The sequence below is a fragment of the Pseudomonas fluorescens genome (assembly GCF_041354075.1).
GTDB lineage: Bacteria > Pseudomonadota > Gammaproteobacteria > Pseudomonadales > Pseudomonadaceae > Aquipseudomonas > Aquipseudomonas fluorescens_CE.
Genome location: NZ_JARZGC010000004.1, coordinates 1 through 57063 on the forward strand (window position 1 = coordinate 1; position 57063 = coordinate 57063).

General features: G+C 57.4%; 53 protein-coding genes, 1 tRNA gene and 1 pseudogene (1 of these 55 only partly in view). 13 read left to right on the forward strand and 42 right to left on the reverse strand.

Annotated elements, in window-relative coordinates:
• Positions 1–56: 56 nt before the first annotated feature.
• The gene (locus QIW53_RS06050; protein WP_371048738.1) at positions 57–752 is read right to left on the reverse strand and encodes an HAD-IA family hydrolase; all 696 of its coding nucleotides are present in this window, start codon (positions 750–752) and stop codon (positions 57–59) included.
• Positions 753–1012: 260 nt separating this feature from the next.
• Here QIW53_RS06050 and QIW53_RS06055 point away from each other — a divergent pair, with 260 nt between their 5' ends.
• A complete protein-coding gene (locus QIW53_RS06055) occupies positions 1013–5869 on the forward strand; it encodes an RHS repeat-associated core domain-containing protein (RefSeq protein WP_371048739.1) in 4857 nt (1618 codons plus the stop codon).
• Entirely contained in the window at positions 5866–6261 is a 396-nt protein-coding gene (locus QIW53_RS06060; RefSeq protein ID WP_371048740.1) for a hypothetical protein, read from the forward strand. Before QIW53_RS06055 ends, QIW53_RS06060 begins: the two co-directional genes overlap by 4 nt.
• A 118-nt stretch (positions 6262–6379) precedes the next feature.
• Here the strand turns inward: QIW53_RS06060 and QIW53_RS06065 are convergent, their stop codons facing one another.
• From QIW53_RS06065 to QIW53_RS06090, 6 genes are all read right to left on the reverse strand, one after another.
• Positions 6380–6553, reverse strand: coding sequence for a hypothetical protein (locus QIW53_RS06065; protein ID WP_371048741.1), 174 nt, complete (start codon positions 6551–6553; stop codon positions 6380–6382).
• Positions 6554–6611: 58 nt separating this feature from the next.
• Complete coding sequence (locus QIW53_RS06070; RefSeq protein ID WP_371048742.1) at positions 6612–6794, reverse strand: hypothetical protein; 183 nt, start codon at positions 6792–6794, stop codon at positions 6612–6614.
• A gap of 118 nt (positions 6795–6912) precedes the next feature.
• On the reverse strand, positions 6913–7284 hold the full coding sequence (locus QIW53_RS06075; RefSeq protein WP_192301938.1) for a bacteriocin: 372 nt from the start codon (positions 7282–7284) through the stop codon (positions 6913–6915).
• A 286-nt stretch (positions 7285–7570) separates the two neighbouring features.
• Positions 7571–7786, reverse strand: a complete 216-nt coding sequence (locus tag QIW53_RS06080) for a hypothetical protein (RefSeq protein ID WP_371048743.1) — start codon at positions 7784–7786, stop codon at positions 7571–7573.
• A 178-nt stretch (positions 7787–7964) separates the two neighbouring features.
• Positions 7965–8285: a YbjQ family protein gene (locus tag QIW53_RS06085; RefSeq protein WP_192301940.1), complete on the reverse strand. Its 321-nt coding sequence runs from the start codon at positions 8283–8285 to the stop codon at positions 7965–7967.
• Between the two features lie 205 nt (positions 8286–8490).
• Positions 8491–8580 (reverse strand) — tRNA-Ser (locus QIW53_RS06090).
• 308 nt (positions 8581–8888) lie between these two features.
• Between QIW53_RS06090 and QIW53_RS06095 the strand changes: the two genes are divergently transcribed.
• The 3 genes from QIW53_RS06095 to QIW53_RS06105 all read left to right on the forward strand — a co-directional run bounded on the left by QIW53_RS06095 (position 8889) and on the right by QIW53_RS06105 (position 11652).
• Positions 8889–9578 (forward strand): crotonase/enoyl-CoA hydratase family protein, encoded by a 690-nt coding sequence (locus QIW53_RS06095; RefSeq protein ID WP_371048744.1) that lies wholly within the window; start codon positions 8889–8891, stop codon positions 9576–9578.
• A 242-nt stretch (positions 9579–9820) separates the two neighbouring features.
• Positions 9821–10543 (forward strand): lysophospholipid acyltransferase family protein, encoded by a 723-nt coding sequence (locus tag QIW53_RS06100; RefSeq protein WP_371048745.1) that lies wholly within the window; start codon positions 9821–9823, stop codon positions 10541–10543.
• Between the two features lie 137 nt (positions 10544–10680).
• Positions 10681–11652 (forward strand): magnesium and cobalt transport protein CorA, encoded by a 972-nt coding sequence (locus QIW53_RS06105; RefSeq protein WP_371048746.1) that lies wholly within the window; start codon positions 10681–10683, stop codon positions 11650–11652.
• Between the two features lie 77 nt (positions 11653–11729).
• Here QIW53_RS06105 and QIW53_RS06110 read toward each other — a convergent pair whose 3' ends face one another.
• The 3 genes from QIW53_RS06110 to QIW53_RS06120 all read right to left on the reverse strand — a co-directional run bounded on the left by QIW53_RS06110 (position 11730) and on the right by QIW53_RS06120 (position 15918).
• On the reverse strand, positions 11730–12452 hold the full coding sequence (locus QIW53_RS06110; RefSeq protein WP_371048747.1) for an amidotransferase: 723 nt from the start codon (positions 12450–12452) through the stop codon (positions 11730–11732).
• A gap of 94 nt (positions 12453–12546) precedes the next feature.
• Positions 12547–14691, reverse strand: coding sequence for a 3-hydroxyacyl-CoA dehydrogenase NAD-binding domain-containing protein (locus tag QIW53_RS06115; protein ID WP_371048748.1), 2145 nt, complete (start codon positions 14689–14691; stop codon positions 12547–12549).
• A gap of 21 nt (positions 14692–14712) precedes the next feature.
• The gene (locus QIW53_RS06120; RefSeq protein ID WP_371048749.1) at positions 14713–15918 is read right to left on the reverse strand and encodes an acetyl-CoA C-acetyltransferase; all 1206 of its coding nucleotides are present in this window, start codon (positions 15916–15918) and stop codon (positions 14713–14715) included.
• A 270-nt stretch (positions 15919–16188) separates the two neighbouring features.
• Here QIW53_RS06120 and QIW53_RS06125 point away from each other — a divergent pair, with 270 nt between their 5' ends.
• Together QIW53_RS06125 and QIW53_RS06130 are read left to right on the forward strand one after the other, a co-directional pair.
• The gene (locus QIW53_RS06125; protein WP_192302887.1) at positions 16189–16401 is read left to right on the forward strand and encodes a hypothetical protein; all 213 of its coding nucleotides are present in this window, start codon (positions 16189–16191) and stop codon (positions 16399–16401) included.
• A 107-nt stretch (positions 16402–16508) separates the two neighbouring features.
• Positions 16509–17331: pseudogene (locus tag QIW53_RS06130) on the forward strand (c-type cytochrome).
• Between the two features lie 61 nt (positions 17332–17392).
• On the opposite strand, the gene QIW53_RS06135 reads toward QIW53_RS06130, so the two are convergent.
• The 8 genes from QIW53_RS06135 to QIW53_RS06170 all read right to left on the reverse strand — a co-directional run bounded on the left by QIW53_RS06135 (position 17393) and on the right by QIW53_RS06170 (position 23904).
• Entirely contained in the window at positions 17393–18202 is an 810-nt protein-coding gene (locus tag QIW53_RS06135) for a transglutaminase family protein (protein ID WP_371048750.1), read from the reverse strand.
• Positions 18199–19149, reverse strand: a complete 951-nt coding sequence (locus QIW53_RS06140; protein ID WP_371048751.1) for an alpha-E domain-containing protein — start codon at positions 19147–19149, stop codon at positions 18199–18201. The genes QIW53_RS06135 and QIW53_RS06140 overlap by 4 nt, the downstream gene beginning before the upstream one ends.
• Positions 19150–19161: 12 nt before the next feature.
• Complete coding sequence (locus tag QIW53_RS06145; protein ID WP_371048752.1) at positions 19162–20571, reverse strand: circularly permuted type 2 ATP-grasp protein; 1410 nt, start codon at positions 20569–20571, stop codon at positions 19162–19164.
• Between the two features lie 400 nt (positions 20572–20971).
• Complete coding sequence (locus QIW53_RS06150) at positions 20972–21316, reverse strand: ribonuclease E inhibitor RraB (protein WP_192301951.1); 345 nt, start codon at positions 21314–21316, stop codon at positions 20972–20974.
• Positions 21317–21520: 204 nt separating this feature from the next.
• Complete coding sequence (locus tag QIW53_RS06155) at positions 21521–21754, reverse strand: hypothetical protein (RefSeq protein WP_371048753.1); 234 nt, start codon at positions 21752–21754, stop codon at positions 21521–21523.
• A 208-nt stretch (positions 21755–21962) separates the two neighbouring features.
• Complete coding sequence (gene speE, locus QIW53_RS06160) at positions 21963–22838, reverse strand: polyamine aminopropyltransferase (RefSeq protein WP_371048754.1); 876 nt, start codon at positions 22836–22838, stop codon at positions 21963–21965.
• A gap of 273 nt (positions 22839–23111) precedes the next feature.
• Positions 23112–23303: a PLDc N-terminal domain-containing protein gene (locus tag QIW53_RS06165; protein ID WP_028622263.1), complete on the reverse strand. Its 192-nt coding sequence runs from the start codon at positions 23301–23303 to the stop codon at positions 23112–23114.
• A 70-nt stretch (positions 23304–23373) separates the two neighbouring features.
• Complete coding sequence (locus QIW53_RS06170) at positions 23374–23904, reverse strand: hypothetical protein (RefSeq protein ID WP_371048755.1); 531 nt, start codon at positions 23902–23904, stop codon at positions 23374–23376.
• Positions 23905–24080: 176 nt separating this feature from the next.
• On the opposite strand from QIW53_RS06170, the gene QIW53_RS06175 reads away from it, so the two are divergent.
• Both QIW53_RS06175 and QIW53_RS06180 read left to right on the forward strand, forming a co-directional pair.
• Positions 24081–25562, forward strand: coding sequence for a methyl-accepting chemotaxis protein (locus tag QIW53_RS06175; protein ID WP_371048756.1), 1482 nt, complete (start codon positions 24081–24083; stop codon positions 25560–25562).
• Positions 25563–25793: 231 nt separating this feature from the next.
• The gene (locus tag QIW53_RS06180; RefSeq protein WP_371048757.1) at positions 25794–26159 is read left to right on the forward strand and encodes a terminase; all 366 of its coding nucleotides are present in this window, start codon (positions 25794–25796) and stop codon (positions 26157–26159) included.
• Here the strand turns inward: QIW53_RS06180 and QIW53_RS06185 are convergent, their stop codons facing one another.
• The 3 genes from QIW53_RS06185 to QIW53_RS06195 all read right to left on the reverse strand — a co-directional run bounded on the left by QIW53_RS06185 (position 26160) and on the right by QIW53_RS06195 (position 28295).
• Positions 26160–26957, reverse strand: a complete 798-nt coding sequence (locus tag QIW53_RS06185; protein ID WP_371048759.1) for an acyl-CoA thioesterase — start codon at positions 26955–26957, stop codon at positions 26160–26162. It lies immediately after the preceding gene.
• Between the two features lie 248 nt (positions 26958–27205).
• Complete coding sequence (locus QIW53_RS06190) at positions 27206–27973, reverse strand: CHAD domain-containing protein (protein WP_371048760.1); 768 nt, start codon at positions 27971–27973, stop codon at positions 27206–27208.
• 43 nt (positions 27974–28016) lie between these two features.
• Positions 28017–28295, reverse strand: coding sequence for a hypothetical protein (locus QIW53_RS06195; protein ID WP_371048762.1), 279 nt, complete (start codon positions 28293–28295; stop codon positions 28017–28019).
• Positions 28296–28517: 222 nt separating this feature from the next.
• Here QIW53_RS06195 and QIW53_RS06200 point away from each other — a divergent pair, with 222 nt between their 5' ends.
• Positions 28518–29558: a patatin-like phospholipase family protein gene (locus QIW53_RS06200; protein ID WP_371048763.1), complete on the forward strand. Its 1041-nt coding sequence runs from the start codon at positions 28518–28520 to the stop codon at positions 29556–29558.
• A 165-nt stretch (positions 29559–29723) separates the two neighbouring features.
• On the opposite strand, the gene QIW53_RS06205 is transcribed toward QIW53_RS06200, so the two are convergent.
• From QIW53_RS06205 to kdpF, 6 genes are all read right to left on the reverse strand, one after another.
• Positions 29724–30416, reverse strand: a complete 693-nt coding sequence (locus QIW53_RS06205; RefSeq protein ID WP_371048765.1) for a response regulator — start codon at positions 30414–30416, stop codon at positions 29724–29726.
• Positions 30417–30472: 56 nt separating this feature from the next.
• Positions 30473–33124, reverse strand: a complete 2652-nt coding sequence (locus tag QIW53_RS06210) for a DUF4118 domain-containing protein (RefSeq protein ID WP_371048766.1) — start codon at positions 33122–33124, stop codon at positions 30473–30475.
• Positions 33125–33279: 155 nt separating this feature from the next.
• On the reverse strand, positions 33280–33825 hold the full coding sequence (gene kdpC / locus QIW53_RS06215) for a potassium-transporting ATPase subunit KdpC (RefSeq protein ID WP_371048767.1): 546 nt from the start codon (positions 33823–33825) through the stop codon (positions 33280–33282).
• Positions 33826–34016: 191 nt separating this feature from the next.
• Positions 34017–36074 carry a potassium-transporting ATPase subunit KdpB gene (kdpB, locus tag QIW53_RS06220; RefSeq protein WP_371048768.1) on the reverse strand — a complete coding sequence of 686 codons (2058 nt, stop codon included), beginning with the start codon at positions 36072–36074 and terminating at the stop codon, positions 34017–34019.
• Positions 36075–36084: 10 nt separating this feature from the next.
• The gene (gene kdpA / locus QIW53_RS06225; RefSeq protein WP_371048769.1) at positions 36085–37779 is read right to left on the reverse strand and encodes a potassium-transporting ATPase subunit KdpA; all 1695 of its coding nucleotides are present in this window, start codon (positions 37777–37779) and stop codon (positions 36085–36087) included.
• 8 nt (positions 37780–37787) lie between these two features.
• Positions 37788–37877 (reverse strand): K(+)-transporting ATPase subunit F, encoded by a 90-nt coding sequence (gene kdpF, locus QIW53_RS06230; protein WP_007899818.1) that lies wholly within the window; start codon positions 37875–37877, stop codon positions 37788–37790.
• Between the two features lie 393 nt (positions 37878–38270).
• Between kdpF and eat the strand changes: the two genes are divergently transcribed.
• Both eat and QIW53_RS06240 read left to right on the forward strand, forming a co-directional pair.
• Positions 38271–39635: an ethanolamine permease gene (gene eat, locus QIW53_RS06235; RefSeq protein ID WP_371048770.1), complete on the forward strand. Its 1365-nt coding sequence runs from the start codon at positions 38271–38273 to the stop codon at positions 39633–39635.
• A 125-nt stretch (positions 39636–39760) separates the two neighbouring features.
• Complete coding sequence (locus tag QIW53_RS06240; protein WP_371048771.1) at positions 39761–39928, forward strand: DUF2897 family protein; 168 nt, start codon at positions 39761–39763, stop codon at positions 39926–39928.
• Positions 39929–39983: 55 nt separating this feature from the next.
• On the opposite strand, the gene fabF is transcribed toward QIW53_RS06240, so the two are convergent.
• Positions 39984–41258, reverse strand: a complete 1275-nt coding sequence (fabF, locus tag QIW53_RS06245; RefSeq protein ID WP_371048772.1) for a beta-ketoacyl-ACP synthase II — start codon at positions 41256–41258, stop codon at positions 39984–39986.
• Positions 41259–41287: 29 nt separating this feature from the next.
• Positions 41288–42082: an SDR family NAD(P)-dependent oxidoreductase gene (locus QIW53_RS06250; protein ID WP_371048773.1), complete on the reverse strand. Its 795-nt coding sequence runs from the start codon at positions 42080–42082 to the stop codon at positions 41288–41290.
• Positions 42083–42541: 459 nt separating this feature from the next.
• Between QIW53_RS06250 and QIW53_RS06255 the strand changes: the two genes are divergently transcribed.
• A complete protein-coding gene (locus tag QIW53_RS06255) occupies positions 42542–43819 on the forward strand; it encodes a Wzz/FepE/Etk N-terminal domain-containing protein (protein WP_371048774.1) in 1278 nt (425 codons plus the stop codon).
• Positions 43820–43886: 67 nt separating this feature from the next.
• Here the strand turns inward: QIW53_RS06255 and QIW53_RS06260 are convergent, their stop codons facing one another.
• From QIW53_RS06260 to QIW53_RS06320, 13 genes are all read right to left on the reverse strand, one after another.
• Positions 43887–44228 carry a ComEA family DNA-binding protein gene (locus QIW53_RS06260; protein WP_371048775.1) on the reverse strand — a complete coding sequence of 114 codons (342 nt, stop codon included), beginning with the start codon at positions 44226–44228 and terminating at the stop codon, positions 43887–43889.
• A 112-nt stretch (positions 44229–44340) separates the two neighbouring features.
• Positions 44341–46314 carry a polysaccharide biosynthesis protein gene (locus QIW53_RS06265; protein ID WP_371049073.1) on the reverse strand — a complete coding sequence of 658 codons (1974 nt, stop codon included), beginning with the start codon at positions 46312–46314 and terminating at the stop codon, positions 44341–44343.
• Positions 46315–46614: 300 nt separating this feature from the next.
• Positions 46615–47625 carry an MraY family glycosyltransferase gene (locus tag QIW53_RS06270; RefSeq protein WP_371048776.1) on the reverse strand — a complete coding sequence of 337 codons (1011 nt, stop codon included), beginning with the start codon at positions 47623–47625 and terminating at the stop codon, positions 46615–46617.
• Between the two features lie 18 nt (positions 47626–47643).
• Positions 47644–48597: an NAD-dependent epimerase/dehydratase family protein gene (locus QIW53_RS06275; RefSeq protein WP_371048777.1), complete on the reverse strand. Its 954-nt coding sequence runs from the start codon at positions 48595–48597 to the stop codon at positions 47644–47646.
• Complete coding sequence (locus QIW53_RS06280) at positions 48594–49592, reverse strand: hypothetical protein (RefSeq protein ID WP_371048778.1); 999 nt, start codon at positions 49590–49592, stop codon at positions 48594–48596. The genes QIW53_RS06275 and QIW53_RS06280 overlap by 4 nt, the downstream gene beginning before the upstream one ends.
• Before the next feature lie 2 nt (positions 49593–49594).
• Positions 49595–50158, reverse strand: coding sequence for a serine O-acetyltransferase (locus QIW53_RS06285; protein ID WP_371048779.1), 564 nt, complete (start codon positions 50156–50158; stop codon positions 49595–49597).
• Between the two features lie 9 nt (positions 50159–50167).
• The gene (locus tag QIW53_RS06290) at positions 50168–51310 is read right to left on the reverse strand and encodes an NAD-dependent epimerase/dehydratase family protein (protein ID WP_371048780.1); all 1143 of its coding nucleotides are present in this window, start codon (positions 51308–51310) and stop codon (positions 50168–50170) included.
• Positions 51311–51349: 39 nt separating this feature from the next.
• On the reverse strand, positions 51350–52507 hold the full coding sequence (locus QIW53_RS06295) for an O-antigen polymerase (RefSeq protein WP_371048781.1): 1158 nt from the start codon (positions 52505–52507) through the stop codon (positions 51350–51352).
• On the reverse strand, positions 52507–53466 hold the full coding sequence (locus QIW53_RS06300) for a glycosyltransferase family 2 protein (RefSeq protein ID WP_371048783.1): 960 nt from the start codon (positions 53464–53466) through the stop codon (positions 52507–52509). The genes QIW53_RS06295 and QIW53_RS06300 overlap by 1 nt, the downstream gene beginning before the upstream one ends.
• Positions 53467–53486: 20 nt before the next feature.
• Positions 53487–54737 (reverse strand): O-antigen translocase, encoded by a 1251-nt coding sequence (locus QIW53_RS06305; protein WP_371048785.1) that lies wholly within the window; start codon positions 54735–54737, stop codon positions 53487–53489.
• Positions 54738–54739: 2 nt separating this feature from the next.
• Positions 54740–55864 carry a DegT/DnrJ/EryC1/StrS family aminotransferase gene (locus QIW53_RS06310; RefSeq protein WP_371048786.1) on the reverse strand — a complete coding sequence of 375 codons (1125 nt, stop codon included), beginning with the start codon at positions 55862–55864 and terminating at the stop codon, positions 54740–54742.
• Positions 55861–57039, reverse strand: a complete 1179-nt coding sequence (locus tag QIW53_RS06315; RefSeq protein WP_371048787.1) for an ankyrin repeat domain-containing protein — start codon at positions 57037–57039, stop codon at positions 55861–55863. The genes QIW53_RS06310 and QIW53_RS06315 overlap by 4 nt, the downstream gene beginning before the upstream one ends.
• Positions 57020–57063, reverse strand: the final stretch of a protein-coding gene (locus QIW53_RS06320) for a sugar 3,4-ketoisomerase (protein WP_371048788.1). It continues 373 nt past the right edge of the window; only the last 44 of its 417 coding nucleotides appear in the window; its start codon lies off the right edge, out of view; the stop codon is at positions 57020–57022. Before QIW53_RS06320 ends, QIW53_RS06315 begins: the two co-directional genes overlap by 20 nt.

Consider the following 57063-nt stretch of genomic DNA (forward strand, 5'->3'; position numbering starts at 1 on the left):
CAACAATTATTGTGTCTGGCACGACGCTTTCGCGAGCAAGCCCGCTCCCACAGGGTCTATGCCCAATCGAGTGCCGGCAATCCATAGGCACCGGGCGTGAAGGCTTTCAGCGTACGAAGAATGCCATCAGCGTGGGCGTATTTTTCGTCTGCCATCGCCGTATCGGGAATCGCAATCGCGGTCATCCCCGCCGCTTTCGCCGCCGTGACACCGAACGGCGAATCCTCGAACACCAGGCAATCCTCAGGCTCCACACCCAGGCGCCGCGCCGCCGTGAGGAAGATATCCGGCGCCGGTTTGGCCGCGCCGACCTCCGGATCATCGGCCGTCACAATGAAGTCGAACAGCGCAAACCAATCTCGGTGCAGCGTGGTTTTCTGCCCGAACGATTGACGCGAAGAGCTGGTACCCACCGCGATCGGAATCCGGTTGGCCTTCAGGTGCCGGACCAGTTCCTCGGCGCCGGGCATGGCCAGCGCGGTCGGGAAACGTTCGCGCATCAGCGGTTCGCGAATCTCCAGGAACTCCTCGGCGCTGATCGGCAATTGCAGCGCCTCGACCACATACCGCGCCAGATCGCCCGCCCCCCGACCGATGATGTTCTGTTTATGTCTCCAATCGAAGGTACGGCCGTAACGCCCGGCAATCATGGACGTGACCTCGGTGTAAATGCCCTCGGTGTCCAGCAGCAAGCCGTCCATGTCGAAAATCACGGCCTTGATCGGGCCGAGCTCTTTCAGTGGTGCATTCATCGCATCTGATCCGTTTTCAATCACGCCTGACCGGCCCGGGCACAACCGGTTCGCGATTGGATTAAAGGTTTCAGCAGCATAACGAGCGCACCCGGCCAGGGGCAACGGCCAATCCTTGCGCGGCGCAAAAATCCGCCTCCATGGGCTGGCTCGCGATTTAGCGATTCGGCCTACACCAAACACCGCTTTTCCCGACTTCTTTCCCTTTTGATCCCCCGCACAGTCTCGCGATCCAAATCGATCCGCGCGAGGGACTGCGAATGTTCAAACCCGACAAGGTCCTGGCCTTGAACAACGCCATCGGTCTGCTCGTGGTTGCCGCCATGGATCCCGAGCAACCCGACGTCGAAGCATTGATCGGAGATTTCCGTCTTTGTCTCAACGATTACGACGCCTGGGCAGAAAACTTCTGGACGGGTTGGGCGCTGGACGTCGAGCAGGTGTTCAAGGTCGGCAACGATGTGCGCCTGAGTGCACCAGCGGACTCCCTTGCCCCGGCCAGCTCGACATTGGCCACCTGCCCGGCCAGCGGTCCCCTGACCCTGGTACACATGTTCGAAGCCGCGCGTTTTGTGCCGATCGGCGACACGCCGGTCATGCTCGAACCCCTGCTGGCGCAAGGCAGCGGCGAACCGAGCTTTGGCAAGCCGATCCACAAGACCATCGGCCCCAGCGGCATTCTCGAAATCCCCGATTGCTGGCGTGGCCAGCGTTATCGCATCACCTTCTTTCCCAACGTATCCAGCGCTCACGTCAAAACCCTTTACACCTCTTATCAAGGCGTGGTCGACCACCTCGAGCATTGGTTACGCGACGAATGGACCACCGAGTTCCAAGGGTTGTGGGCCGGTTTTTCCGAAGCGGCCTTCACCGAGCGTTATGGCCTGCTGCAACAGGCGGACTGGCGTGGCCTCGAAAACGCGTTGCACGGTTTGTGGGATGACGTGAAGCAGGTGTTTGCCCTGATGGCCGACCTGCAGGCCAACAGCGAAAAACTCCTGCAATACCTGACCGAAGCCGAGCTCCACGCGCTGCTCGATGCTTCGAGCGAAGCCATCGCCAACCTGCTGCTGTTGCTCAGCGACGAGCCGCTGATGTTCATTCATCTCGCGGCCTTCACCACCTGGCTGCGCCTGCTGCCGCCGCAGTACGCCGCCGAAGTCGTGGCGGAAGTTCGCACCCAGGTACTGATCGGCTTCCTGCTGGCCTGCCTCACCGGGCCTGCGGGCCTGACGGTCGGGGTAAGTGCCAGGGTACTGGGCCAGATCAAGTCCGAACGCGCCCGCCGATGGCTGGCGGCGGCAAGCCTGCGCCTGAGCGGCCTGACGGATCGCGCCGGGCTGGCTGCGCACGCCAGCGCACTCAAACCGCTGATGGTCAATGCCCGCAACGCGCCGCTCAAACCGGCACCGGCAGTGGCGCTGCACATCACCACGCCCGCATCCGCGCCACTGCAGGTCAACAACCCGCTGGCGATCGCGCGGAACAAGTCCGAAGCCCGCACGCGCCTGAGTCGCCAGGAACACCGCGACGACGCCCCCGCCCCGGCGACCAACCCGAAGGGCGACGCTGTCGAGTCTGCAGACAACACCCTGACCAACGGCTGCCCGGTGTCGATGGTGACCGGCGAAGAACTGTTGACCCTGACCGATGGCGCGCTGGATGGATTGCTGTCGTTCGAATTCACCCGGGTGTACCGCACCAGCGCCGTGGAGCTCGACAGCGGTCTCGGATTTGGCTGGAGCCATTCCCTGGCGCATCGCCTGGAAATCGAGGCCGGCAAGGTCATCTGGATCGATCACGAAAACCGCCGCATTCCTTTCCCGCTGCCGGATCGAACGCGACCGGTCATTCACAACAGTCTGTCGCGGGCGGCGATTTATCTGGGGGATGCGCCGGAGGAACTGGTGCTTTCCCTGGCGGGCGATACCCCACGTTTCTACCACTTCAAGACAGGTCACCTGACAGCCATCAGCGATGCCTACGGCAATCGGCTGACGGTGCAACGCGACAGATCCGACAGGATCATGCGCCTGGACAATGGCGCCGGGCGTTCACTGCGCTTGCGCTATGAACGCCGCCACCTCGCGGCCGTCGAGTACCAGAGCTTTCACCCCGCCGACACCCAGGAGCACGCCTGGCGCACCGAGCAGACCCTGGTCGTCTACCGCTACGACGCTTGTCATCGCCTGATCGAAGCGACCAATGCCCTCGGCGAAAGCGAGCGCTACGACTACGACGACCAGCACGTCATCCTGCAACGGCAACTGGCGGGCGGTGCCAGTTTTTTCTGGGAGTGGGAAAAGTCCGGCAAGGCGGTGCGCTGCATTCGGCACTGGGCGTCGTTCGCGCAAATGGACACGCGCTATGCCTGGGATGACAAAGGTGGCGTGCAGGTCAGGAGCATCGACGGCAGCGAAGCGTTTTACCGGCACGATCATCAGGCACGGCTGGTACGGCGCATCGAGCCGGACGGCGCGGAACACCTCAAGAGCTATGACGACCAGGGCCGGTTGGTCGCCGAGCGGAACCCGCTGGGGGCGATCACCCGATACAGCCATGACGAGATGGGGCGGCTGGTCGCCCTGATTCCACCCGAAGGTGAGCCGACTTCCTACGAGTACCGTAACGGCTTCCTGCACGCACGAACCCACGGCAAAGCGCGGTGGACGTACCAACGCAATGCCCAGGGCGATGTCACCCAGGCAACCGATCCCAACGGGCATGTCACCTGCCATTACTACGACGCAAAGGGTCGTCTGCTGTCGACGCGATTTCCGGATGACAGCCGGCACACCTACGTGCGCAATGCCCTGGGGCAGTTGATCGAGGAGACGCTGCCAAACGGTGGCCAGCGCAGTTATTCCTACGACCCGTTGGGCCGACGAACGACCCGGAAGAATGAACATGGGGCTATCACCCATTACACATGGGATGCCAGTGGACAACTGCTGCAGACGACCTTGCCCACAGGTGCCAGTCGCGCTTTCAGCTACAACGCCTACGGCAAGGTCACCGCCGAACGCGATGAGCTGGGGCGCGTCACGCGCTACGAATACCTCGACGACCTGCACCTGATCAGCCGGCGGATCAACCCCGACGGCAGCCAGCTGCGTTATCGCTACGACAACGCGCGGCTGTTGCTCACGGAAATCGAAAATGAATCCGGGGAACAGTATCGACTGGACTACACACCGGGCGGATTGATCCGTCAGGAAACCGGATTCGATGGCCGCCGCACGGCGTATGCCTATGACCTCAACGGTCACCTGCTGGAGAAAACCGAGTTCGGTGACAACGACACCACACTCGTCACCACATATCAGCGCGACTCCACCGGGCGACTGCTGGTCAAGACGCTGCCGGATGGCGTCAAGGTCGAGTACCGCTATGACAGCCTGGGCCGGCTGGTCAGCGTCGATGACGGACACGATCATCCGCTGGAATTCGAGTATGACCAGCAGGACCGGCTCGTCACCGAGCACCAGGGTTGGGGCACCTTGCGGTATGGCTACGATGCCTGTGGACAACTCAATCGCCTGCGCCTGCCCGACGGCAGTCAGCTGGACTACCACCATGCCCGTGGCGGCACACTGACGGCCATTGACCTAAATGGCTCGCGCCTGACCACCCACACCTTCCTCGCCGACCGCGAACAGTCCCGCCGACAGGGCCTGTTGCTCAGCGAGTACCAGTTCGACGACCAGGGCCGCCTGATAGCCCACGCCGTGAAACAGCAGCAATCGCTGTATCGCCGCGATTACAACTACACCGCCAATGGCAATCTCGACGGCATTCACGATAGCCGTCACGGTCTGCGCAGCTATCGCTACGACGCGCTCGATCGTCTGATCGGGGTCCGCCACTCCCGCGACCAGCAACCGGAAAGCTTCGTCCACGACCCGGCTGGCAGCCTGATCATGCAGGACCGCCCGGGCGTGGCAAAAATCGCGGGCAATCGCCTGTTGATGCAGGGTGACCGCCACTACGACTACGACGCCTTCGGCAATCTTGTCCGCGAACGCCGTGGCACCGGGCAAAAGCTCGTCACCGAGTACCAGTACGACTGCCAGCATCGGCTCATTGGCGCCACACTGCCCAACGGTAGCCAGGCCACCTATCGCTACGATGCATTTGGCCGCCGGATCAGCAAGACCGTCGACAGCAAGACCACCGAGTTTTTCTGGAAAGGTGACCACCTCGTCGCCGAAAGCAGCCGCGACCACTACCGCAGCTACGTATACGAACCGGGCACATTCCGCCCCCTGGCCCTGCTCGACGGCAAAGGCCCACGCGACGCGTGCCCGTTTTACTACCAACTCGACCACCTCGGCACCCCCCAGGAACTCACCGACTACAGCGGCGACATCGTCTGGGCCGCCCGCTACACCGCATACGGCCGCCTCACCCGCCTCAACCGGGACACCCACCAGGTCCTCGACCAGCCGCTGAGGTTTCAGGGCCAATACTTCGACCCGGAAACCGGGCTGCACTACAACCGGCATCGCTACTACCAGCCCGACATCGGACGCTACCTGACGCCGGACCCGAGCAAGCTGGCCGGCGGGTTGAATGCCTATCGGTATACGAGGAACCCGACGGGGTGGGTTGATCCGTTGGGGTTGAATGAGTGTCCGGGGAAGGGGAAATGCGGGGTCAAGGCTGGTACGGAGCTTCCAATTGCCAAACAAGAGCCCGCACTGCCCAAACCGAAAGGAGAAGACGATTATCTCTACCGCGGAGATGAAAAAGACCCCAGCGAAATCTTCGAGAAAGGCTTCAAGGGCAAAGGTAAAAGCAACGATTTGCTGCTTCACTCTATCGATAGCAGCCATCCGCCAAGCAACTTCGTCAGTACCTCGACATCGAGAGAATCAGGAAAAAACTTTGCGACCAGCTATGGCACAAAAATCGGTTACCTCTACACACTTCGAAAAATCCCAGGCCACGACCTGAAAAAAGAACTGGGACCTCTCTATGAATTCGACAATGAAAAGGAAATAGCCATACCCAAACGAATAAAGAAGGAAGATATCCTCGGAGCAACATTGATCCTTGAAAACGGAAGAGAGTTCGGATACTCGATCCCTAACCCAAACAGGAAAATCGAAAAATGAGAAACGAAATTGAATTAACTGTCAGCATTGACGGTGTAAAACAACCGGCACGACTTTTTTGCGAGAGCAATCCTGCTTCTATCGATCTAGTCATGGGTGAAAATTTCAATAAAACGTATAAAGATATCGATTTCTACAAATGCTTCGGAAAAATCCGAAAGGACAATCCTGACGTCAAATTCCTTTGCAAAGGATCAAAGCTCAACGTGCACCCTTCCAGCATGTCATCGCAGATGACTAACGGCTTGAAAGCCTATGAACTGACAATGGGCAAAAAGCCGTCATTTGATGATGTTGTTTACATTTTTGAATATGACGATGAGAACCTGACAAATGATCCGGAGGCGCAACGTGCGTACTTTATGCAATGGATAAAATCAGAAAAAGAATGAAGCTACTAAAATGTTGTTTCTTCAGAATACGACGTGCCCGATCAAGCGGGCACTGAAAATCTTGCAGAGTAAATCCTTACCGAAAATCAACTGTCCCCCATCCGTAAACCTTATGCTCTCAGTTTTCCCGGCCACTCTCCTCATAGATTTTGTGTGTCTTACGCTTGTCCTTTTCTCGCACATTATCCTCATCATCCGGAGGCCGTTGATCACGACGCAGAGAGTCCGTCGGCGAAGGCAACGGGTATTCGGGTGTTTCGTCGATGTCCTTGTCATTCGGATCAGCGTTCATAAGCACCTCTCAGGGCCTGGAATACCTGACTTCGATCAGGGCTCAAATCGGCCCATCGTCACTCGTACTCATCATCCTCATCTTCCAACTCTGTCAGCCCTACATCCCCCGCATCATCAGCATCATTGAGCGGCACGGTCGCATCATCCATCAGCGACCCCGGATCTTCATTGTCCGGATCATTGATAAACGGCAGGCCGCTTGGGCCTTTCTCTTCCTTGCCCTCGGTTTCCGGTGTCATGGCAGATCTCCCATAAATCAGGTGTATATGAAATGAGAGGTAGCCAGGCGCCAAACGTTCCGATTCGTGGAAATGAAAAAGCCCGGCATCGTGCCGGGCTTTTTCAAAGGGTTCTGAATCAGTGACGCTTGTGGCCCTTGCCCAGGTTGCTGCCTACGCCGCCGCCAATGGCGCCGCCCAGGCCTGCGCCGATGGTGGAGCCGGTCTTGCCGCCCAGGCTGTTGCCGATCACGGAGCCGCCTGCGGCACCCACACCGCCGCCGATGGCCGCTTTGGTGCGGCTGCCTTTGCGTGCTGCCACGGCACTGCCTGCCGCGCCCGCGACGCCGGCGCCAATCGCTGCGCCGGTGCTGCCGCCCATGCTCTGGCCGACGACATTACCCAGCGCGCCGCCCAGGCCACCACCCAGCGCGGCGGTGCCGTCGCCAGCAGCCATTGCACCTTGAGCAACCAGAAGCCCCAGAACCAGAGCCGGCAGAGTTAAACGCATGACAAGAACCTCAAAAATAGGGGAAATCAAAAAGGGTCGAGATTGAATGCTTTAGCGGCGAGAAAGTCCAGACGCACGGACGCAACCTCAGCATCGGCGACGGTTGGACAGCGTTTTCGGAAAAGGTTTTATGACAGGCAAAAAAAAGCCCGCTGGGGAGACGGGCCAGGTGCTGCTTTCTAACGGATGAGTTCAGCCTACGTAAGACCTTGTGAAAAGTTTGTGAAAAGAAACGGTACAGATAAACGTCGACAAACAAGCCAGCACGTCATCCCTCGATCCCGGATCAATGACGGGGTCCATGGATGATCTGCTCCCGCTTGGCGGGAGCCGCCACCTTGGGCAGGAATTTCGCCTTCGGCCCCTGGGGCCCACTGGCCTTCATCTTGCCGAGCGTGGCCTCATCGTCACCAAAAGCCACCCCATATTCGGTTTGGCCGCATTGCACACAGTTATTGATGGGAAACTCTGCCCCGTCGTCCTCGATATACGGCTCAGCCATTTTTTCACCCCTCTCAAAAATGGGGTCGACACCGGCAAGCCCTGTTTGCCTGAAACATATCGACCACCAAACCGTTGAGACTAGCTGGTCATTTATGGACTTTCCGTTCAGACATGCTGACGCCCGACGAATGGATTATTCCGCGTCCTGCAAACCTGAACGCTGACCCCGGAGACCATCACCTCAGCTTGACGGCCGTCCCGGTGACAAACACCACCACCATTCCACCCTTCCCGGCCGGCATGCTGATCTCGTAATCGAGCCCTACCACGGCGTCAGCCTGCAGCGCCCGCGCCCGATCCTTGATCTCGTCAGTCGCCTGCATACGCGCTTCTTTCAATGCGCGTTCCAATGTCTGTGAGCGACCACCAAAAAAGTCGCGCATCCCGGCGAACATATCGCGAATAACGTTGACTCCCTGCACCGACTCGGCGCTCACAACATCCAGGTAGGCGGTGATTTGTCGACCTTCGATGGCATGGGTGGTGGTGACGATCATGGGATTTCCTTTTCATGGCCCTGGCATTCAAGGCGAGCGGGACAATGTTATACACAGCTGCTCGAATATTTCGATTCCGTTCGCTTCCTGCATCCTATTCAGAAGGGCCCTTTCGGCTGGGCACGCCGCCTCAACAAAAGCAGACGCCAGAAACCACAAAACCCCTGACTTCTTTCGAAATCAGGGGTTCTGGTTACATCGAATTTGGCGGTGAAGGAGAGATTCGAACTCTCGATACAATTTCTTGTATACACACTTTCCAGGCGTGCTCCTTAAGCCACTCGGACACTTCACCGTATCTCTTCAAACATGTTCTGTCTGTCGAGGCGCGCTAATGTAGTCGAAAGCTTTTCCGATGGCAATTTTTTTTTGCAGAATTTTCATGTGGTTAGCGATTCAGACGTTCCGCAGCTTCCCGGACATGGCAAACCCGCCAATCTCTGGCTCCGCGTCCCTCTTCGCCCGGGAATAGAGCGCACGGTGGGCGGGACGGCGCTGGCTTGGCGCAGGGGGAAACGGTGACCGGTGAGTCAGTCACGGCGCTTTACCTCGCCTACGGCGGTGGGTAACGTCTGCCTCAACTTTCATACAAGGAATAGCGTCATGAGTGAGTTGATTTCCTACCACCTCGAAGACGGTATCGCGACCCTGACCTTGAACAACGGCAAGGTCAATGCCATTTCGCCGGACGTGATTGCCGCGTTCAATACGGCGCTGGATCAGGCGGTGATCGATCGCGCCGTGGTGATCATTACCGGTACGCCGGGGATTTTGTCGGGTGGGTATGACTTGAAGGTAATGACCTCCGGGCCGAAGGAAGCCATCTCGCTGGTAACGGCCGGTTCCACCCTGGCCCGGCGCCTGTTGTCGCACCCGTTCCCGGTGATCGTCGCCTGCCCTGGGCACGCGGTCGCCAAGGGTGCATTCCTGTTGCTGTCGGCCGATTACCGCATTGGCGTCGATGGCCCGTTCAGCATCGGGCTGAACGAAGTGCAGATCGGCATGACCATGCACCATGCCGGTATCGAGCTGGCCCGTGATCGTCTGCGCAAGTCGGCGTTCCATCGTTCGGTGATCAATGGTGAGATGTTCACTCCGCAAAGCGCCGTGGATGCCGGTTTCCTCGATGTGGTGGTGGCCGCCGAAGAGCTGCAAGGCGCGGCGTTGGCGGCGGCTCGCCAGTTGAAGAAGATCAACATGAGTGCGCACAAGAACACCAAGCTGAAAGTGCGCAAGGCGCTGCTGGACACGCTGGATAACGCGATCATCCAGGATCAGGAGCATCTGGTTTAATCCAGTCGGTTCATCCGGGAGCCTGTGTCCAGGTCCATCGCGAGCAGGCTCGCTCCCACGCTAGCGTGGGGCTTTTCATGTGTGTTTTGTAGAAAAGCCCTACGACCGCTCTAGAACAAGTCTGACCAACCAGTCGGAAACTTTTACTTAAACATCGCCTATCTCCGGCCTGTTACCGGCAATTGCCGAAAACAGTGCACATCCGTACACTGCGCCACCTTTTGTCCCGGTGGGGCCTGAAAATGCTGTTTGTGTTTCGTATGTTGTTGATGGGACTGCACTTTATTCTGGCGGGCATCCTGGGGGTGATCCTTGGACTGTGCCGGCCATTCAATCCGGACAACAGCCGCCTCTGCGCCCGCCTGTATGCCTGGCCGGCGATGTGCATCTTGCGTCTGCGGGTCAAGGCAGACGTCGGCCCGCTGATGGACAAGCCGCGAAGTTGTGTGATCGTCGCCAACCATCAATCCAACTACGATCTTTTCGTGTTCGGCAACGTGGTGCCGCGCCGCACGGTGTGCATCGGCAAGAAAAGCCTGAAGTGGGTGCCGCTGTTCGGCCAGCTGTTCTGGCTGGCGGGCAACGTTCTGATTGACCGGGGCAATGCGCACAAGGCGCGCCGGTCAATGCTGACCACGACCCACACCCTGCAGCATGAGGACACTTCGATCTGGGTATTTCCGGAAGGTACGCGCAATCTCGGCGAAGAGCTGTTGCCGTTCAAGAAAGGCGCGTTCCAGATGGCCATCGCCGCCGGTGTACCGATTGTCCCGGTGTGTGTCAGCACTTACGTCAAGCACATGCGACTGAACCGCTGGCGCAGTGGGAAAATTCTGATCCGCTCGCTGCCGGCGATTCCAACTGCCGGCCTGAGCCTGGATGACATGCCAATGCTGATCGACCAGTGCCGTGAACAGATGCGTGAGTGCATCGCCTCGATGGATCGGCAACTGCAAGCCGCGTGACAGGAAACCCGCCCAGTGCGGGTTTTCTTTTGCCCAGGATTTGCCGCGAACTCTGCAGATTTCACTGACTCTCAAGCAACAGACAAGGCTAAGCTGAAGATTGCCTGCCATCTGCCAACCAGAAGTGAACGTGAATCATGGGTCGAGTTGTTGCTGCTGCGGTTTACAGCGCCGGTAAGAAAGTCACCAATATTGCCCTCGACGAAGGCGCTGCCTGGGCGGCCAAGCCCGGTCACTTCGTCTGGATCGGCCTCGAAGAGCCCGACGCGCAGGAGCTGGCCAACCTGCAACGCCAGTTCAACCTGCACGAACTGGCCATCGAAGATGCCCTGGAAAAACACAGCCGACCGAAACTGGAAACCTTCGGCGATGCGCTGTTTATCGTCACGTACTCGCCGATCCGCCATGACGGCAATCTGCAGTTCATCGAGACGCATATTTTCGCCGGCAACGGCTACATCATCACCGCACGCAATGGTCACTCCGCGTCCTACGCCCATGTCCGACAACGTTGTGAGGCGCGTCCGCTGCTGCTCGAGCATGGGGAAGATTTCGTTCTCTATGCCCTCCTCGACTTCGTGATCGAGAACTACCAGCCAGTGGGCGAAGCCATTCATGCCGAAATCGACGAGCTGGAACGCAACGTGTTGTGCAGCGCCCTGAATGAGCACGACATCCAGAGATTGCATGGCCTGCGCCGCGACGTCGTGCGCTTGCGCCGTTACGCGGCGCCGATGGTGGAGATCAGCGAGGAGTTGCAGAAACTCAGCTTTCCGTTCATCGACAAGAACATGCGTCCGTATTTTCGCGACGTGCAGATCCATGTGACGCGGCAAATGGAAGACCTGACGACCCTCGCGGAGATCGCCAGCCAGACCATTGAAGTCGGGGTGCTGCTGGAGGCCTCACGGCAAAGCGTGGTACAGCGCAAGTTTGCCGCATGGGCGGCGATCCTGGCGTTCCCGACGGCGGTCGCCGGTATCTACGGGATGAACTTCCAGAACATGCCGGAACTGACCTGGCACTACGGGTATTTCGCGGTGCTGGGGTTTATCGGCGTCGGATGTACGGCGCTGTGGGGCAGTTTCAAGAAATCGGGGTGGTTGTAGCGTCTGTCACAACGATCGTGCGCGGGCTCGCTGCCTTATCCCAAATCGGATAAGGCAGCGAACCTGCTGGCAATGGTTCAGACCGTTTCGGGTTTGTGCGCGACGAACCGCATCATCCATTCCGCAACGGTCGTGCCATGATGCTCCTGCTCCAGGCTGTTGATGCCCTTCGAGTAGATCTGTTCACCCAGCGCTTCCTGACGAATATCCAGCAAGGCCCGCGAATAATCGTGAATGAATTCCGGGTGGCCCTGGAAGCACAGCACCTGGTCATTGATGTGGTAGGCGGCGAACGGACAGAAATCGCTGGAGGCGATCACCGTGGCGTTTTCCGGCAGCGTGGTCACCTGGTCCTGGTGGCTGATCAGCAAGGTCAGCTCTTCACGCACCGGGCTCATCCACGGCGCCTTGGCCGCCAGTTTGTAGTTGTGCGTGCCAACGCCCCAGCCTTGGGTGGCGCGCTCGCTCTTGCCGCCCAGCAGCAACGCCAGCAACTGATGACCGAAGCACACGCCGAGCAGCTTGTCGCCGCGCTCGTAGCGGGTCAGCAGATAGGCCTTGAGGGTTTGAATCCAAGGATCGGTGCCGAAGGAATCGGCCTTGCTGCCGGTGACGAGGTAGGCATCGAAGGTCTCGTCATCACGCGGATAATCGCCCTGCATCACGTTGAAGACGGTGAACTCGGCGGCGATGGGCTGTTGCGAAAACAGGCGCTGGAACATCTGCCCGTAACCCTGATATTGATCGACCAGTTCCGGACGCAGGATGTCGGTTTCCAGAATGCAGATGCGTAACGACATGAAAAATACCTGACACGTGATGGGAATAATGCACACCCCAGAGCCTGCCTCGAAACCCGGTATCAAGGCAAGCCCGGCGTGCGTCATCGGTCCCTTAGAACGCCTCCTCCCTGGCGGCTTTTTCCAGCAGCAGGGCCGGCGGTGCGAACCGTTCGCCGTACTGCTCGGCCAGGTACTGCGCGCGGGCGACGAAGTCCTTCACGCCGTACTGGTTGATGAACTGCAGCGCCCCACCGGTCCAGGCCGCAAACCCGATACCGAAGATCGAGCCAACGTTGGCGTCTGCCGTCGAGGTCAGGACGCCCTCTTCCACGCAACGCACGGTCTCGATGGCTTGCACGAACAGCAGGCGATCTCTGACATCCTGCGGCGATATCTGCCCGTCGGCCTTCTCGAACCGGGTTTTCAACGCCGGCCATAAATGCTTCTGGCCAGCGGCCGGGTACTCGTAGAAACCACCGCCAACGGCCCGGCCTGCGCGTTTGTATTCGTTGAGCATCAGGTCGATCACGGCGAACGCCGGGTGCTCGACCAACGGTTTACCCTCCGCGTGCAGGTCGCTGGCCGTTTGCTGGCGAATATGGCTCATCAGGCTCAGCGATACCTCATCGGAAATGGCCAGCGGCCCGACCGGCATACCGGCCTTGCGCGCCTCGGTCTCGATCATGGGCGCACTCACGCCCTCCCCGAGCATGGCAATGCCTTCGTTGGTGAAGGTGCCAAACACCCGGGAAGTGAAGAAACCGCGACTGTCGTTGACCACGATCGGCGTTTTTTTGATTTGCAGCACGAAATCGAAACCGCGAGCCAGGGTTTCATCACGGGTGTGCTCGCCCTTGATGATTTCCACCAAGGGCATCTTGTCCACGGGGCTGAAGAAGTGCAGGCCGATGAATTTACCGGGGTCCGGCACTGCCCTGGCCAGGCCGGTGATCGGCAAGGTCGAGGTGTTGGACGCGATCACCGCGTCCACACCGACGACCCGCTGCGCGGCAGATGACACCCTGGCCTTGAGCTCGCGGTCTTCGAACACGGCTTCGATGATCAGGTCGCAACCGGCCAGATCGGCATCGCTGTCGGTAGGATGGATGCGCGCCAGAATCGACTCGCGCTGCCCGGGCGTCATGTGGCCACGGGCAACCTTCTTGTCCAGCAACGCCGCCGAATGTGCCTTGCCCTTCTCGGCCGCCGCCGTGTCGACGTCCTTGAGTACCACCTCGATACCGGCACAGGCGCTGACGTAGGCAATGCCGGCCCCCATCATCCCCGCGCCCAGTACACCGACGCGACGCGTCACGTAAGGTGCGAACCCTTGGGGACGCGAGCCGCCAGCGTTGATTTCATTGAGTTGGAACCAGAAGGTGCCGATCAGGTTCTTCGAGACCTGGCCGGTGGTCAGTTCCGTGAAGTAGCGGGTTTCGATCAGATGCGCCGTGTCGAAATCCACCTGCGCGCCCTCCACTGCCGCACACAGAATCTTCTCCGGCGCAGGCAGGCAGCCCTGGGTTTTGGCGCGCAGGATCGACGGCGCAATGGCCAGCATCTGCGCGACCTTGGGGTTCGAAGGCGTACCGCCCGGAATCTGATAGCCCTTCACATCCCACGGCTGCGTCACCACGGGATGCGCCAGGATCCAGGCCCGGGCCTTGGCCAGCAATTCATCGCGATCGGCGGCCAGCTCATCGATCAGGCCGGCCTGCAAGGCTTGCTGCGGGCGCACCTTCTTGCCCTCGAGCAGATACGGCAAGGCCTTTTCCAGGCCCAGCATGCGCACCATGCGCACGACCCCACCGCCACCCGGCAGCAAGCCCAGGGTGACTTCCGGCAAGCCGAGCTGCACCGAAGCATGGTCCAGCGCCACCCGGTGATGGCAGGCCAGGCAGATTTCCCAGCCGCCTCCCAGCGCGGCGCCGTTGATCGCGGCGACCACCGGCTTGCCAAGGGTTTCCAGGGTGCGCAACTGGCTCTTGAGCGTCAGCACCATGTCGTAGAAGGCTTTGGCTTGCGGTTTGCCGACCTTGACCAGTTCGTTCAGGTCGCCGCCGGCGAAAAAGGTTTTCTTGGCCGAGGTGATGATGACGCCGGCGATCTGGTCTTTCTCGGCGACCAGGCGCGCGACGCACGCGGCCATGGCCTCGCGGTAGACCGCGTTCATGGTATTGGCGCTCTGGCCCGGCATGTCGATGGTCAGGACGACGACTCGGTCCTGGCCTTGTTCGTAACGAATGGCTTCAGTCATGAAGAGGCTTCCTTGAAAGGCTCAAAGGCGTTCGATAATGGTGGCAATGCCCATGCCGCCGCCGACACACAGGGTCGCCAGGCCAAAGCGCAGGCGTCGGGCTTCCAGTTCGTCGAGCAAGGTGCCGAGGATCGCGCAACCGGTGGCGCCCAGCGGATGGCCCATGGCAATGGAGCCGCCGTTGACGTTGACCTTGTCCGGGTCGATGGCCATGTCCTTGATAAACTTCAGCACGACCGAGGCAAACGCCTCGTTGACCTCGAACAGATCGATGTCTTCGACCCGCAGCCCGGCCTTGGCCAGTGCCTTGCGCGTCGCCGGCGCGGGGCCGGTGAGCATGATGGTCGGGTCGGTGCTGGTGACCGCCGTGGCGACGATCCGCGCCCGCGGCTGCAGGCCCAGCTCGCGGCCCTTGGCTTCGGAGCCGATCAACATCAGCGCCGCACCGTCGACGATCCCGGAACTGTTGCCCGGCGTGTGCACGTGGTTGATCCGCTCGACGTGGCTGTAGACCCGTAGCGCCGTGGCGTCGAAACCCATTTGCCCCATCATCTCGAAACTGGGCTTGAGCTTGCCCAGGCCGTCGAGGGTGGAGTCGGCGCGGATGAACTCGTCATGGTCGAGCAGGAGAATGCCGTTCTGGTCCCGTACCGGCACCAGCGATTTGCCGAACGCACCCTCGGCCCGGGCCCGTGCAGCTTTCTGCTGCGAATGCAACGCGTAGGCATCGACATCCTCGCGACTGAAGCCTTCCAGGGTCGCGATCAGGTCGGCGCCCACCCCTTGCGGTGTGAAGTGACTGTGCAGGTTGGTTTCCGGGTCCAGCGCCCACGCGCCACCGTCACTGCCCATCGGCACCCGGGACATCGACTCGACGCCGCCCACCACCACCAGTTCTTCGAAGCCGGAACGCACTTTCATCGCCCCGAGGTTGACCGCCTCCAGCCCCGACGCGCAGAAGCGGTTGATCTGCACCCCCGCCACGCTGACGTCCCAGTCGGCCACCTGGGCCGCGGTCTTGGCGATGTCGGCACCCTGATCGCCCACCGGCGTCACGCAGCCCAGCACCACGTCGTCGACCTGGCGGGTGTCCAGCGCGGTGCGCTGCTGCAGCGCGCTGAGCAACCCTGCCACCAGGTTGACCGGTTTGACACTGTGCAACGCGCCATCGGCCTTGCCTTTGCCGCGGGGCGTACGTAACGCATCGAAAATCAGAGCTTGGGTCATGACGTCCTCGAACCTGGCGATGAAAATACCGAGCCTCCACCTTATGCCGAGTCACCGCCGATTCAATGACCGCAATGCTCACAGACGTTGACGCACGCGCTCAGACGGACGGTAGTGTGCTATCGGATTAACCGCTTCAGTACACCGAGCTGTCTAGCAAAAGGCCGGCAAAGAAGCTGGCAATAGGCCTCATGCCATTTTTATAGCTTTTTATGAGGCTTTCATATGAAATGGATCTAAGCCACGGCCGACGCGGGCCCTAAGGTGAACATGTGCGAAGTTGTCGTCGGGTTTTGCCGAGCGCTCGCCGTACAGGAAGTGCAACGCTCTGCCGTCATGGAGAAATGCAGGCAGGCATCAGGAAATAACAAAAAAGGCGGTCAAGCCATGTTCAAACATTCGAAAGTACGTCAAGCCGGGCTCATTCTCTTTGCCACTACGCTGTTGTTGATTGTGCCGAACCTGACCAAGGTGATTGGCTGAATCTGTAGAAGTACGGCGCCACCCATTTTCATCGCCTCGTTAAAAATGTGACGGGCCCGCTACCCGGGCCTGCATGGCTGTGCCAACCTTTGCGGCACTTCCACGACATGGACGGCGATCATTTTGAAAATGCTCATTCTGCTCGGGGCCTTGCTGCTTGGCTCGCCCCTGTATGCCGCACAGCTGAACCTGGAGCTGGGCGCGAACAGCCGCACCTGGCAGACCGAGGACTTGCTCAAGCATCCTCAGGCCCAGACCATCACGATAAACAACGACGTTGCCTATAAAAAAGACATGAGCTATCGCGCCGTGCCCCTGGCAGCTTTGCTGACGGGCATCCAGCCGGGCGATCACCTTCAGGCCGTGGCGCTGGATGGCTATGCCGCCGAACTGGCGGCCGCGCCGTTGCTCAATGCCAAGGGTGCGCGGGCCTGGCTGGCCATCGAGGAGCCTGCCAAACCCTGGCCGGCGCTGTCGTCCGGCAAGCCGAGTGCAGGACCGTTTTACCTGGTCTGGACCAATCCGCAGGCCGGCAACATCAGCCCGGAGCAGTGGCCGTTTCAGGTGGCCGCGATCAAGCGCCTGGCGCCGGTGGCCGAGCGTTTCCCGGCGCTGTTGCCCGATCCGGCGCTGAAAGCGGACGACCCGGTGAACCAGGGCTTCGCCCTCTTTCAGAAGAACTGTCTGGCGTGCCATCGCCTCAATGGCGCGGGCGATGCTCAGTTTGGGCCGGACCTGAATATCCCGTTCAATCCGACCGAGTATTTCGGCGCGGACTTCCTCAAACGGTACATCCGTGATCCACAGAGTTTGCGCCAGTGGCCACAGGCGAAGATGCCGGGGTTCGCCCCGTCGGTGTTGCCGGACGCGGAGCTGGAGAGTCTGGTGGGGTATTTGCAGCACATGGCGGGGCGCAAGGTCACGCCCTGAATCGCTTTGCCCTGTGAAAGCGGGCTTGCCCGCTCTCACAGGGTTCGAGAGATGTTGGCGGTTATTGCTGCTGGACGGAAATGACCGGCACCGGCGTCGGCGACACCAGCACCTTGGCATGCATCTGCTCACAGCCGCCGCCCCGACGCATTCCGCGTACCGGGCAGGCGTCCAGGTAATCCAGGCCCACCGCCAGCTTCAGATGGCGCTCCGGTCGCGCCAGTTGGTTGGTTACGTCGAAGCTGTACCAGGCGTCATCCAGCCAGGCTTCCGCCCAGGCGTGGCTGGCCAGGTGCTCGGAGTTCTCGCTGTAGAGATAGCCGGACACGTAGCGCGACGGCACTCCCAGGCTACGGGCACAGGCCAGGAATGCGTGGGTGTGGTCCTGGCACACCCCGGAACGCCCGGCGAACGCCTGGGCCGCACTGGTATCCACTTCGGTAGAACCCGGCGTGTAGGTCATGTGTGAATTCAGGCCATGCATCAGGTCGATCAGCGCCGTACGATCCCGCCGGGTTTTGCAGGTCTTTTCGGCGAACGCGCGCAATGCCTCGTCGGCTTCGGTCAGGCGCGTGAAGCGCAGGAAGGGCAGCGCCGACTGGCTTTCGTGCTCGGCTTCGCGCAACTCGTCGATGTCGACCTGGCCACGGGCGCCGATGATGATCGCTTCGTGCGGCTCGTCCATGGTCAACACGTGCAGGATGTTGCCGAACGGATCGAGCTGCGCACGCACCGGACGCGGCAGGTCGAGCTGCCAACTGAGCACATGCTGGCGTTCGCTGTCGTGGGGGGTCAGTCGCAGGTACTGGATGCTGGCCCGCACCTGATCTTCGTAGTGATAGGTGGTCTCGTGGCTAATGGAAAGTCTCATGCAGCCTCCAGGTAGGAACTGTGTATGGCATTGCCCAACTGGCGCACCAGCGGGATGAACTCGGTCAGCCAGGCGTGCAGGCCTTCGTCGAGGATTTCGTTGATGCCGGTGTAGCGCAGGCGGGCGTCCATTTCTGCGGCCAGGCGCTGCGCCGGACGGCCGTTGGCGCCCGGCAGTTGCGCGAGGATCTGATCGATTTCCTCGGTGCAGGCGCGCAGGGAGCGCGGCACGTCGACGCGCAGCAACAGCAATTCGGCGACGTGCCGGGCGCCGGGCGCATCGCGGTAGATCTCGGTGTAGGCCTCGAACGACGACAGTGCCCGCAGCAGTGCGCTCCACTGGTAATACGCATGGGCCGTGCCGTCACTGACCGCTTCGGCCTGGTCGCCGGCCATCTCGTAGCGGGCGTCGAGCAGGCGCAACGTGTTGTCGGCGCGCTCGATGAAGGTGCCCAGGCGAATGAAGCGGAAGGCGTCGTTGCGCATGATCGTGCCGTAGGATGCGCCGCGAAACAGGTGCGAGCGTTCCTTGATCCACTCGCAGAAACGGCTCATGCCGTAGCGACTCAAGCCCTGTTCGGCGATGCCGCGAATTTCCAGCCAGGTGGCGTTGATGTTTTCCCACATGTCAGCGGTGATTCGCCCACGTACCGCATGGGCGCTGGCCCGCGCTGCGCCGAGGCAACTGTAGATGCTCGCCGGGTTGGCCGCGTCCAGCGCGAAAAAATGCAGCAGGCGTTCGGCATGCAACGCGCCGTGACGCTCGAGGTAGTCGTCCAGGGTGCCGGTGATCAACAGCGGCATGGCCAGTTCATGCAGGCCATCGCCGCGGCCATCCTGCGGCATCAACGACAGCGAATAACTGATGTCGAGCATCCGGGCGAGGTTTTCCGCCCGCTCCAGGTAACGCGACATCCAATACAAATCCGAGGCAGTTCTACTTAGCATGGCAGGCTTCCTTCAATCCTCGACCACCCAGGTGTCCTTGGTTCCGCCGCCCTGGGAGGAGTTCACCACCAGGGAGCCTTCGCGCAAGGCAACACGGGTCAGACCGCCGGGCACAACCCGGGTTTCGCGGCCAGACAATACAAACGGACGCAGGTCGATATGGCGCGGGGCGATGCCGTTTTCGACAAAGGTCGGACAGGTCGACAGGGACAACGTCGGTTGCGCGATGTACGCGTGGGGCTTGGCCTTGATGCGGGCGCGGAACGACTCGATCTCCGCCGCCGTCGCCGCCGGCCCCACCAGCATTCCGTAACCGCCGGAGCCCTGGGTTTCCTTGACCACCAGGTCCGGAAGGTGGGCCAGCACGTGGGACAATTCGGATGGATTACGGCACTGGTAGGTAGGAACGTTCTTCAGGATCGGTTCTTCATCCAGGTAAAAACGGATCATGTCGGTGACGAACGGATACACCGACTTGTCATCCGCCACCCCGGTGCCGATGGCGTTCGCCAGCACCACGTTGCCCGACCGGTAGGACGACAGCAGCCCGGGAACCCCGAGCATCGAATCCGGGTTGAACGCCAGTGGATCGAGGAACGCGTCGTCGAGGCGACGGTAGATCACATCGACGGCCTTGGGCCCGTCTGTGGTGCGCATGAACACCTTGTCATCACGCACGAACAGGTCCGCACCCTCCACCAGCTCAACGCCCATTTCCCGCGCCAGAAACGCGTGCTCGAAAAAGGCACTGTTGAAGCGGCCCGGCGTCAGCACCACCACGCTCGGGTTATCGATCGGGCTGGAGCTTTTCAGGGTGTCGAGCAACAGGTTCGGATAGTGGTCGATCGGCGCAATGCGCTGGGTCGAGAACAACTCGGGGAACAACCGCATCATCATCTTGCGGTCTTCGAGCATGTAGCTCACGCCGCTCGGGGTGCGCAGGTTGTCTTCGAGCACGTAGTAGGTGCCGTCGCCATCACGGACCAGGTCGACCCCGGAAATATGCGAGTAGATGTCGCGGTGCAGATCCAGGCCTTGCATCGCCAACTGGTACTGCTCGTTGGCCAGCACCTGTTCGGCCGGAATGATGCCGGCCCTGATGATGCGTTGCTCGTGATACAGGTCGGCGAGGAACATGTTCAACGCCTTGACCCGCTGGATGCAGCCACGCTCGACAATCCGCCATTCGCTGGCCGGAATGCTGCGCGGGATGGTGTCGAAGGGTATCAGGCGCTCGGTGCCCTGCTCGTCCCCATAGAGCGTGAAGGTAATCCCGGCGCGATGAAACAGCAGATCGGCCTCGCGTCGCCGTTGAGCCAGCAGCTCGTCGGGCGTTTCAGCCAGCCAACGGGCAAATTCCCGGTAATGCGGGCGGACCTGGCCGCCGGCATCGTACATCTCATCGTAATAGGTGCGGATCATGCCGTACTCCTTGTCACCCGGACTGACAGGCCTTCGCAAGGCCCGTGCCATCGGCATAAACGCTTTCATATCAATCGGTTGGAAAACTGCCGCGCCTGTGCCGCACCATTCCTGTGCGCCAAATGCCCCAACCTGATGATCCCCGCTTCATTGCAAAGCAATGCTGTCGTCTATCAGCAGCATAGCCAGAGTTGATTTCACTGCCTGGCCGTCGGTACGGATAATCCACGCATTCGCTGCAAATGCTCACCGAACTTCCCTTTTAGCCGCCTGCCCAGGCGGCTTTTTTTTGTTCGGCATTGTTGTTTCAGGGTTTTTCCAGCGCGGTGGAGCGTTACGCAAAAACCAAAACGGCCAACCCGCAGGTCAGCCGTCAGTGCTGTGTTTGCCGTTCATGAGGCTAGGCGAGTCGCCCCCGCACCTCCTGCTTGACGCCCCATCCTTCGATAATGCCGCCCAGCGGCTCGACCACCGCCTCGAAATCCTGCTCAAAGTCGCCGATACCGTCATAGGTGGCGTACATCACCTTGCTCAGTTCCAGGGACCAGGCACCGTCGTCCCGGGCGCTGACCTGTGCATTCAAGGACTCACCACAGTAATGCCCTGCTGCCCTGCGTGCCCGCTCCTCGTCCGGGAAAATGGCGTAGAACTCGATGGGATGGAACCGTGAAAAATCGAAACCGCCTTCTTTCATGCGGCGCAGCACCGAGCTGCTGATGTCTTCTTGATAGGCTTCTGTGCTCATGAAACGTCCTCCTCAAACCGATGGATAGACTTTCCGTACTCCCGACGCCCGCATCCTGAAAACGCGAGCACTGCGATGGGAAACAAGCATGTAGCTGACAAGACCAGACCTTAGCGATCCATTCGCTGATCTCGCTTGCAGATTAGCCCTTTGTCAGCGGCGCTGCCAAGGTCTGGTTGTGACACAGGTGTGCCTGGAGGTGTATCAGACGGGAGTGATGCCGAGGATTTGTATGCTGTTCTGGGTCTTGAGATCTTTTACGCTCGCATCCGCCGTTCGCCCTTCCAGATCGTTCAGATCCAGCTCGGCGGCGACGGGCAGGAGCCGGGCCTTGATGAGCTTGGCGGCTTGCTCGTTATCCGGGCATTCGCTGCACTCAAAGGTTTCATCAACTGTTTCGCCGTGATCATCCACGAAAGTGACTTTCCACTTTTGCATCAAAGCCTCCTCGAACAAACCCGCATGTGGGTTCACATGTATCTGGACTGGTGCTCTGGATGATCGTTCACACGGATTACGGCACGACAACACAAAAAAAATGGGAGCGGGCTTGCTCGCGAAGGCGGTGTGTCAGTTAACGAAATGGTCGGCTGACATATCGTATTCGCGAGCAAGCGCGCTCCCACAGGGAATTACCCGGCAAGCCTTAGTCGTTGCTTGGCTTGTTCACCGCTTGCAGGACGTACTGCGGCAAGGCGAAGGCGCCGAGGTGGATTTCCGGGTTGTAGTAGCGGGTGACGATGCCGCTGCCGGCGAAGCGCTGTTGCAGGGTTTCGCGAGACAGTTTGCGGTAGGCGGTGTTGGTCGCGCCCCAGGCGAAGGTCATCGAACCGCCGATGTAGGTCGGGACTGCCGCCTGGTAGAAGTGCCAGTCCGGAAACAGGCTGCGCAGGCGTCCGGCGGTGGTTTTGACTTCCTCGATCTGCATGAACGGCGTGCCGTTCTGGGTCACCAGGATGCCGCCTTCGTTCAGGCAGCGGTGGCAGGCCTGGTAGAAGTTTTCCGAGAACAGCACTTCGCCCGGGCCGATCGGGTCGGTGGAGTCGGAAATGATCACGTCGAACTTTTCGGTGGTGGTGGCGACGAAACGCATGCCGTCGTCGATCACCAGGTTCAGCCGTGGATCCTCGAAGGCGCCTTTGGAGTGGTTCGGCAGGAATTCCTTGCACATGTCGACCACGGTGCCGTCGATCTCGACCATGGTGATGTGCTCGACGCTGCCGTGCTTGGCCACTTCACGCAGCATGCCGCCGTCACCGCCGCCGATGATCAGCACGCGCTTGGCGTGGCCGTGCGCCAGGATCGGCACGTGGGTGAGCATTTCGTGGTAGATGAATTCGTCGGCTTCGGTGGTCTGGATCACGCCGTCCAGTGCCATGACCCGGCCCATGCGCGGGTTTTCGAAGATCACCAGATGCTGGTGTTCGGTGCGCACTTCGTGCAGCAGTTTTTCCATGCGAAAACGCTGGCCGTAGCCTTCGTAGAGGGTTTCCAGGTACTCGCCGGTCGGGGTGGTGCTCATGGGAAGTGCTCCGATGAATGCGGGTGGCAACGGACGGTTACCCGCCCATGATGGCCAATCGATCCGCTCGATTGGCCGGGAAAGGCGCGCATTCTACGTTGCGGGAGATGACAGGTCGAACCTTCCTCAATCAGTTTTACGCAGAACAATGTGGGAGCGGGCTTGCTCGCGAATGCGGTAGATCAGCGAACTTCCGTAGCGACTGTCATGCGGTATTCGCGAGCAAACCCGCTCCCACAGGTTCAGTGTTTACACGGGGCTAGCGTGAGCGAATCAGATCCGCACATTCCCGCGCGGCCCGGCGATGGCCCAGATGATCAGGCCCAGCACTGGCAGGAGCAGGATCAACAAGACCCAGACGATCTTCATGCCGGTGGAGGCGCCACTTTTCAGCACGTTGATGATTGCCCAGATGTCCAGGGCAAGAATGATCAGCCCGATCAGGCCATTGAACGTGGAACCCATGGTGTCGCTCCCTAAGAGTGATATGCCCTCTTAGGATAGTCGGCCATCGGCAGGGTTCCGTTTTATTCGCTTAAACGTGGATCGCCACTTTCAAGGCTTCCAGTGCAGGCGCGGCGGCAATGCCGACCTCGGCGCACAACTCGAGCACCCGTGGGACGTCATTGCCATAGACCAGCACCACTTGCAGTTCGTCGTCGAGCAACTGGCTGAAGTTCATCAGCGTGTAGCCGCCGTTTTCCTTGTTCAGGCTGTCCATCTGCACCTGGATACGATTGAGCGCGGTCAGCGCCTCGGTCTTCGCCAGTTGTTTGGGCTTGATGTTGAACGTCACGTCGGGGCCGAACGAGGCGACGATCTGCGCGAACAGGTCCATATAGGTGTCGGCCTGGAACAGTACGGTGTCCGGCAGGCTGCCTACCACGACCCATTCGCCCAACGAAATCGGGAAGGAGTCGTCGTAGTTGATGTCCGGGTTGGCTGTCAGAAAAGCCTCTGGGTCGGCGTAGGCCTGAGCGGCTTCATCCGCCACCTTGAGGATTTCGTCTTCGCCCATGCACCCGGAGCTGATTTTGCTGATGAGTTCGACGAGTGCGGCTTTCATGGGGCGGCGTCCTGTAGCGAGGGAAATTCGAAGCCGCACAGGATAACGCATAAACCCTGTAAAGGCTGTGGAGCTGCGTCGATGTGAAGGTTGACGCATATCAAGATCCACGGCACGGTATAGGGCACAATGCTGGCACCTTGCCAATGCTGTTTCCGCTATCAGAGAAAACCTCCATGGGTGCCTGGATTAGCAATATCTCGCTGAAATACAAATTCTGGGCGGTGAATGCCGTCGCCTTCGTCACCACCTTGTTGCTGGTGCTGTACGCCGTGCAGCTCGAACAGCAGTCGCGCAGCCATGCGGCGCAAGCGTCCGCTCAGGCGCAGGCGCGCTTGATCGGCGCCTGGCCTGCGGGGCAAGCGCTGCCCAAGGATGCCAACCTGCTGGCGTTCAATCGCGGCCAGGCCCCGGTGTACAACGGTCAACCCTTGCAGGAACTGGCGGAGGCCAATGGCTGGGTCGAATTCCATTCGATGCCGCTGCTCGGTGACGACCCGTTGCTGGGCGCTGAGGTGCTCACCCGCACCGACGGTCAGCGCGTCGCGGTGATCGCGCACGGGCCGAGCCTGGTCCAGGTGTTCAGCGAGCGTTTCGTCAACTACGCAGCGGCGGTGTTCATCCTGATGCTGGCGATGCTCGGGGCTTCGCAATTGCTCATCCGCTTCCTGCTGAGCCAACTCAACACGTTGAAGGACGTGATGCTGCACGTTGAAAAAACCGGCGACCTGGCGGCACGCGTCCCGCTGTCATGCTCGGACGAAGTCGGGCAGATGGCGGGCGCGTTCAACGCCATGCAGGCCGGCTATCAACGCGTGGTCAACACCGTCGCCAACACGGCCCGGCAACTCGATGTCGGTGCGGCGCGCCTGGCGTCGAGCATGAACGAGGTGCAACACGGCATGCTCGGCCAGCAAAGTGAAACTGACCAGGCTGCCACGGCGATCAACGAAATGACCGCGACTGTCCATCACATCGCCCAGCACGCCGGCGCCACCCGCGACCTCTCGCAATCGGCCGATACCCTGGCCGGCAGCGGCCATGAAGTGGTCATGCGTGTGCAGAAGTCCATCGCCGGGTTATCTACCGGCGTGCAGCAGACGGCCGAAATGATCCAGCGCCTGGCCGAAGACAGCCAGAAGATCAACGGCGTGGTCAACGTGATTCACAGCATCGCCGAGCAAACCAACCTGTTGGCGTTGAATGCGGCCATCGAAGCGGCCCGGGCCGGGGAAATGGGTCGTGGCTTCGCGGTGGTCGCCGATGAGGTGCGCAACCTGGCCAAACGTGTGCAGATCTCGACCGACGAGATCACCTCGATGGTCTCGGCGCTGCAGGCCGGCACCCGGGATGCCGTGGATTTCATGCAGGAAAGCTCGTTCAAGGCCGACGATTGCGTGCAACAGGCGCAGGAAGCCGGTGCCGCGCTCGCGGAAATCACCGGCGCCGTGGCGCAGATGCGCGAAAGCAACACGCAGATCGCAGTGGCCGCGCAGCAGCAAAGCCAGGTGGCGGAAGAGATGAACCGCGCAGTGGTGGGTATTCGCGACGTCACCGAAAACACCGTGCAGCAGACCGTGAATTCGGCCACCACCAGTAATGAGCTGGCGGCGTTGGCCGGGGAGTTGAGCAAGGCGATTGGGCAGTTGAAGCTTTGAGTCCCTGCCCCTTCCCACTGTAGGAGCGAGCATGCTCGCGATGGTGGTGCGGGCACCGAGGGGTACCAGACAGCCAGCGTCATCGTTCACGACCATCGCGAGCATGCTCGCTCCTACAGGGGGCGAGACCGTTCAAACGGCTATCAGGGTAATAGCCATCCTTGATTCGCCGCCCCGCCCTGCCCCGCCTATCCTTGATCCTATATTCAACATGGATCGAGGATCGGCATCATGGGTAAACGTCACCCCAACCTTCCCACCTGGCAATGGCGCGCCTACCCCGGCAACCACCAACACCCGACCAATCTGGTGCTGCACCTGATTGCCGTGCCGCTGTTCATCGTCGCGTTTCTGTTGATGGTGTCGGGGGTGTTCAGCCTGAGCTTTGCGAACTTCGCGATTGGCGTCATCGGCCTGGTGGCGGCATTGGGCCTGCAACGTCACGGTCACAGCCTGGAGGCGCAGGCCTCCGAGCCGTTCAGCGATCGCAAGGACGCCGTGTCGCGTCTGCTGGTCGAACAGTTTCTGACCTTCCCGCGATTTTTCCTCAGCGGGGGCTGGTGGCGCGCCTGGCGTGAGCGCCACCGTCGCCACTGATCAGGCGAAAATCGTCACGGTCTGCCGGCTCATGGCGAGCAAGCGCCCGTCCGCGCTCCACAGGTTTGCCGCCGCGTGACCGTAACCGTCAGCGGCATGCTCGGTTTCAACCAGGTACTTGCACCAGTCCAGCGTGCTCAGTTCGACTACTGGCTGGACAAATTCGATGGTCCAGGTCAACGTGCTGCCCATTGCCACTTGGGTCAGGTGCGGCAGCAGCGATGGCGGCCAGGCGTCCACCAGCGCCAGCAGGTGCGATTCAGTCACCGCCTCTTCCTTCACGTCCCCACGCAAGCGCACCCATCCCCCCATCTCGCGGGACTTGTTGCCGCTGAACGGCAAGCCGCCAACGCTCCAGCGCATCGCCAGGTGGCGCATGAACTCCGGCGTCACGCCTTTGACGTAGGGCAGTTCCTGACAATCGTCCCAGTGCTTCATGTCGGGCGCGGGGTTGGCTGACACCGCCACTGCGGACGGGCGCGAGGCGCCGAAGCTTCCCTGCACCAACGTCACCACCTGCCCCTTCTGCAGGGCCCGCCCCAGTACCTGGCTGACCGCCTTGCCTTCGCGCAGCACCTCGACCTCGAAACTGACCGGCACCTCGGGCTCGACCGGCCCGACAAAGGTGATCGCCAGCGAACGTACCGGGCGATCTGCCGGTACGCGGGCGCGCATCGCTTCAAACTGCAAGGCCGCCACCAGGCCGCCGAAACTGGCCCGGCCCTGCGCCCATTCAGCGGGAATGGACAGCTCCAGCGGCTGGCGGCGGACAGCGTCGAGCAGATCGGAAAAGCGCATGAACACCTCGAGGTGCAGGAAAAAGGATCCAGGGATATTAACCAGCACCGAACAACGGCACAGCGCTTATTCCGGCCAAAGAGGCTGACAGATAGGCCGGAAATGTCAGCACGCAATCCCTGTGGGAGCGGGCTTGCTCGCGAAAGCGGAGTATCTGCCGACCTATTCATTGGCTGACTCTCCGCCTTCGCGAGCAAGCCCGCTGCCACAGGTATCAGCGCTACTCAACCCTTCAGTGATCAGTGCACTCAGGATTTGAAACAGGCGACGCTGAGTTTGTCGAGCACCCGATCGGCGCGGGCCTCGGCCTTGGCCATGGTGGTTTTCCACACGGCCACGCAAGGTTGCAGATCAGCTTCTTCCTTGGCCCGGGCCAGCCATTGCCAGGCATCGTGCCAATCACCGAGGGCTGACTGGGCTGATTTGAGCCTGGGCAACGCCGGTTCCGGCAGACGGTCGAGTTCCGGATAGGCTTCGATGCCGTAGCGCACGCGTTTGATCAGCAGCCGCAGACGGTGGCGATCATGGGCGGGATCGTGCAGCGCCTGATCGAGTTTCTTCCACTGTTTGGCCAGACGCTTCTCGATGCGCTTGCGCAGCCCCTTGAGCAGGCCATGACGCTGGGCGGCCCGCAAGAAGCGCGGAAAGGCGTCGAGCACCATCAGCAACTGCACCAGCTCGGCACTGGCCGCGACCTGTGGATAGGCCACCTCCATCTGCGCCATGCGCCGCTGCGCGGCCTCCGGTTGGTTGTGCTTGAGCAAGTACGCTGCCAGCACTTCGCGGTCGCGCAATGGCGTGGTCAGGTCACCGACCCGCGACGCCGCCGCTTCCAGTTGCTCGACCCCGGGCAAGCCGCGCAATGGCCGCAGCAGGCTGCGCAAGCGGCGAACGGTGGTGCGCAGGTCGTGCAGCGCTTCAGGATCGGTGCGGGCCTGCAAACGAGCCTGGCAGGCCAACACGCGCACTTCAAGACCCAACACATGGGCCACCAACCGATCAACCAAAGCGGACATCGTTTCTTTCCCCCGAATCGAATGCGGATGCCTGCATCATGCCTCAACGGCCAGCGCGGGACTCACGAATATAGAATCGCGCCTTTTCGGCCTTGCTGGTGCAGCCCTCGTAGGCTTCGAACTGCTGCTGGGTCTTGGCGCCCGTCAGCAGCGACAGGGCCTTGGAATAGCTGACCGTGCCGGCGAAACCTTCGGCCTTGGCCAGGTCCAGCTCATGCCAGGCGGCATCGATCTGGCTGCCGCAGCTTTCACGATAGGCCGTTTTACCGGCGCATCCGGCAAGGGTCAGGGCAATCAAAGGCACACAGATCCAGGCTTTCATCACTCACACCTCAACATTGGGTAAACAGTCGTGCAGGTAAGACGGTGCCGCGCGAAAAAAGTGCCTTGGCCCCGCCGTGGAAACTCCAGCGATGGCAAGAATAACCATCTGCAGCGCTGTCCTGTCGAAAAAACGACGCGTTCAGCGTATGGAGCGACTTCGACGATTGAAGCGTGCCCCTCGTTGGGTGCATTGTTGAACCTTGTCAGACGAGGTCGATTCATGAAAAAACGCGTCGCACTGGTACTGGGCTCGGGGGGAGCGCGAGGTTATGCCCACATCGGCGTCATCGAGGAGATCGAGCGGCGCGGCTACGACATCGCCTGTGTCGCCGGTTGTTCGATGGGGGCAGTGGTCGGCGGGATTTATTGCGCGGGCAAACTGGACGAATACCGCAACTGGATCGAGAGCCTGGACTACCTCGATGTGTTGCGCCTGGTGGATGTCAGCTTTCGCCTCGGTGCGATACGCGGGGAGAAAGTGTTCGGCCAGATCCGCAAGATCGTCGGCGAGATCAACATCGAGGAACTGCGCATTCCCTACACGGCGGTGGCCGCCGACCTGACCAACCAGCAGGAAATCTGGTTCCAGGAGGGCTGTCTGCACCAGGCGATGCGCGCCTCCGCCGCGATTCCCAGCCTGTTCACCCCGGTCATGCAGGGCAACCGCATGCTGGTGGATGGCGGCATCCTCAATCCGTTGCCGATCGTGCCGGTGGTGTCGAGCCATTGCGACCTGATCATCGCGGTCAACCTCAACTCCACCAACCAGCGACATTATCAACTGCCGGTGATCCAGCGCCCGGCAGCGTTCAAGAGCCGCTTCGACCGGCTGGTGAATTCTCTAGGCTCGAAAATGCCTTTTCGCCGTTCACAGGCCGAACAACTGTTGAAGCTGGAGCAGGAAGCGTTGAGGGCGGCTGCGGCGGAGATCAACCCCTGGATCGAGTCCGCCGAACCCGAAGCCCAGCAACCGGCCGCCGCCCCCGAACGCCCCGGCGCGCCGAAGTCGGCGACCGGTTCGTTCATCATCGACAACGTCGGGCCGGCGTCCCTGCTGGACTTGATCAACCAGAGTTTCGAAGTGATGCAGACGTCATTGGCACAGTACAAGATCGCCGGTTACCCGCCGGACATCCTGATCAACGTGCCCAAGCGCGTGTGCCGATTTTTCGAGTTTTACAAGGCACCGGAGCTGATCGCCCTGGGGCGCGAGATTGCGCGGGATACGCTGGATCGGTATGAGAGTGAGCGGGAGGCCTGAGGATTGTGCGGTGGCTGTACCGGCCTCTTCGTCGGAATGCCGCCCAGACCAAGCCCGCCCCCACAGTATTTTTCAGTGTTCTCACCATCGCATGAACATCGCTAAAACCTGTGGGAGCGGGCTTGCTCGCGAAGAGGCCGGTACAGTCACCATGGAAATCCAAGGTTACCCCTGCCCCAACAACCGATACCCTACCCCCGCCTCCGTCACGATGAACCTCGGCCGGGTCGGGTCATCCGCCAGCTTCTGCCGCAGATGCCCGACCACGATTCGCAGGTAATGGCTGTCTTCGGTGTGGGTCGGCCCCCAGATCTCCTTGAGCAACTGTTGCTGGGTGATCACCCGTCCCGGGTGCCGCGCCAGTTGTGCCAGCACCGCGTACTCCTTGCGGGTCAGCGCCACCTCCACGCCGTCGAGCAGCACCCGGCGATAGGCCAGGTCCACGGTCAACGGACCAAAGCTCAGCGCCGCCTGCTGGGCCTCGCCCACCGGCGCCTGGCGCAACAGGGCACGTACCCGGGCGAGAAATTCCTGGATTCCGAACGGCTTGGTCACGTAGTCGTTCGCGCCGCCATCGAGGGCTTCGACTTTCTGCCCTTCGCTGGCCCGAACGGAGAGCACCAGCACCGGTACCGTCGACCATTCACGGAACTCGCGCAGCACTTGCTGGCCGTCCATGTCGGGCAGGCCGAGATCCAGCACCAGCAGGTCCGGTTTGCTCAGCGCGGCTTGCGCCAGGCCTTCGGTGCCTGTGCCGGCCTCCAGCACTTTGTAGCCTTGAGAGGCGAGGCTGATGCGCAGGAATTTGCGGATCTGCGGTTCGTCGTCGATGACCAGGATGGTCGTGGTCTGGCTCATGGTCTGCGGTCGCGGGATGGAGAATGGCAAAGGGTATCAGGCTTCACGTTCATTGCTCAGCTCTCGCTTTCTTCGGCAGGCTGTTCCTGCAAAGGCAAGTGCAGTGTGATGCAGGTGCCACACCCGTCGATGCCGTCGCCGACACTGATGCGTCCGCCATGGGCGCCGACCATGCCCTGACAGATCGCCAGCCCAAGCCCGGTGCCCTGCCCGCCCCGATCACCACGGGCGGCGGTGTAGAACATGTCGAAAATCTTCGCCCGTTCCGCCTCGGGGATCCCCGGCCCTTCATCACTGACCGCAAAAAACAGCTCGTTGTGATCCACGCCGGCGCGCAGTTGCAGCCGTCCATGAAGGGGTGAAAAGCGGGCGGCGTTTTCGAGCACGTTGACCAATGCCTGCTCGATCAGCGCTGCGTGGACGAACAGCAGCGGCAATTGCGCCGGGACCTCGGTGCTGACCTGCAACGGCGCCAGCACCGCCCGCAGGCGATTGAGCGCGCTGCCGACGATGTCGGCCGGCGCCACCCAGTCCCGCGCCAGCTTCAACGCGCCATGTCCGAGTCGCGTCATGTCCAGCAGATTCTGGATGTAGCGATCCAGGCGTTCGGCTTCATCACGCGTGCCTTCAAGCAGATCGCGGCGGTCTTCCAGCGGGATCGCCTCGCCAAGCGCCAGCAGGCTGTCGATGCTGCCGCGCATGGCGGTCAGCGGTGTACGCAGATCGTGCGACACCGAGGCCAGCAAGGCGCTGCGCAGTTGTTCGGTCTCACCGTGCAGCCGCGCCGCCTCCAGGTCCTCGGCCAATTGTGCACGGGCCAAGGCCTGGGCCAGGGGCTGACTCAGCGCGGTCAACAGTCGCCGACGCTGACCGCTCAAGACCTGGCCCTCTTTGGCACAGACACCGAGCAGCGCCAACGGTCCGTCGTCCACGGACAACGGCCACCACCACCAACGGCCGAACGGCAGCGTGCCGGTGCCGGCGCCCGCCGGTTGGTCGTGTTGCCAGGCCCAGTCGGCGGCAGCCCGCTCGGCCTCGGTGAATGGCAGCGGCCCACCGGTCTCGACTGTCCAGCCGACCTGGCCGTCACGGTTGAGCAGGCACACCTGCACATCGCTCCAGCCGTCGAGGTGCTGCGCGGCGGCGCTGACCACGGCCTGGCGGTCGGTGGCGGCGGTGAGCTTGCGCGACAGGTCGAGCAGTTCGCTGGTTTCCTCCTGGGTGTCGCGCAACGCCTGCAATTGCCGACGCTGGCGCGCCGCGAGGTTGCCGGTAAGCGCCGCCATCAGCAGAAAGAACAGCAAGGTCAGCACGTCTTCTTCGCGCTGGATGCTCAAGGAAAAATTCGGCGGTATGAACAGGAAATCGTAGGTCAGAAACGACAGTGCCGCGCAGACCAACGCCGGGCCGAGGCTGCTGCGCACCGCCACCAGCAACACGGCGGCGAGGAACACCAGGGAGATGTTCGGCAACGGCAGAACACTCGCCACGGCCCAGGCCAGGGCACTGGCCAGCAGCGTCGCGACCACCGCCAGCGCATAGTCGAACCACACCAGCGAGCGGGTCGAGCGCTGGCGGGGTTGATGCTGCGGGTGATCGCCGTCCAGGACGTTGATTTCCAGCCCGCGCGCATCGCGCAACAAGCGCGAGGCCAGCCCCCCGCCGAACATCCGTCGCCGCCAGCGTTGCCGCGACTGCCCGACCAGTACCAGGCTGGCGCGGCGTTCGGCGGCGTGCTGAATCAGGGTTTTCGCCACTTCACCGGCGCGCAGCAACACCACTTCGCCGCCCAGGCGCTCGGCCAGTTGTTGGGCACTTTGCAGGCGCAGGCGCGATTGCTCGTCGCGCACACGGCCGTTGTCCACATGCACCAGGCTCCACGGCAGATGTCGACGCTGGGCCACGCGACTGGCATGGCGCACCAGACGTTCGGCCTGGTCATCGCCATCGACGCCGACGAGCAGTCGACCACGCACCGCAGGGGCAGCCTGGCCCAGTTGGCGGTAACCCTGAGCCAGATCGTTATCGACCTGGGCCGCTGCCGTCTGCATCGCCAGTTCGCGCAGCGCAGTGAGGTTGGTCTGGGTGAAGAACGCATCGATGGCTGCCCGCGCCTGCTCCGGCACGTAGACCTTGCCATCGCGCAGACGCTCGAGCAATTCGCGCGGCGGCAGGTCGATCAGCAGCAGTTCGTAGGCTTCCTGCAGCACCCAGTCCGGCAAGGTTTCGCGGACCTGCACACCGGTGATGCCGCGCACCTGATCGTTCAGGCTCTCCAGGTGCTGGACGTTGACCGTGGTGAACACGTCGATGCCGGCGGCGAGCAGTTCCTGGATGTCCTGCCAGCGTTTGGCGTGGCGGCTGCCGGGGGCATTGCTGTGGGCCAGTTCGTCCACCAGCACCAGTTTTGGCTGCGCCTTCAGCAGGCCGTCGAGGTCCATTTCCTCGAGCATCACGCCACGGTATTCCGACCGCAGCAGTGGCTGTTGCGGCAAGCCGCCGAGCAGCGCTTCGGTTTCGGCACGGCCGTGGGTCTCGACGACGCCGGCGATGACTTTCACACCCTGGCGCAACTGGGTATGCGCCGCTTGCAGCATGGCGTAGGTCTTGCCGACGCCGGGCGCGGCACCAAGGAACACCTTGAGCCGACCACGGCCGTCGCGGGGCAAGTCTGCTAAGAGGGCGTCGGCGCGGCCGGAGTTGCTCATGCTGGGGGTCTCGTTTTTTCTGATGTTGATGTTGTGTCTTTGAGGCCGCCTTCGCGAGCAAGCCCGCTCCCACATGGATCGGTGTAGTTCACAAATGTTGTGTTGAACACTCACCCTGTGGGAGCGGGCTTGCTCGCGAAAAGGTCACCACCGATTTAAAGTTTTTCCAACGCCATGTTCAGCGCCAGCACATTCACCACCGGCGGCCCCACCAGCGGCTGTTCGATGTGCGCTTCCAGCAACTGTTGCAGCGTCGAGACCGGCAGATTCCGCGCGGCCGCGACACGCGCCAGTTGATAGGCAATCGCTGCCGGTGGCAAGTGCGGATCGAGGCCGCTGCCCGAGGTGGTCAGTTGCGCCAGCGGCACCGGCCCCTGCCCTGGCACCTGCAGTTTGTTGGCATCATCGATAACCCGGGTGGCCAGCGCCGGATTGCTGGGCGACAGGTTGCTTGCGCCGCTCGACACCGTGGCAAACGCACCGGCGGACGGCCGCGGATGGAACCAGGCATCACCGACAAAATCCTGGGCAATCAGCGACGAGCCACGCACCTTGCCGTCGGCGTCGCGCACCAGGCTGCCGTTGGCCTGATCGGGGAAGGCGACCTGGGCGACGCCGGTCACCACCAAGGGGTAGGCGACGCCAGTGATCAGGGTCATCAGCACCAAAAGGCTGAGGGCGGGACGGATCATTGTGGACATTTCAGATTCCTCGAGTTTTTAGGGGTACGCATTTCAACTGTCCTGATCAATCCCACGCGATGCGTGGGATACGCATTTTCATATGTAGGAGCGAGCATGCTCGCGATGGACGTCAACGATGACGCTGGCGGCCTGACACCCCACGGTGTCCTCTAGACCATCGCGAGCATGCTCGCTCCTACAGGGGGGTGTCAGACCAGGTGCAACGCCGTCAATAGCATGTCGATCGCCTTGATACCCACGAACGGCACCAGGATCCCGCCCAGGCCATAGATCAGCAGGTTGCGTCGCAACAATGCCGCCGCGTTCGCCGCCTGCACGCGAACACCGCGCAGGGCCAGTGGAATCAGCACCACGATGATCAGGGCGTTGAACACGATGGCTGACAGGATCGCGCTTTGCGGGCTGCTCAAATGCATGATGTTGAGCACGCCCAGTTGCGGATAGATCGAGGCGAACAAGGCCGGCAGGATCGCGAAGTACTTGGCCACGTCGTTGGCGATGGAGAACGTCGTCAACGCACCACGGGTCACCAGCAATTCCTTACCGATCTGCACCACATCCAGCAGCTTGGTGGGGTCGCTGTCGAGGTCGACCATGTTCGCCGCCTCGCGTGCCGCTTGCGTACCGTCGTTCATGGCCATGCCGACGTCCGCCTGGGCCAGGGCCGGCGCGTCGTTGGCACCGTCGCCGCACATGGCCACCAGTCGACCGTCGTTCTGCTCATGGCGAATGCGCGCCAGCTTCTTCTCCGGCGTGGCTTCGGCCAGTACGTCATCGACGCCCGCTTCGGCGGCGATGGCCGCTGCGGTCAACGGGTTGTCGCCGGTGACCATGACCGTGCGAATGCCTAGCTTGCGCAGCTCGGCGAAACGTTCACGAATGCCGGGCTTGACCACGTCCTTGAGGTGGATCGCCCCCAGCAGTTTGCCGTCTGCGCACACCAGCAACGGCGTGCCGCCGCTCTGGGCAATCTTGTCGATTTCACGGGACAGGGCGGGAGCCAGGTCGGCGCGCTTCTGGCCGACGAACGCCAGCAGCGAATCCACGGCACCCTTGCGATAGACGCGGCCGTGATAGTCGACCCCGGACAACCGCGTCTCGGCGCTGAAGGGTACGGCCGTCAGTACGTCGCTGGCAGGCTCGGCCTGGGGATGCAGGTTGCGCAGGTATTCGACGATGGATTTGCCTTCCGCCGTGTCATCGGCCAGCGAGGCGAACAACGCACCTTCGGCCAGCTCCTTGCCGGTCACGCCGGGCGCCGCATAAACCGCAGCGCAACGACGGTTACCGAAGGTGATGGTGCCGGTCTTGTCCAGCAGCAGCACGTGCACGTCCCCCGCTGCTTCCACGGCGCGGCCGGATTTGGCGATGACGTTCAGGCGCACCAGGCGGTCCATCCCGGCGATGCCGATGGCGGACAACAAGCCGCCGATGGTGGTCGGAATCAGCGTGACCAATAACGCCACCAGGAACACCAGCGGCAAGCTGCCGTTGGCGAAGTGGGCGAACGGTTGCAGGGTCACGACCACCAGCAGGAAGATCAGGGTCAGGCCGATCAGCAGGATGTCGAGCGCCACTTCGTTCGGGGTCTTCTGGCGTTTGGCGCCTTCGACCAGCGCAATCATGCGGTCCAGTGTCGACTCGCCAGGGTTGGCGGTGATGCGCACCAGCAGCCAGTCCGAGACCAGACGGGTGTTGCCGGTCACGGCGGAGCGGTCGCCGCCGGACTCGCGGATCACGGGGGCGGACTCACCGGTAATCGCCGCCTCGTTGACTGCCGCGATCCCTTCGATGACCTCACCGTCACCGGGGATCATTTCCCCGGCTTCCACGCGCACCACGTCACCCTTGCGCAAACGCGCGGCGGGGATCACTTCAAAGGCAGCATTGGCGGTCTTGCGCCGGGCGCTCAAGCCTTCGCTGCCGGCCTTGAGGCTGTCGGCGCGGGCCTTGCCGCGACCTTCGGCCAGGGCCTCGGCAAAGTTGGCGAAGAGCACGGTGAACCACAGCCACAGCGCGATCTGCGCGGCGACGAAGGTCGGCACCAGGCTGTCGGGAATGAAGCACAGCACGGTCGTCAGCACGGCGGTCAACTCGACCACCAGCATCACTGGCGCACGCTGCAATTGCCGTGGGTCGAGCTTGACGAAGGCTTGCACCAGCGCCGGACGCCACAGAGCGGAGATGGCGGTTTTCGGTTGTTCCGGGGCTTTGACGGCGACCGGTTTGGTTGCGGGCATATTCATCGATAACTCCTTAGAAGCCCATGCTCAGATGTTCAGCGATGGGACCCAGCGCCAGCGTCGGCAGGAAAGTCAGGCCGCCCACCAGCAAGATGGTCACGGTGAGCAGGGTCACGAACAGCGCGCCGTGGGTCGGGAAGCTGTTCTGGCCGATCGGCGCGGTTTTCTTCATCGCCAGGCTGCCGGCCAGCGCCAGCACCGGGAGGATGTAACCGAAGCGACCGATCAACATGCCCAGGCCCAGCATCAGGTTGTGGAAGGCGGTGTTGGCGCCAAAACCACCAAACGCCGAGCCGTTGTTGGCACTGGCCGAGGTGTAGGCGTAAAGCAGTTGGCTGAAACCATGAGCACCGGGGTTGCTCACCGACGCCACCGGACCCGGCAGGCTGGCGGCAATCGCGCCCAGCACCAGCACGCCCACCGGCATGACCAGCAAGGTCACCACCAGCAATTGCACTTCCCTGGCTTGCAGCTTCTTGCCGAGGTATTCCGGGGTGCGCCCGATCATCAACCCGGCGAGGAACACCGCGATCAACACGTTGAGCAACATGCCGTAGAGCCCGGCGCCGACACCGCCGAAGATCACTTCGCCGACCATCATGTTGACCAGCGCGACCATGCCGCTCAGCGGGTTGAGGCTGTCATGCATGGCATTGACCGACCCGTTGGACGCCGCTGTCGTCGTCACCGACCACAGCACCGTGGCGGTGGTGCCGAAGCGCGCTTCCTTGCCTTCCAGCGGTGCGGTCTGTTCGACGGCAACGTTGTTCAGCGCCGGGTTCGGCTGGTACTCGGCCCACAGCGCCGTCGCGCCGCCAATCAGGAACAACGCGAGCATGCAGGCGATGATCGCGCGGCTCTGGCGCAGGTCCTTGACGTAGTGACCGAAGGTGAACACCAAAGCAACCGGGATCAGGATGATCGACGCCACTTCGAACAGGTTGCTCCACGCCGTCGGATTCTCGAACGGGTGCGCCGAGTTGACGCCGAAGAAACCACCACCGTTGGTGCCCAGTTGCTTGATCGCAATCTGGCTGGCCGCCGGGCCGAGCGGGATGACCTGATCGACGCCCTGCATCGTCACGGCATTGACGTACTGGGCGAAGGTTTGCGGCACGCCCTGCCAGACCAGATACAACGCCAGCAAGAGGCACAGCGGCAGCAGGCCGTAGAGCGTGGCGCGGGTCATGTCGACCCAGAAATTGCCCAGGGTCTGGGCCGATTTGCGCCCGATCCCGCGACACAAGGCAACCAGCACCGCCAGGCCAGTGGCAGCGCTGACGAAGTTCTGCACAGTGAGACCGGCCATCTGGCTGAGGTAGCTGAGCGAGGCTTCGCCGCTGTAGGCCTGCCAGTTGGTGTTGGTCATGAAGCTGATGGCGGTGTTGAACGCCAGCGTCCACTCCTGCCCCGGCAGGTTTTGCGGGTTGAGCGGCAAGTGGTCCTGGAACAACAGGATCACGAACAACAGCAGGAAACCCGCGAAGTTGAAGGCGAGCAGGGCCAGGGTGTATTTCTGCCAACTCTGTTCGGCGTGCGGATCGACGCCGGCCACCCGGTAGCAGCCCCGCTCTACCGGGCCGAGGATTGGCGTCAGCCAAGTGCGCTGGCCTTCCATGACCTTGTAATAGAAGCGCCCGAGGAACGGCGCCGGAACCAGCACAACGGCGAAGAAGGCCAGGATCAGCCAATAGTCATAACTGTGCATAGCCGCTCCTAGTTCCGGTCCGCGCGCAACAGCGCAACCAACAGATAAATGAACAGCCCCACTGCCAGCAGCAGTGACACTCCGTCCAGAACGCTCATCGAAGTTCTCCGTGTAACGGCGTATTGCCGCGTGTGGAGTCATTGTCGGGAGGGAGGCTGTAAAGGAACGAGATCGAGGGGGATGGCGGGGCGTAAAGAAGCTGTAAAGAGTGGGTTTATGGTTTGGTTACAGTGGTGTCTGGACAGTCCCCATCGCTGACAAGCCCGCTCCCACAAGGGTTTGTCTGCGCCGCTTGAACTGGGGGAGCGGGCTTGCTCGCGAAGGCGGCAGCCCCCTCACCACTGCCCTCAACTGATGCACAAATCGCCGACATCCGGCAGCGAACATCCTCGATACGACACATTTTGATACTTTACGACGGCCTTCACGACACTGGCACGTCCACTGCACACGCCCTCTCCCGAGCTTTCCAACCGTCCAGAGAGAAACGCATGAACACACAACTCAAACCCACGCTGGGCACGCTGCACCTGTGGGGCATCGCGGTCGGGCTGGTGATTTCCGGTGAATACTTCGGCTGGAGTTACGGCTGGGGCGTGGCGGGCACGCTCGGTTTCCTGGTGACGTCGCTGATGGTCGCCACGATGTACACCTGCTTCATCTTCAGTTTCACCGAACTGACCACCGCCATTCCCCATGCGGGGGGCCCATTTGCCTACAGTCGCCGGGCCTTCGGCGAGAAAGGCGGGTTGATCGCCGGGCTGGCGACACTGATCGAGTTCGTCTTCGCCCCACCCGCCATTGCCTTGGCCATCGGCGCCTATTTGAACGTGCAGTTTCCGGCGCTCGACCCGAAACACGCAGCGGTCGGCGCCTACATCGTGTTCATGACCCTGAACATTCTCGGGGTCAAACTCGCCGCCACCTTCGAACTGGTGGTCTGCGTCCTCGCTGTCGCCGAATTGCTGGTGTTCATGGGCGTGGTCGCTCCGGCCTTCAGCTTCAGCAACTTCGCCCTCAATGGCTGGGCGGGTTCCGATGTGTTCGGCGCACCGGCGATTGCCGGGATGTTTGCGGCGATTCCGTTCGCAATCTGGTTCTTCCTCGCCATCGAAGGCGCCGCCATGGCCGCCGAAGAAGCCAAGGACCCGAAACGCACGATTCCCAAAGCCTACATCAGCGGCATCCTGACCCTGGTGCTGCTCGCCATGGGCGTGATGTTCTTCGCCGGCGGCGTCGGCGACTGGCGCATCCTGTCGAACATCAACGACCCGCTGCCGCAGGCGATGAAAACCGTGGTTGGCGATAACTCCGGCTGGCTGCACATGCTGGTGTGGATCGGCCTGTTTGGGCTGGTCGCCAGTTTCCACGGGATCATCCTCGGCTACTCACGCCAGTTCTTCGCCCTCGCCCGCGCCGGTTACCTGCCCGCGTCCCTGGCCAAGCTGTCGCGGTTCCAGACGCCGCATCGGGCAATCATCGCCGGTGGCGCGGTCGGTATCGCCGCCATCTACAGCGACGGCCTGATCAACCTGGGCGGCATGACGCTGACCGCCGCAATGATCACCATGGCCGTATTCGGCGCCATCGTGATGTACATCATGAGCATGCTCAGCCTGTTCAAGCTGCGCAAAACCGAACCCAACCTGGAGCGCACCTTCCGCGCGCCCTGCTACCCGCTGCTGCCATTCATTGCGCTGGTGCTGGCGGTGGTGTGCCTGGTGGCGATGGCCTGGTTCAATGCGCTGATCGGGTTGATTTTCCTGGGGTTCATGGCCGTGGGTTTCCTGTACTTCATGTTGACCGGGCAATTGCGGGCGGATGCGCCGGCGGATGCGATGTTGACCGGGCTTTGACTGAGGGCAGGTGCAACCGGCAGATCAGGCATAGAATGGAACCACTGCGAAGATGAATCGCTCAAAGTGGTATGCACGATCGATGGGCGAAACCCGCCCATCGGCCTGCCCTCAAGGAGAGCCCTATGCCCTGGTATGCCTGGTTGATTCTGGTCGTTGCAATTGGCTCGATCGTCGGCGGCTTGATGATGCTCCGCGACACTGCCAACAAGGTCGAGTTGACCGATGAGCAGCGCAGGAAAGTCGCTGAACGCAATGCGCAGGCGGATGCCAAGGATGCGCAGGATCGGTGAATGACTCGCCCCCGCACGGATCTGCGGGAGCGAGGCAGCTCGCGAGCAGACAGGGTCAACCCTGCCAGCGCTTGAACAGTACGCTGGCATTCACCCCACCGAAACCGAAGCCATTGGACAACGCATACTCGATCGCCAGCGGTCGCGCCTGACCGTGAACAATGTCCACGCCCTGTGCGGCCGGGTCCGGATTTTCCAGGTTGAGCGTGGCCGGCACGATCTGGTCACGAATCGCCATCAGCGTGAAAATCGCCTCGATCCCCCCTGCTGCCCCGAGTAGATGTCCGGTAGCCGACTTGGTGGAGGTCACCGCAATCCCGTTGTCTGTACCGAACAACGACTTGATCGCCGCCAACTCGCCGAGATCCCCGACCGGCGTCGACGTCGCGTGAGCGTTGAGATGCTGAACCTGCCTCGCATCGATCCCTGCCTGAGCCAATGCCAGCGACATCGCCCGTCGTGCGCCACTGCCGTCCTCGGGACCGGCAGTCAGGTGATAAGCGTCGGCGCTGGTGCCGTAACCCACCAGCTCCGCCAAGGGCTTCGCCCCACGGGCCAAGGCATGCTCCAGCGATTCGATCACCAGAAGGCCGGCGCCCTCGCCCATCACAAAGCCATCACGGTCGCGGTCGAACGGGCGAGAGGCGCGCTCCGGCGTATCGTTGAAGCCGCTGGACAGGGCGCGAGCTGCGGCAAACCCGGCGAGGCTGACCCGATCGATCGCCGCTTCTGCACCACCGCACAACGCGATATCCGCTTCGCCAGAACGTATCAACCGCGCCGCATCGCCAATCGCCTGGACGCCTGCTGCGCACGCCGTGACCGGAGCACCGAGCGGCCCCCTGAAACCGTGCTGGATCGAAACATGACCGGCAGCCAGATTGACCAGGAATGAAGGAATGGTGAACGGCGACAAACGCCGAGGCCCGCGACTGTCCGTGGTGCGTACCGCATCGGCAATCGCGCCAAAACCACCCACCCCCGAACCGATGATGGTGGCCGTGCGTTCTTGCGCCTCAGGCGTTGGTGCATGCCAGCCGGCCTGCTCAATGGCCTGGCGAGCCGCTTCCATGGCAAACAGGATGAAGCGGTCCATCTTCTTCTGTTCTTTCGGTGGCGTTGCCAGGTCCGGGTCAAAACCCGCCTTAGCGTCATCGGCCACCGATGGCACCGAACCGCCGACCTTTGCCGGCAGATCGGCCACGACGTCATCTGGCAGATTCCTGATACCAGACTGTCCAGCCAGCAGGCGCGACCAGACCGCTTCAACACCACTGCCCAAGGGCGACACCAGCCCCATGCCCGTAACTACTATTCGACGGTCATTCATACCACTACGTCCTCAATTATTTGGATGCTTCACTTGTAGCGCGCAGCCGGTGTGCTCTTGGACAGGTTAGGCGCCATGACATGGCGTGCCTTGACGAAGGCGTCCCAGTCGGCAGCATCTGGCAGCGACGGAATGGTCACGAGCTCACCCTGGTCCAGACCGGATAACGCGGCATCGACCATCTCCCCCGCCTCCATGACCATGTCCGCCGGGATCTGGCTCGCGTCGATACCGGAACGCTCCCAGATTTCGGTACGGGTCACACCCGGCAACACCGCTTGCACCCTGACGCCAGTGCCGTCCAGTTCCGCGTTCAACGATTGGGACAGGCTCAACACATAAGCCTTGCTGGCGCTGTAGGTGGCGTTGAAGCGTTCGGGAAACAACGCAACCACCGAAGCTATGTTGATGATCGTGCCCCGCCCCGCCTTGGCGAAACCGGCGGCGGCAGCCGAGGCCAGGCGTGTGACAGTGGTGACGTTGAGCTGGATGAGTTTTTCCAGTTGGTCCAGGTCGGCGTTGGCCAGCAAACCATCCGAGGCCACGCCGGCGTTGTTCACCAGCAAGCTCAGGCTCGAATCGCTGCGCAGGCGCTGCTCGAGTTTGAGTACGTCGTCTTTTTGGGTGAGGTCGGCTTTGAGGACCTCGACCTGGACACCGTGCTCGGTGCGTAGCTTCTCCGCTGCCGTCTCCAACCGCTCCAAATCTCGAGCAACCAGCAGCAAATTGAGACCGCGTGCGGCCAGTCGGTCCGCGTAAATGGCGCCGATGCCGGAGGAGGCGCCGGTGATGAGGGCTGTGCCTTGGGGTTGTGCGGGGGTCATGGCGGTGCTCCGAAGGTAAATGAACGCGTGTGGAGTGCTGAACGAAGATCATGTGGCATAAAATTATACGCATAATTTATTTGAATATTACAAGCATAATTTTCCATCGCGACTGATACCTGGACCGCTCTGCTGGAAGACATCCTCTTCTGCCTTTCTGACCGCCAGCAATCTACGCCACGCTCAACGAAAGCCATCGAAAGCGTAGTCGATGGATGTGGGGAGCGTGTATTGAATGCATGCCGTCCAACGCGTAGAGGAGTGTTCCCGCGTTCGCTATTGATACAAATTCGTTGAAATAAATATTAAAAAATTTAACAGATACCAATTAAATCATACGAGCTTGCAGTGAAACATCGAATAAGCAAAAATCAAATTGCAAGTAAGCTCCATACATTTAATTAACATAGCGAATATTCCTACAACCCTTAGAGATATTCCCTGCATACAGAGCAAGCAATGATTACTTCTGCCCCCACACCGCATGGCAATGAATTCGAAGAAATCGAAATCAACGAAATATTAAGATGTGTCTGGAAACAAAGAGCAACCGTACTGCTATTTTCCAGCATCGGATTTTTAGCAGCACTGACCTATCTGTTTTTCACCATTCCAGTGTATGAAGTCAGCACGTCGATCAGGCCAGTTGGTGCCGCGAATCTCGATGAGTTGAATGGATCCAGCCTCTTCAAGATGAGTCCCCTGGAATCATTGCAGAGTGTTGGTTCTGCTATGGATTCTTATGACGTTCAGCTGAAGTTTTTCGCCAGCCATACGCAATACCTTAAGCCGCCTGCAGAGTCAGATGCACCAATTGAAAAGGCTTTTGAAGCTTTCAAAAAAGACAGCGCTCTTTCTATCAAACAGATTGACTCCACAAAAAGCTCAAGCTTGACAGACTCTATAGAACTGACCTTCAGGTATCCTGAGGGCATTGATGGGGTCGGGATCGTGAACGATTTCACAAACTTTGTGGTTGAAACGGAAAAGAACAAGATCGAATCAAACCTGAAAACTTTGATCAGCAACAGAATCGAAAAGATAGAAAAGGATATCGACCTCTATAAAATATCCTATGAAGCCAATTTAAATGCGGACATCGCCAAACTACTTGAACAGGACGAAATCAAAAAAAGAAACCTGCAAGACGAAATGGAGGCGCTCAGAAAGCAAGTGCAGACTCGTAGGCAAAATCGTATCAAGGAACTCGATGAGGCTATCTCGATTGCTAAACAGCTCGGAATCTCAAAACCTTCTACGCCCTCATCCCTGGCACAATTTGATAGCAATAAGGTGGGCAACACGATTCGCACCGAAGTCAACAACCAACACATTCCGCTATACTTCATGGGACAGTTAGCCTTGGAAGCTGAGCGTTCCGCTCTGACTGCACGTCGCTCAGACGACTTCACCGAACCCCGTATCGATCAGATACAGAAAGAACTAAACCTTCTGGCCAGAAACCGAGAAGTTGGGGCATTGAAGAATCGAGAAACCCCGGAATTGTTTATCAAGGGCATTAGAGATAGCCACGCTGACCTGGCAAGATTGAAAAATCTGGCGATCAATTTCAGCCAGTTGGAATTGGTACAAATAGATAAACCTGCCTCTGAGCCTCAATCATCTGTCAGACCTCGGAAGGGTTTCATCCTATCTCTAGGTCTTTTTCTCGGGTTCATTTTAGGTGGTGCGCTAGCATTGAGTCTGGGGCTTTACGAGCGCTATAAAAAAGATTAAACAATATGCCTAATTCTGAGAAACATCCAAAGGCCGGTCATTGACCGGCCTCTTACGCGATGAAGTCTTAATTTACTTCCAGCTTTTCACGGTTCTTATCAAGGATGGCCTTCCCGATACCCTTCACCTCCAGGAGTTCGTCCACTGAAGAAAAAGGACCGTTGGTTTCTCGATACATGACAATTGCCTTGGCCTTTGCCTCCCCCACGCCAGTTAGTTCACGCTGTAGCGTGGGGGCATCGGCACTATTGAGATCCACCTTCGCAGTGCTGGCCTGTAGAGAAGCCTCTATGACCGTAGGCGCAGGTTCAAGATCCTTGGCAATCGGCGCTGCAGTAGCTGCAGTAGCGGCCAGAGCAGTGCTTGTAAATAGTGCAAAAATAAGAGAAGAGAAAAAACCAGTACGCATAAGATCAAGCTCCATCATATCAATAAGGAAGCAGCTTTTCCGAAGCTGCCTCCTCAAATTAGGCGATGTCTGAAGCCTGTCAAAAATGTGTATATTGCAAAATATTAGGTAATCAGGACTCAAAGCGACGTTGTTGGTAGATCCAGTCCACAATTTCCCCATCGGGGCTATAGCCACTTACAGTTTCACGCAACAATTGGCGCACCCGCGCGTAGTCATCGCATTCAAGAGCTTTTATCAGCTCGGAAAGGCGAACCGTCAGTACATCCCAAGGAATGTGATCCTCGTTAGCGCTCATGATCATCGGATGCTGAGTAGCGACGACGTTATCGCCGATCAACAACTCTTCATACAATTTTTCACCCGGGCGCAGCCCCGAGAACTCGATAGAAATATCGCCATGAGGATTTTTCTCAGAACGTACACTGAATCCTGAGAGATGAATCATTTTCTCCGCGAGCTCAACAATTTTCACAGGCTCGCCCATGTCCAACACAAAAACATCGCCACCAAGCCCCATGGAACCAGCTTGAATCACTAACTGCGCCGCTTCTGGGATTGTCATGAAATAACGCGTGATCTTTGGATGTGTTACCGTCAGCGGCCCTCCAGATTTGATCTGCTTGTGAAACAACGGAATGACTGATCCGGAAGAGCCCAGCACATTTCCAAAGCGAACCATGGTAAATCGAGTCTTGTTGACACGTGACACATTGGATTTGTCGCCGAAAAGCACTGGAGCCAACTCGCGACTGAGAGCCTGTAATGTGAGCTCCGCTAGCCGCTTCGTGCTGCCCATAACATTGGTCGGCCGAACCGCTTTGTCGGTCGAGATCAAAACAAAGTTCGACACACCAGCTTGCAAGGCTGCCTGCGCGGTGTTCAGCGTTCCAATAACATTATTTAAAACACCTTCCGAAATGTTGTGCTCGACCATAGGAACATGTTTGTAGGCCGCTGCGTGGTATACGGTATCCACGCTCCAGGTTCTCATCACGTCCAGCAGTTTATTTGGATCCCGGACTGATCCGAGTATCGGCAGCAGGCGTACGGATAAGGATTCCTGCGTTACCCTAGGCTCAAGCTCAGATAAAATGCTGTACAGATTAAACTCGCTATGTTCGAAGAGCAGCAGAGTCGTTGGTTTGAGAAGCAATATCTGCCTGCAAAGCTCTGAACCAATTGAACCTCCCGCCCCAGTTACCAAAACTGTATGTCCGGCAATACAGTGCTCGAGTAATTCAGATTGAGCAGGAACTGGGTCACGTCCCAGCAAGTCAGCAATGTCTACTTCTTGAATGTCATCAACCTTGACCCTACCGCTTGCCAGGTCCATGAAACCTGGAACGCTACGTACGTGGAGGGGGAAGCCTTCGAGCAATGTCAGTATTTCACGGCGCCGCGCCCTTGAAGATGATGGGATCGCCAAAAGAATTTCCTGCGCACCGGTTGCATCAATGATTTTTTGAATGTGTCTGGGTTTGTAGACTTGGAGCCCTGCGATGATCCGATCAGCGATACTGTCATCGTCATCAATGAAGGCTACCGGCCGCATCATACGGCCCATCCGAAGCGCCGCTACGAGTTGATTACCCGCTGCCCCTGCTCCATATATCGCAACCTTAGGTAACCCATCATCCCGGTTTGTAAAAGGAACATGTTGTGCGGCGGTGAACCAGTCACCTAAAAAATATTGCCGCATCATCAACCGCAAACCGCCAACCATAATTAAGCTCAACCACCAGTAGTTGAACATAATAGAACGAGGTACCACAGAGGTGTGATTGCCATATAAGTAAACCAGTAGCGCCAGCAATAGTGCCGAGAGGCTGACGGCTTTACAAATGGCTATCAATGCATCGTTGCCCAGATAGCGCATGACAGCGCGATACATACCAAAACGGATAAAAATCGGGATCGCAACGAGTGGTGCTGAGATAAAAAGCCAAAGGTGAGTGTTGATCGGTGTCGCCATCACGTCTATACCAAGACGAACGGCAAATGCCATCCACAAAGCCATCCATACCAGAATGACATCTGCGCCTATCTGAATAGCACGCTTATGCCGCCTGGGCAGCCCGAGCATCGTGCTTCGCAAATTATCCAATAAAGGTTCTCGCACCTTACCTGCTCCTAAAACCAAATTTCCATGCTAACCATACATAGGTATCCAAGTGAAACCATCCACACACATTAAAGTGTAAAGCCGGTCATTAGGCCAGCGCCTCGCTCCTAGTTCAGTCAACCAAAAAGCCAGAAGGTTTCGATTTCGGGTCAGCCAGGTCAGCCAATGAGAATCGAGCATCGCTTCGCACCTGACTGCCAGATCATGGATGGTGTGGTGCATCGTACTCATGGTGTGAGATTGTGATACCCACAGCGAACCTCAAAAATCTTCCTTCTGACCCGCACGAAATTTCACAGCGAGCAAGAATAACGGGGTGTACGCAATGACCAACCCGAGGAAGCCATCTAAATCGAAGGCCACGACGAACCAGGCCCAAGGCAAAAGCCAGGCAAGATTTATGACAGATACCGTCAGTGTAACCGGAGCATGCCTTCCAACGAGACGCGAGGCGAATTGGTATGCATGGCTACGGTGCGCCTCGTAGACCTTCTCACCTCTAATCAAACGCCGAACGAGGGTGAAGCTAGCATCTACAATGAAGACTCCGAGCAGGATTAACCATGCCCATAGCAGGTTAGGGTGAGACCAACCTGCTTGTATTGCGAGTATCCCGAGGACGATACCAAGAAAACCACTTCCCGCATCCCCCATGAAAATTTTAGCGGGCGGTAGATTCCAGACTAAAAAACCGAATGCCGCTGACGCGAGCATTAATGGTTGCCAAACCAACCCTTCGTAATCGCTGCATATATATAGCAAACAGGCACCCAAGCATACTTGAACTGCCTCTGCACCCGCTAGACCATCGATACCATCCATAAAGTTATATAAATTAAGCATCCACACTAAGAAAACCGCACCTAGAATATAACCGAACCAATGCAGGTTGATACTTAAACCAAGAATATCGATCGGCGGCAATCCTTGTAACCAATACATCGACCACGCCGCTGCAAGGAAGTGGCCTAACAAGCGCCATCGAGCGGGGATGTGTCCGTGATCATCTATGAATCCAATGACCGCAATCAATGCACCTGATCCAACTATGGCAATGATGGGTGATAAATCTACTAATTGCGTGAAAGGGCCCACCAGAAGTGCTAAGAGAAAGGACAGGACAATAGCGACTCCGCCCCCACGAGGAGTAGGAAGCGTATGCGAACTTCTGCTATTAGGAATATCTATGATACTCCTCGACAGAGCGTAACGCCTTAAAACGCCGGTAAGAACCAGTGAAAGCAGAAAAATTGCAATGATTACAGAGATCATGAGAGTAGCCACTCCTAACTAAACTTCTGATTTGTTCGAGTAGGAACGCCCAGTTCGAGTCAATCCCTGTCGGGATGTCTCAATCGGCTGCCAGCCCAGCAGGATGCGACTTTTGGAGGAATCAACCACCAGTGAACCGCATAACTGTTTTATAATCGCGGACTTACCAAACACCGTAGCTGCCGTAGTCAACAATGCTGCCGGAACTGGCAACAAGAAAGATCGTCTAGACATACCTTCGCTTAATGATTTAAGAATCTCAGGAAGTGAAAGTGGTTCCGTATCTGCGATCAAAAAGGTTTCGTTCGCTGCGCGAGGGTGAGTCGCGGCTAGCGAGATAAAGCTCACGAGGTTCCTCAAACTAATCATACTTCGCTGATTTCGCACGCAACCAAAAGGAAGGGGGACACCCAAAGAAACCAACTTCAGAAGTCGATTGAAATTCCCTGGTGCATCGGCCGCGTAGACAAGGGGTGGACGAACAATCACCAACTCGCTTGCTGAGTTTTCAAAGAGCTTACATAACTCGATTTCAGCTTCATATTTTGATAGCGCGTAGTCGGCGGTCGGGGTACACACTGAGTCTTCGGTAAACGGAGCAGCAAACGTCTCAGATCCATTAACACCGATAGAGCTTATAAAAACGAAACGCTTGATACCTGCTGCAATACAGGATCTCGCAAACGTAATCGTTAAGTCTCTATTGACCGCGCGGAATTCGTCCAGCGGAGAAATGGCTCGATCATTAAGCTGATGCGCCCTCCCAGCTAGATGAATAACACAGTCACTGTTCATTAGCACACGAGATGTAGCAGGAATTACGTCTAGAGAAGACTCTACCAAGTGCACATTGGGCAAATTAATATTTTGCGTACGAGTCAACCCAGTGACGTCGAAACCAGCCTGACTTAAATATGCACATAACTCTTTTCCAACAAAACCACTGGCGCCTGTTACCAAGATCCTTTTCATGATTGGCTCGCTCCTATGATTTCGTCCATCCAACCTGCAAGCCTATATCGGTGATATATATTCGATGGAACAGGATAGTAAGGCTGAGTTAAAAAATCGGCGGGAATTTTTGGATCGAGTCTGTCGATAACGCAAATGTTTCTTTCATCGAAAAAATCGTAATCCACCACATTCTTATTCGTTGTAATCAGTTTTTTGCACGCACCTAAGGTTTCAAGGGTGCGCATCGTAAGCCCGGTCTGTTTAGGATGTTCGATATCTAGAATACATACCGATGAATTGAACACCGATTGAACCGTTTTTTTGTCGATCGAGTGGAAACTGAAATCAGATAGTTTAGAATTCAAAAAGGATGAGTTAGTAAAGCGATATAACCAAAAAACCCATTTTGCCTGCAAATAAAGAAAGAAGTATTTCCTAACGCCCACTTGTAAGACACGACTTACTCGCTGAACGACAGCAGCGCGATCAGTATGTGCAGTACCTACAAAGCTTATATCCCAGCAGATCCGAGCACTCTGGACATTTTCAAAGCCATTGGAAAAAAAGAGAGGACGAAAATTGAGAGAGTACTTAGAAGCATCCTCTTTATCAAAAGTAAATACATGATCGAAATACTTTAAACTGTCAACCGCGGACTTCCGATTTCCGAAAGAGTCCCACATGTACAGAATAAATATCGCGTCAACGAATTTTGCCCTCCACTTTGCCAGCGTCTGGTTGGAAAGCGTCTGACCGTTCACCACGAATACATAATCGTAAAAATCGGAGCCAAGATCATTCAGCTTGGTGAAGTAATATTTGTCCGCTGCTTTAATGACCATATTTCGATTAAGGCGAGTCATGGCTTTCATTGCGGGAGTATCGAATGGCCTGTCTAAAAGGAAGTCGACACTCGCGCCACGACGGATTAACTCGTCGCAAATTTCAGACTCATATCCAAAAAAGCGAGGAGCAACGAATAATATTTTTTTCCCTTGAAGAAGATATTTCAAAGTTAAGCTTTCCGACTACTCAAAATCTTTGCTGGAACGCCGCCAACAACCAAATCATCCGAAAAACTTTTCAGAACTACAGCATTGGCCGCGACCACAACACGGTCACCTAAGCTGAGACCCCCAAGTATTTTCGAACCTGCACCCAGGATGACATCATTGCCAACTACCGGTCTGTGCTCGGTATCGTAAGTAAAATCCAAATCCCTAGCACCTAAGGTGACGCCTTGATAGATGACTGCGTTCGAGCCTATGGAGAATGCTCCGATGACCGTACCGTGCGTGTGGGGAAAAAACAGTCCAGGACCGATCCGGCATGCAGTGGCAATTTCAATTCCGAACAATAAAAAATTGATCAGCGAAAAAAACTTGGCTAGTCGATGCATACCCTTCAAATAAAAACAATGCGATAACCGATAAAGTAAAACGGGCAAAAAGCGAGCTGAAAGCATGCTCAAGTACATCCCAATTCCTTTTCTTGGTCGATGATCTCCAAAAAGTTCGGATTGTCTAACGACGTCCGCTTTCAATAAGTACTTTATCTTCGCAGTCTGCCCATCGGTCATGATTACCCCTTAATTCATCAACTTTCTTGCACGCAGCTCTTTATTGGCCTGATCAAGCTTGTCTTCAGGTAACGGTTGGTCATTAACCCAGGTTGCGAAACGTTTTAGGCCGATGGCCAAGCTGATTTTTGGGGTAATGCCGAGTACACTTTTTAACTTGTCAATATCTGCATAGTTATGCCGAATATCGCCAATCCGATACTGACCGGTTACTACCACATTGGGCTCTCTGCCAAATGCCCGGGTCAACTCTTCAGCAACCGTTTTGACAGAAGTTGCGATGCCGCTACCCACGTTGATGACCTGTGATAACTGGCGTGGGGAGAGTATTCCCTGCAAAAATGCGTCGGTTACATCATCGACGTGCACAAAATCCCTGCTCTCCTCTCCGTCTTCGAAAAGTGGCAACGAACTGTTTCGGCGAATTTTCGTAGAGAAGATCGACAATATTCCCGTGTATGGATTATTTAACGACTGTCTCTCACCATATACATTCTGCAGTCTTAAAATCAAATAATCGATCCCCAACGCTTGGCTACCGATTCGTACCAGGTCCTCTTGCGCGTATTTGGTAGCAGCGTAAATCGAAGCAGGACGGATTGGATCATTCTCATTGGTAGCCACCAAGAGAAGTTCTTCACCTGTTTCTGAACAGCGTGGCTCCCAATGCTTCAGTTCAAGTTCCTCTGCCGTGCGCGGTGTTGGTGTGACACGACTATTGCCGAGAGCAGGATTAAGATAGGCCCCTTCTCCATAAACCGATCGGCTGGATGCGAGAAGAATCCTCTTCACACGATGACCTGTAGACTTTGACAACGCCTCAAACAGCAGTGCAGTGCCCTGAGAATTCACTTCATTGTATTTAGCCACTTCGTACATAGACTGTCCTGTGCCAGTCTCAGCCGCCAAATGAACGATGCTGTCAACTTCAGCTATTGCTTTAAACCAATCGGAAAGAGAAGTGACGCTCCCCCGGATGAATTCGATTCCGGATCGTTCAAGCCATTCCAGATCCTTGGGCAGAACCCCATGCACCTGTACCGACAATGGGTCGAAAACTTTAACTTTCATCCCAGAAGCTAAAATTTTCGGAATCAAATGCGATCCAATGAAACCCGCTCCACCGGTTACGAGTACTGTTTGAGCCTGCATAAAACTTCCTCTACGTTTACCAAGAGAATAACTGTGCCATTATTTACGAGAAAGCTTTGCGCTTACGCTAAACGCGTAGTATAGATACAAAAGCAAGCATATCGCAAACTGAAACAATGTTGGCAGCAGAAAAAACATGTCATAAAAAACTGAAAAAATGAGTATTTGAAATGCTACGGTATAAGCAAACAAGCCCCATGGGCGACCCTGTTTCGCTATGATATATATATAGCAACACACGAACTGCACCAAGCTGACAGTGAGAAATCCTCCCAAGGGCCCGAAATCAGAAACTGATCCAGCATATATGGTTGAAGTATTTAAATTAGCATCAACAAACTCGAACATATCATTCCGAGGATCCAAATCCAGGTAACTGCGCACCACTGATGGAAGCATATTTGACATCGAATAGGTGAAATTCCATGTCGGAATTACAGAGTCGATATTGTAGAAAAAATTGCTAAGTCCGGCTGTCAAATAAACGTAAAACCAAAGGAAGCCGCTCGGAAGCGTGCTGAAAATTTCCTTGGCGTTTTCATTAACGATATACGCGAAAGGGTTTTCCGTTTGCCTCATATCTCCAATCAGCCCAAATACAACAACCACCGCAAGAGCTCCGGCTATTATCATTCCGAATTTTCGGAGTGTCACTCTCGTCAGCAGCAACCATACACAAGTCATTTGAAGAAGGCCGCTTAACAGAATCCCCCTGCCCAACATTGCCACTGGCCAAGACAACAAAATTAGCGCCAAGAGCAACCATCTCTTCTGCTTTAACTTCAGCAGCAAGTAAGCTGCCATCGAAAGTGATTGCAGATACAGCGCATTCATCACCCCATGAAACGACGGGATTCCGAAATCCGTATACAACCTAACGTCACCTGTATACCTCCAATAAAGTGGAAACCCTCGCCCCACGTAAATCTCAACTGCTGTGCCGATCGCCCACATAAAGATACAAAACTTCAAAAACCGACGTACAATTGCTATATATAATTCGTCTCTGCAAACTACAGGCCTTAACGCACGCCCACCTGTTAACAACATATATATCAGACCGATGCCTAACAAATTCAGAACAATAACAAACATCCCGATTACAGGCACAGGTACTAAATTCGATGTTAAACCCAGTAGATAAAGTAAAAGAACGAACAACCATGTTCCAACATAAATCAAGACTGGGTTAATCATCAGATATTCCGCTTTAAAAAATTTTTCATGGCCAACAGTGGGCCATTGATCACTGATAGCAACATTGGACTGGACAGAACCCTGATTAGTGCCTTGGAGACCAATCGTTTAGGCCCAGATGAATATCTTAATAAATACGGCTGTAAAGACGTTATTTTCTGAACATTTTTTTTAGTCACTTGCCTGAAAAGCTCTCCGAGAACATATCGATATCCACCACGCTGACATGCTTTTTGCAGTTTTTCGTCGTCAGGATATCGATTGCTGATCACTGTCAGCGCATTCAAGGACTCATCAAGCAGTTCGTAGGAACGGTCACTCGCGCCAAATCCATGTTTACGGTAGCGACCATAAATACCCGGAAGCTCTTTAATCTTCCCATTCATTGCAACTTCAATAGAGAAGATCCAATCCGAGACAACCGGAAAAGCCGGATCGAAGCCATGCTCAGGGCAGGCTGATCTTCTTACCATCACCGATGACGCACCTGGAATTCCACCCTTGGCTATAAGATCGTAGACATCCGATATTTGCTCGTTTTTCGTGGAGTTTGTTGTAAATAACACCTCGTCGGTCTGGTGCTGGAAAATCTCAATTGGGTGATAAGAAATTGAAACTTCGGGATCAACGAATAACGCCGCCTGAGCCGATATCTTACCAGGAAGAAACAAGTCATCGCCCCCTAACACCGCGATTAATTCACCCGTGCTAGCGAAGAAGGCAACATTCGAATTCCCGGTGATTCCGAGATTAGATTTATTATAAATACCTACAACCTTCCCTGGGTGATCAAGCTCATACTTCTTAATCACCGCTGCTGTACCATCGGTTGAGGCGTCATCCGCGACGACGATTTCGATATTCGAGTAATCCTGCGCCAACACACTATCGATAGTCGCTGAAATCAAATCTTCTTGATTATAGGTAAATATTATTACCGAAACCTTAGGTTGGTACATCAATCACCTCAATTTCATAATCATTTGTCATTCAACATCGGATAGGTCGCATACCCAACCACCACCCAATAAACAACATAAATAGCTGTATGGGCCATGGCTACACCGATTGACCCGAACCAATTGGTAAAAAGAAAAGCCAGACCGACGAAACCAAACGCATAAACCAATTCCGCTATGACGTAGAGTTTATACATGGCTTTACCTAACATCAAATACGCCAGAAGCCAACCACCAATCTTCAACGTATCTCCAATCATTTGCCAGGCAAAAAAGTCTCTCATGGGGGAAAAGTTGGCGGCAAATAGCAGCGTGATTATGAAATCTCGTAATACATAAATTATGATACTACCGACTATGACCGCGGGAATAATTAGTTTATAGCTCTGCAGAATCTCCGATCTTAATTCACTTTTGTTATCTATTTCCGAAAGACGTGGAAGAAGATACACGCTCAAGGTCGTTGTAACGAACATGAGGTACGCTGCACTTAATCGCCACATTGCCTCCCAATAGCCCGCCTCCTGCAAGCCAAATTTTTCGCTAAGATGACTACGGATGATGATCTGAGCCAAGGGTGCGCATATTGCGGACGTTAACGCCATCAGAACAAATTTCCCGAGATTTGTTGCTATGACTTTGTCTACAGCTCCGTAAAAGTTCTTTACAGCGAACCAATCTGTCCCCTTGCAAACCAACACCGTGGCAAGAAACGCTGCCGCTTGATAAGTAGCCAACGCAATTAATGCGCCGTACAAACCATATACCACCGCCAAAACACAGGTAATTAAGAGCGCAAACAAGCTCCCGGCAATATTAGCTATAACGTACCCCCGTATTTCTTTCTTACCGTTTAGAATAGCAAGAAACAGAGAATTCAACGTGAGCATGAGCAGCGTTGACGCCAAGCAAACAAATACGAATTTGTACTCAACACCCCCCAGAAAATATAACGCAAGGGGGGAACTAAACAGTGCTACAAATATCCCGGTAACGATTGATCCAAAAATCGTAATGGTACCCGCAGTGCGCCAAAGAGCGACAAGTGATTTAGCATCTCCAGCATGTTCAGCAGTATATTTCGTGACACCGGTATTGATAGCACCGCTGGCAAACACCGTAATCATTTGAACAGCATTCTGAAACTGTCCTACAGTCGCGTATCCCACAGGCCCAACATAAATGGCGAGCACCTTATTTATTCCGAGCAGCGTCAGCATCTTTACGAGCACAGCGATTCCGTTCCACAGGCTAGTGCGAAGAAGCGTCATTATCATTCACGTCCGACAAAACTATTACATACATCGATTACCTTATATGCATCATCGAGACTCATAAGTGGGCTCAATGGTAGACTTATCACTTCCTCATGCAGCTTTTCCGTGAGCGGTAGAGAAATATGCTTATACTCCGAATACGCTAATTGTTTATGAGGCGGGATCGGATAATGAATTAAGGTTTGTACACCGCTTTCATGCAAATGCTTTTGAAACGCGCTTCGTTCTCGGGTTCTTAATACAAACAAATGCCAGACATGAGCCTTATTATTTAAAATATCGCTACTTCTGCCCATGGGTAAAACCAACGCTTCATTCACAATATTTTTGATATACAAGTCTGCAATAGTCCGTCGGTGATCGGTCTCCGAATCCAGATACTTCAGCTTGACTGAAAGCATGGCTGCCTGTATTTCATCCAAACGGCTGTTTAGCCCTTTGTAGATATTTAGATATTTCTCATGAGACCCGTAATTTCTCAGAGCTTTGATAGTCTTAATTAACTCGGAATCGCTAGCGCTAATCGCACCAGCATCTCCGAGAGCCCCAAGATTTTTACCCGGATAAAAACTAAAAGCGCCGGCATCTCCCCAAGCACCTGCTCGAAGCCCCTCCAGACTCGCACCATGTGCTTGGGCACAATCCTCTAATATGAGTAAACCGTGCTTCCGCGCAAGCTCTAGAATTGCTGGCATATCGCAGAGCTGGCCATAAAGATGCACCGGCAATATTGCCTTAGTACGGGATGTAATTGCAGCTTCGGCGTTCTCAACGCATATATTGTAAGTATTCTTGTTCGGTTCGATCAGCACTGGGGTGAGCTGATTTTCAGTTATAGCAAGAATACTTGCGATATACGTATTCGCCGGTACCAAGACTTCATCACCGTCTCGCAAACGACCAAGTAGCTTCCAGGCCCTGAGCGTTAAAATAAGGGCATCAAGTCCATTGGCAACGCCAAGCGAGCTGCTCGTTCCAACATAATCGCTGAAACTCTTCTCAAATTTATCTAACAATTGGCCTTGGATATACCATCCTGAATCAATAACTTGAGTTGCGGCTTCTATCAACTCGTCTCGATGTTGAGCATTTATAGCTTGCAGATCTAAAAACTTAATCATGCCACGACCCCCATGATCCTTGACTCTTCCAACGACAAGTAATCAGACAATGATTTATTGGTATAGTCCCTCAAAGAGAGATTCGCACCGCGCTCGATTAACATTTTGAACTGGTCTGTATTATTATTTTTCAATGCCCAATCCTTCGCGTACATCAGCACTGTCGTCCCCTTGTAATTTCGGCCATTTATATCAGCGCCCTCATCCAATAAAAATTTAATTAGGTCAGAATGACCGTGGTACGCTGCGACCATCAATAACGTCCACGATTTATCATTCCGATCATTGATATTGACGATGTTATGGATAAGACGGCGAGTAACTGGTAGATAGCCCAATGTGACAGACTCGAAAACCTGGTGGTGTTTGTCTTTGAATAACCGCAAGTCGTAATCAATTGTAGAAACTGTTGTGTAAAGCTCATGCGTCTCTAAAATTGTCCCTGGTCGCGCGGTTGAACCAGTGGCAAGAATCTCATAATTGCAATATACCTCGCCGTTCCATGAAGGCATCTGATAATTTCTAAATGCAAAAGCTTTCAGGAAGCGTCCAATTTGCCAAGCGGTTTGATAGAAGTTAAAGTTTAGCTTCGCAAAGTCTATGGATGTTTTTGAAAAGTAACTAGACCCTTTCGCTTCTTGATTTTCAGAAACCACGTCACCAGAAATAATGGAACTTATATTTTTATCGAGCAGGGCAATAGCATTGTCAATATACTTTAAATACAGATCTTTAGAAGAGTCACTTTCTACAAGGTCGAAAAAGATCTGGTCAACAATTTCGCCAGTGTCAATGCCTGCGTCAATACGATGGAGGGTAACCGCAGACCGCTCATCCCCGTGAAGGATCGGCCAAATCGATGTATACATCCCTTTGTAAGAGGGTAACGCCGAAAAATGTATATTGAATATCTTTGAAGCGTCGCGAAATCGCGCGGGCTTTACTATTCGATCAAACTCGAGCGAAATGAAAACGTCCGCTGCTTGTTCAGCCAGTTCAAGAGAAATGATCTTAACGCCCAATTCTTCGCTTTTTTTTCTGAACGACAGCTGCCAACCATCTATTCCGTCATCGGTAGCATTTAATACAACAGCGATATCTGAAACAGGAAACCTGTTAAGCAGTACGTTCAGCGCATGTACCGCGATGTTGTTCTTACCTGCTATGACTATCATGTTTCAACGCTTCCATAAATTTCT

What these genes read in the sequence shown, in the direction of transcription:
- QIW53_RS06050 (WP_371048738.1), bottom strand. Translation starts at nt 752, where the DNA reads ATGAATGCACCACTGAAAGAGCTCGGCCCGATCAAGGCCGTGATTTTC.
- QIW53_RS06055 (WP_371048739.1), top strand. Translation starts at nt 1,013, where the DNA reads ATGTTCAAACCCGACAAGGTCCTGGCCTTGAACAACGCCATCGGTCTG.
- QIW53_RS06060 (WP_371048740.1), top strand. Translation starts at nt 5,866, where the DNA reads ATGAGAAACGAAATTGAATTAACTGTCAGCATTGACGGTGTAAAACAA.
- QIW53_RS06065 (WP_371048741.1), bottom strand. Translation starts at nt 6,553, where the DNA reads ATGAACGCTGATCCGAATGACAAGGACATCGACGAAACACCCGAATAC.
- QIW53_RS06070 (WP_371048742.1), bottom strand. Translation starts at nt 6,794, where the DNA reads ATGACACCGGAAACCGAGGGCAAGGAAGAGAAAGGCCCAAGCGGCCTG.
- QIW53_RS06075 (WP_192301938.1), bottom strand. Translation starts at nt 7,284, where the DNA reads ATGCGTTTAACTCTGCCGGCTCTGGTTCTGGGGCTTCTGGTTGCTCAA.
- QIW53_RS06080 (WP_371048743.1), bottom strand. Translation starts at nt 7,786, where the DNA reads ATGGCTGAGCCGTATATCGAGGACGACGGGGCAGAGTTTCCCATCAAT.
- QIW53_RS06085 (WP_192301940.1), bottom strand. Translation starts at nt 8,285, where the DNA reads ATGATCGTCACCACCACCCATGCCATCGAAGGTCGACAAATCACCGCC.
- QIW53_RS06095 (WP_371048744.1), top strand. Translation starts at nt 8,889, where the DNA reads ATGAGTGAGTTGATTTCCTACCACCTCGAAGACGGTATCGCGACCCTG.
- QIW53_RS06100 (WP_371048745.1), top strand. Translation starts at nt 9,821, where the DNA reads ATGCTGTTTGTGTTTCGTATGTTGTTGATGGGACTGCACTTTATTCTG.
- QIW53_RS06105 (WP_371048746.1), top strand. Translation starts at nt 10,681, where the DNA reads ATGGGTCGAGTTGTTGCTGCTGCGGTTTACAGCGCCGGTAAGAAAGTC.
- QIW53_RS06110 (WP_371048747.1), bottom strand. Translation starts at nt 12,452, where the DNA reads ATGTCGTTACGCATCTGCATTCTGGAAACCGACATCCTGCGTCCGGAA.
- QIW53_RS06115 (WP_371048748.1), bottom strand. Translation starts at nt 14,691, where the DNA reads ATGACTGAAGCCATTCGTTACGAACAAGGCCAGGACCGAGTCGTCGTC.
- QIW53_RS06120 (WP_371048749.1), bottom strand. Translation starts at nt 15,918, where the DNA reads ATGACCCAAGCTCTGATTTTCGATGCGTTACGTACGCCCCGCGGCAAA.
- QIW53_RS06125 (WP_192302887.1), top strand. Translation starts at nt 16,189, where the DNA reads ATGTGCGAAGTTGTCGTCGGGTTTTGCCGAGCGCTCGCCGTACAGGAA.
- QIW53_RS06135 (WP_371048750.1), bottom strand. Translation starts at nt 18,202, where the DNA reads ATGAGACTTTCCATTAGCCACGAGACCACCTATCACTACGAAGATCAG.
- QIW53_RS06140 (WP_371048751.1), bottom strand. Translation starts at nt 19,149, where the DNA reads ATGCTAAGTAGAACTGCCTCGGATTTGTATTGGATGTCGCGTTACCTG.
- QIW53_RS06145 (WP_371048752.1), bottom strand. Translation starts at nt 20,571, where the DNA reads ATGATCCGCACCTATTACGATGAGATGTACGATGCCGGCGGCCAGGTC.
- QIW53_RS06150 (WP_192301951.1), bottom strand. Translation starts at nt 21,316, where the DNA reads ATGAGCACAGAAGCCTATCAAGAAGACATCAGCAGCTCGGTGCTGCGC.
- QIW53_RS06155 (WP_371048753.1), bottom strand. Translation starts at nt 21,754, where the DNA reads ATGCAAAAGTGGAAAGTCACTTTCGTGGATGATCACGGCGAAACAGTT.
- speE (WP_371048754.1), bottom strand. Translation starts at nt 22,838, where the DNA reads ATGAGCACCACCCCGACCGGCGAGTACCTGGAAACCCTCTACGAAGGC.
- QIW53_RS06165 (WP_028622263.1), bottom strand. Translation starts at nt 23,303, where the DNA reads ATGGGTTCCACGTTCAATGGCCTGATCGGGCTGATCATTCTTGCCCTG.
- QIW53_RS06170 (WP_371048755.1), bottom strand. Translation starts at nt 23,904, where the DNA reads ATGAAAGCCGCACTCGTCGAACTCATCAGCAAAATCAGCTCCGGGTGC.
- QIW53_RS06175 (WP_371048756.1), top strand. Translation starts at nt 24,081, where the DNA reads ATGGGTGCCTGGATTAGCAATATCTCGCTGAAATACAAATTCTGGGCG.
- QIW53_RS06180 (WP_371048757.1), top strand. Translation starts at nt 25,794, where the DNA reads ATGGGTAAACGTCACCCCAACCTTCCCACCTGGCAATGGCGCGCCTAC.
- QIW53_RS06185 (WP_371048759.1), bottom strand. Translation starts at nt 26,957, where the DNA reads ATGCGCTTTTCCGATCTGCTCGACGCTGTCCGCCGCCAGCCGCTGGAG.
- QIW53_RS06190 (WP_371048760.1), bottom strand. Translation starts at nt 27,973, where the DNA reads ATGTCCGCTTTGGTTGATCGGTTGGTGGCCCATGTGTTGGGTCTTGAA.
- QIW53_RS06195 (WP_371048762.1), bottom strand. Translation starts at nt 28,295, where the DNA reads ATGAAAGCCTGGATCTGTGTGCCTTTGATTGCCCTGACCCTTGCCGGA.
- QIW53_RS06200 (WP_371048763.1), top strand. Translation starts at nt 28,518, where the DNA reads ATGAAAAAACGCGTCGCACTGGTACTGGGCTCGGGGGGAGCGCGAGGT.
- QIW53_RS06205 (WP_371048765.1), bottom strand. Translation starts at nt 30,416, where the DNA reads ATGAGCCAGACCACGACCATCCTGGTCATCGACGACGAACCGCAGATC.
- QIW53_RS06210 (WP_371048766.1), bottom strand. Translation starts at nt 33,124, where the DNA reads ATGAGCAACTCCGGCCGCGCCGACGCCCTCTTAGCAGACTTGCCCCGC.
- kdpC (WP_371048767.1), bottom strand. Translation starts at nt 33,825, where the DNA reads ATGTCCACAATGATCCGTCCCGCCCTCAGCCTTTTGGTGCTGATGACC.
- kdpB (WP_371048768.1), bottom strand. Translation starts at nt 36,074, where the DNA reads ATGAATATGCCCGCAACCAAACCGGTCGCCGTCAAAGCCCCGGAACAA.
- kdpA (WP_371048769.1), bottom strand. Translation starts at nt 37,779, where the DNA reads ATGCACAGTTATGACTATTGGCTGATCCTGGCCTTCTTCGCCGTTGTG.
- kdpF (WP_007899818.1), bottom strand. Translation starts at nt 37,877, where the DNA reads ATGAGCGTTCTGGACGGAGTGTCACTGCTGCTGGCAGTGGGGCTGTTC.
- eat (WP_371048770.1), top strand. Translation starts at nt 38,271, where the DNA reads ATGAACACACAACTCAAACCCACGCTGGGCACGCTGCACCTGTGGGGC.
- QIW53_RS06240 (WP_371048771.1), top strand. Translation starts at nt 39,761, where the DNA reads ATGCCCTGGTATGCCTGGTTGATTCTGGTCGTTGCAATTGGCTCGATC.
- fabF (WP_371048772.1), bottom strand. Translation starts at nt 41,258, where the DNA reads ATGAATGACCGTCGAATAGTAGTTACGGGCATGGGGCTGGTGTCGCCC.
- QIW53_RS06250 (WP_371048773.1), bottom strand. Translation starts at nt 42,082, where the DNA reads ATGACCCCCGCACAACCCCAAGGCACAGCCCTCATCACCGGCGCCTCC.
- QIW53_RS06255 (WP_371048774.1), top strand. Translation starts at nt 42,542, where the DNA reads ATGATTACTTCTGCCCCCACACCGCATGGCAATGAATTCGAAGAAATC.
- QIW53_RS06260 (WP_371048775.1), bottom strand. Translation starts at nt 44,228, where the DNA reads ATGCGTACTGGTTTTTTCTCTTCTCTTATTTTTGCACTATTTACAAGC.
- QIW53_RS06265 (WP_371049073.1), bottom strand. Translation starts at nt 46,314, where the DNA reads ATGCTCGGGCTGCCCAGGCGGCATAAGCGTGCTATTCAGATAGGCGCA.
- QIW53_RS06270 (WP_371048776.1), bottom strand. Translation starts at nt 47,625, where the DNA reads ATGATCTCTGTAATCATTGCAATTTTTCTGCTTTCACTGGTTCTTACC.
- QIW53_RS06275 (WP_371048777.1), bottom strand. Translation starts at nt 48,597, where the DNA reads ATGAAAAGGATCTTGGTAACAGGCGCCAGTGGTTTTGTTGGAAAAGAG.
- QIW53_RS06285 (WP_371048779.1), bottom strand. Translation starts at nt 50,158, where the DNA reads ATGACCGATGGGCAGACTGCGAAGATAAAGTACTTATTGAAAGCGGAC.
- QIW53_RS06290 (WP_371048780.1), bottom strand. Translation starts at nt 51,310, where the DNA reads ATGCAGGCTCAAACAGTACTCGTAACCGGTGGAGCGGGTTTCATTGGA.
- QIW53_RS06295 (WP_371048781.1), bottom strand. Translation starts at nt 52,507, where the DNA reads ATGATTAACCCAGTCTTGATTTATGTTGGAACATGGTTGTTCGTTCTT.
- QIW53_RS06300 (WP_371048783.1), bottom strand. Translation starts at nt 53,466, where the DNA reads ATGTACCAACCTAAGGTTTCGGTAATAATATTTACCTATAATCAAGAA.
- QIW53_RS06305 (WP_371048785.1), bottom strand. Translation starts at nt 54,737, where the DNA reads ATGACGCTTCTTCGCACTAGCCTGTGGAACGGAATCGCTGTGCTCGTA.
- QIW53_RS06310 (WP_371048786.1), bottom strand. Translation starts at nt 55,864, where the DNA reads ATGATTAAGTTTTTAGATCTGCAAGCTATAAATGCTCAACATCGAGAC.
- QIW53_RS06315 (WP_371048787.1), bottom strand. Translation starts at nt 57,039, where the DNA reads ATGATAGTCATAGCAGGTAAGAACAACATCGCGGTACATGCGCTGAAC.